The organism is Vibrio sp. Vb0598 (assembly GCF_033338935.1).
Taxonomy (GTDB): domain Bacteria; phylum Pseudomonadota; class Gammaproteobacteria; order Enterobacterales; family Vibrionaceae; genus Vibrio; species Vibrio alginolyticus.
The window spans coordinates 1-56,626 of the sequence record NZ_JAWOTP010000027.1 but is presented as its reverse complement, the minus strand read 5'-3'; the positions used below and the strand labels follow the sequence as shown (position 1 = coordinate 56,626).

The 56,626-nt window shown below is 44.9% G+C and carries 54 protein-coding genes; 21 read left to right on the top strand and 33 right to left on the bottom strand.

Annotated elements, in window-relative coordinates:
• Window positions 1–130: 130 nt before the first annotated feature.
• Entirely contained in the window at window positions 131–757 is a 627-nt protein-coding gene (gene upp, locus R7Q38_RS20735) for a uracil phosphoribosyltransferase (RefSeq protein ID WP_005380401.1), read from the bottom strand.
• A 179-nt stretch (window positions 758–936) separates the two neighbouring features.
• Here upp and purM point away from each other — a divergent pair, with 179 nt between their 5' ends.
• Window positions 937–1,977, top strand: a complete 1,041-nt coding sequence (gene purM, locus R7Q38_RS20730; protein WP_053349811.1) for a phosphoribosylformylglycinamidine cyclo-ligase — start codon at window positions 937–939, stop codon at window positions 1,975–1,977.
• Window positions 1,978–2,128: 151 nt separating this feature from the next.
• Window positions 2,129–2,785, top strand: a complete 657-nt coding sequence (purN, locus tag R7Q38_RS20725) for a phosphoribosylglycinamide formyltransferase (protein WP_053349812.1) — start codon at window positions 2,129–2,131, stop codon at window positions 2,783–2,785.
• A gap of 389 nt (window positions 2,786–3,174) precedes the next feature.
• On the opposite strand, the gene R7Q38_RS20720 is transcribed toward purN, so the two are convergent.
• Both R7Q38_RS20720 and lpcA read right to left on the bottom strand, forming a co-directional pair.
• Window positions 3,175–4,020, bottom strand: a complete 846-nt coding sequence (locus R7Q38_RS20720; RefSeq protein ID WP_005385395.1) for a class II glutamine amidotransferase — start codon at window positions 4,018–4,020, stop codon at window positions 3,175–3,177.
• Window positions 4,021–4,071: 51 nt separating this feature from the next.
• Entirely contained in the window at window positions 4,072–4,647 is a 576-nt protein-coding gene (lpcA, locus tag R7Q38_RS20715; RefSeq protein ID WP_033905501.1) for a D-sedoheptulose 7-phosphate isomerase, read from the bottom strand.
• A gap of 376 nt (window positions 4,648–5,023) precedes the next feature.
• Between lpcA and fadE the strand changes: the two genes are divergently transcribed.
• Both fadE and R7Q38_RS20705 read left to right on the top strand, forming a co-directional pair.
• A complete protein-coding gene (fadE, locus tag R7Q38_RS20710; RefSeq protein WP_005385392.1) occupies window positions 5,024–7,468 on the top strand; it encodes an acyl-CoA dehydrogenase FadE in 2,445 nt (814 codons plus the stop codon).
• A 202-nt stretch (window positions 7,469–7,670) separates the two neighbouring features.
• The gene (locus tag R7Q38_RS20705) at window positions 7,671–9,446 is read left to right on the top strand and encodes a SulP family inorganic anion transporter (protein ID WP_005380390.1); all 1,776 of its coding nucleotides are present in this window, start codon (window positions 7,671–7,673) and stop codon (window positions 9,444–9,446) included.
• Window positions 9,447–9,519: 73 nt separating this feature from the next.
• Here R7Q38_RS20705 and R7Q38_RS20700 read toward each other — a convergent pair whose 3' ends face one another.
• From R7Q38_RS20700 to dnaQ, 5 genes are all read right to left on the bottom strand, one after another.
• Window positions 9,520–9,930 carry a GNAT family N-acetyltransferase gene (locus tag R7Q38_RS20700; RefSeq protein WP_005391824.1) on the bottom strand — a complete coding sequence of 137 codons (411 nt, stop codon included), beginning with the start codon at window positions 9,928–9,930 and terminating at the stop codon, window positions 9,520–9,522.
• Window positions 9,931–10,014: 84 nt separating this feature from the next.
• The gene (locus tag R7Q38_RS20695; protein WP_137282304.1) at window positions 10,015–10,407 is read right to left on the bottom strand and encodes a DUF1353 domain-containing protein; all 393 of its coding nucleotides are present in this window, start codon (window positions 10,405–10,407) and stop codon (window positions 10,015–10,017) included.
• A gap of 191 nt (window positions 10,408–10,598) precedes the next feature.
• Entirely contained in the window at window positions 10,599–11,171 is a 573-nt protein-coding gene (locus tag R7Q38_RS20690; RefSeq protein ID WP_137282305.1) for a hypothetical protein, read from the bottom strand.
• 180 nt (window positions 11,172–11,351) lie between these two features.
• Window positions 11,352–12,602 carry a TIGR03503 family protein gene (locus R7Q38_RS20685; RefSeq protein WP_031779044.1) on the bottom strand — a complete coding sequence of 417 codons (1,251 nt, stop codon included), beginning with the start codon at window positions 12,600–12,602 and terminating at the stop codon, window positions 11,352–11,354.
• Window positions 12,603–12,610: 8 nt separating this feature from the next.
• The gene (dnaQ, locus tag R7Q38_RS20680) at window positions 12,611–13,333 is read right to left on the bottom strand and encodes a DNA polymerase III subunit epsilon (RefSeq protein WP_005380385.1); all 723 of its coding nucleotides are present in this window, start codon (window positions 13,331–13,333) and stop codon (window positions 12,611–12,613) included.
• Between the two features lie 59 nt (window positions 13,334–13,392).
• Between dnaQ and rnhA the strand changes: the two genes are divergently transcribed.
• Window positions 13,393–13,857, top strand: a complete 465-nt coding sequence (rnhA, locus tag R7Q38_RS20675) for a ribonuclease HI (protein WP_005380384.1) — start codon at window positions 13,393–13,395, stop codon at window positions 13,855–13,857.
• Here the strand turns inward: rnhA and R7Q38_RS20670 are convergent.
• A complete protein-coding gene (locus R7Q38_RS20670; protein ID WP_017636046.1) occupies window positions 13,854–14,600 on the bottom strand; it encodes a class I SAM-dependent methyltransferase in 747 nt (248 codons plus the stop codon). The two genes, rnhA and R7Q38_RS20670, sit on opposite strands and share 4 nt — an antisense overlap.
• 37 nt (window positions 14,601–14,637) lie before the next feature.
• On the opposite strand from R7Q38_RS20670, the gene gloB reads away from it, so the two are divergent.
• From gloB to R7Q38_RS20655, 3 genes are all read left to right on the top strand, one after another.
• Window positions 14,638–15,396 (top strand): hydroxyacylglutathione hydrolase, encoded by a 759-nt coding sequence (gene gloB, locus R7Q38_RS20665; RefSeq protein WP_005380380.1) that lies wholly within the window; start codon window positions 14,638–14,640, stop codon window positions 15,394–15,396.
• 254 nt (window positions 15,397–15,650) lie between these two features.
• Window positions 15,651–17,234 carry a LysM peptidoglycan-binding domain-containing protein gene (locus R7Q38_RS20660; RefSeq protein ID WP_054574850.1) on the top strand — a complete coding sequence of 528 codons (1,584 nt, stop codon included), beginning with the start codon at window positions 15,651–15,653 and terminating at the stop codon, window positions 17,232–17,234.
• Window positions 17,231–17,917: a YIP1 family protein gene (locus R7Q38_RS20655; RefSeq protein WP_213876261.1), complete on the top strand. Its 687-nt coding sequence runs from the start codon at window positions 17,231–17,233 to the stop codon at window positions 17,915–17,917. The genes R7Q38_RS20660 and R7Q38_RS20655 overlap by 4 nt, the downstream gene beginning before the upstream one ends.
• 1 nt (window position 17,918) lies before the next feature.
• Here the strand turns inward: R7Q38_RS20655 and R7Q38_RS20650 are convergent, their stop codons facing one another.
• From R7Q38_RS20650 to rpsB, 21 genes are all read right to left on the bottom strand, one after another.
• Window positions 17,919–18,764 carry an endonuclease/exonuclease/phosphatase family protein gene (locus tag R7Q38_RS20650; RefSeq protein WP_025768251.1) on the bottom strand — a complete coding sequence of 282 codons (846 nt, stop codon included), beginning with the start codon at window positions 18,762–18,764 and terminating at the stop codon, window positions 17,919–17,921.
• 140 nt (window positions 18,765–18,904) lie between these two features.
• On the bottom strand, window positions 18,905–19,243 hold the full coding sequence (gene glnB / locus R7Q38_RS20645) for a nitrogen regulatory protein P-II (protein ID WP_005380372.1): 339 nt from the start codon (window positions 19,241–19,243) through the stop codon (window positions 18,905–18,907).
• A 188-nt stretch (window positions 19,244–19,431) separates the two neighbouring features.
• A complete protein-coding gene (locus R7Q38_RS20640) occupies window positions 19,432–19,746 on the bottom strand; it encodes a c-type cytochrome (RefSeq protein ID WP_017636043.1) in 315 nt (104 codons plus the stop codon).
• Between the two features lie 70 nt (window positions 19,747–19,816).
• A complete protein-coding gene (tilS, locus tag R7Q38_RS20635; protein WP_262607099.1) occupies window positions 19,817–21,127 on the bottom strand; it encodes a tRNA lysidine(34) synthetase TilS in 1,311 nt (436 codons plus the stop codon).
• Window positions 21,128–21,233: 106 nt separating this feature from the next.
• A complete protein-coding gene (accA, locus tag R7Q38_RS20630; RefSeq protein ID WP_005380365.1) occupies window positions 21,234–22,193 on the bottom strand; it encodes an acetyl-CoA carboxylase carboxyl transferase subunit alpha in 960 nt (319 codons plus the stop codon).
• 46 nt (window positions 22,194–22,239) lie between these two features.
• The gene (gene dnaE, locus R7Q38_RS20625; protein WP_005385364.1) at window positions 22,240–25,719 is read right to left on the bottom strand and encodes a DNA polymerase III subunit alpha; all 3,480 of its coding nucleotides are present in this window, start codon (window positions 25,717–25,719) and stop codon (window positions 22,240–22,242) included.
• Window positions 25,720–25,800: 81 nt separating this feature from the next.
• Window positions 25,801–26,436, bottom strand: a complete 636-nt coding sequence (rnhB, locus tag R7Q38_RS20620; RefSeq protein WP_262607098.1) for a ribonuclease HII — start codon at window positions 26,434–26,436, stop codon at window positions 25,801–25,803.
• A 9-nt stretch (window positions 26,437–26,445) separates the two neighbouring features.
• The gene (lpxB, locus tag R7Q38_RS20615; RefSeq protein ID WP_017636041.1) at window positions 26,446–27,585 is read right to left on the bottom strand and encodes a lipid-A-disaccharide synthase; all 1,140 of its coding nucleotides are present in this window, start codon (window positions 27,583–27,585) and stop codon (window positions 26,446–26,448) included.
• Between the two features lie 119 nt (window positions 27,586–27,704).
• Complete coding sequence (gene lpxA / locus R7Q38_RS20610) at window positions 27,705–28,493, bottom strand: acyl-ACP--UDP-N-acetylglucosamine O-acyltransferase (protein WP_005380357.1); 789 nt, start codon at window positions 28,491–28,493, stop codon at window positions 27,705–27,707.
• Window position 28,494: 1 nt separating this feature from the next.
• Window positions 28,495–28,947, bottom strand: a complete 453-nt coding sequence (gene fabZ, locus R7Q38_RS20605; RefSeq protein WP_005380349.1) for a 3-hydroxyacyl-ACP dehydratase FabZ — start codon at window positions 28,945–28,947, stop codon at window positions 28,495–28,497.
• A 232-nt stretch (window positions 28,948–29,179) separates the two neighbouring features.
• Window positions 29,180–30,211 carry a UDP-3-O-(3-hydroxymyristoyl)glucosamine N-acyltransferase gene (gene lpxD, locus R7Q38_RS20600; RefSeq protein WP_042521415.1) on the bottom strand — a complete coding sequence of 344 codons (1,032 nt, stop codon included), beginning with the start codon at window positions 30,209–30,211 and terminating at the stop codon, window positions 29,180–29,182.
• A 6-nt stretch (window positions 30,212–30,217) separates the two neighbouring features.
• On the bottom strand, window positions 30,218–30,727 hold the full coding sequence (locus tag R7Q38_RS20595) for an OmpH family outer membrane protein (RefSeq protein ID WP_005391804.1): 510 nt from the start codon (window positions 30,725–30,727) through the stop codon (window positions 30,218–30,220).
• Between the two features lie 13 nt (window positions 30,728–30,740).
• The gene (gene bamA, locus R7Q38_RS20590) at window positions 30,741–33,155 is read right to left on the bottom strand and encodes an outer membrane protein assembly factor BamA (protein WP_005391802.1); all 2,415 of its coding nucleotides are present in this window, start codon (window positions 33,153–33,155) and stop codon (window positions 30,741–30,743) included.
• Window positions 33,156–33,199: 44 nt separating this feature from the next.
• Window positions 33,200–34,558: a sigma E protease regulator RseP gene (gene rseP / locus R7Q38_RS20585; RefSeq protein WP_017820751.1), complete on the bottom strand. Its 1,359-nt coding sequence runs from the start codon at window positions 34,556–34,558 to the stop codon at window positions 33,200–33,202.
• Entirely contained in the window at window positions 34,558–35,763 is a 1,206-nt protein-coding gene (gene ispC / locus R7Q38_RS20580) for a 1-deoxy-D-xylulose-5-phosphate reductoisomerase (protein WP_213906536.1), read from the bottom strand. Before ispC ends, rseP begins: the two co-directional genes overlap by 1 nt.
• Before the next feature lie 50 nt (window positions 35,764–35,813).
• Entirely contained in the window at window positions 35,814–36,656 is an 843-nt protein-coding gene (locus tag R7Q38_RS20575; RefSeq protein ID WP_005385351.1) for a phosphatidate cytidylyltransferase, read from the bottom strand.
• Window positions 36,657–36,668: 12 nt separating this feature from the next.
• Window positions 36,669–37,424, bottom strand: a complete 756-nt coding sequence (locus R7Q38_RS20570) for an isoprenyl transferase (protein WP_318114338.1) — start codon at window positions 37,422–37,424, stop codon at window positions 36,669–36,671.
• A gap of 96 nt (window positions 37,425–37,520) precedes the next feature.
• Window positions 37,521–38,078: a ribosome recycling factor gene (gene frr, locus R7Q38_RS20565; protein WP_005380330.1), complete on the bottom strand. Its 558-nt coding sequence runs from the start codon at window positions 38,076–38,078 to the stop codon at window positions 37,521–37,523.
• Window positions 38,079–38,178: 100 nt separating this feature from the next.
• On the bottom strand, window positions 38,179–38,904 hold the full coding sequence (gene pyrH, locus R7Q38_RS20560; protein ID WP_005380329.1) for a UMP kinase: 726 nt from the start codon (window positions 38,902–38,904) through the stop codon (window positions 38,179–38,181).
• Window positions 38,905–39,051: 147 nt separating this feature from the next.
• The gene (tsf, locus tag R7Q38_RS20555) at window positions 39,052–39,897 is read right to left on the bottom strand and encodes a translation elongation factor Ts (RefSeq protein WP_005380328.1); all 846 of its coding nucleotides are present in this window, start codon (window positions 39,895–39,897) and stop codon (window positions 39,052–39,054) included.
• Window positions 39,898–40,029: 132 nt separating this feature from the next.
• On the bottom strand, window positions 40,030–40,758 hold the full coding sequence (gene rpsB / locus R7Q38_RS20550) for a 30S ribosomal protein S2 (RefSeq protein ID WP_005380327.1): 729 nt from the start codon (window positions 40,756–40,758) through the stop codon (window positions 40,030–40,032).
• 384 nt (window positions 40,759–41,142) lie between these two features.
• Here rpsB and map point away from each other — a divergent pair, with 384 nt between their 5' ends.
• The 3 genes from map to R7Q38_RS20535 all read left to right on the top strand — a co-directional run bounded on the left by map (window position 41,143) and on the right by R7Q38_RS20535 (window position 45,280).
• On the top strand, window positions 41,143–42,021 hold the full coding sequence (gene map / locus R7Q38_RS20545; protein ID WP_005380326.1) for a type I methionyl aminopeptidase: 879 nt from the start codon (window positions 41,143–41,145) through the stop codon (window positions 42,019–42,021).
• A 108-nt stretch (window positions 42,022–42,129) separates the two neighbouring features.
• On the top strand, window positions 42,130–44,754 hold the full coding sequence (gene glnD, locus R7Q38_RS20540) for a bifunctional uridylyltransferase/uridylyl-removing protein GlnD (protein ID WP_017636037.1): 2,625 nt from the start codon (window positions 42,130–42,132) through the stop codon (window positions 44,752–44,754).
• 142 nt (window positions 44,755–44,896) lie between these two features.
• The gene (locus tag R7Q38_RS20535) at window positions 44,897–45,280 is read left to right on the top strand and encodes a DUF3461 family protein (protein ID WP_171344492.1); all 384 of its coding nucleotides are present in this window, start codon (window positions 44,897–44,899) and stop codon (window positions 45,278–45,280) included.
• A 91-nt stretch (window positions 45,281–45,371) separates the two neighbouring features.
• Here the strand turns inward: R7Q38_RS20535 and truC are convergent, their stop codons facing one another.
• On the bottom strand, window positions 45,372–46,142 hold the full coding sequence (gene truC, locus R7Q38_RS20530; protein WP_171344493.1) for a tRNA pseudouridine(65) synthase TruC: 771 nt from the start codon (window positions 46,140–46,142) through the stop codon (window positions 45,372–45,374).
• A gap of 4 nt (window positions 46,143–46,146) precedes the next feature.
• Entirely contained in the window at window positions 46,147–46,461 is a 315-nt protein-coding gene (locus tag R7Q38_RS20525) for a YqcC family protein (protein ID WP_042521408.1), read from the bottom strand.
• Window positions 46,462–46,537: 76 nt separating this feature from the next.
• Between R7Q38_RS20525 and R7Q38_RS20520 the strand changes: the two genes are divergently transcribed.
• Together R7Q38_RS20520 and R7Q38_RS20515 are read left to right on the top strand one after the other, a co-directional pair.
• A complete protein-coding gene (locus tag R7Q38_RS20520) occupies window positions 46,538–47,575 on the top strand; it encodes a DUF3549 family protein (protein ID WP_213906534.1) in 1,038 nt (345 codons plus the stop codon).
• A 13-nt stretch (window positions 47,576–47,588) separates the two neighbouring features.
• Window positions 47,589–47,888, top strand: a complete 300-nt coding sequence (locus R7Q38_RS20515; protein ID WP_005380315.1) for a DUF3301 domain-containing protein — start codon at window positions 47,589–47,591, stop codon at window positions 47,886–47,888.
• Here the strand turns inward: R7Q38_RS20515 and R7Q38_RS20510 are convergent.
• On the bottom strand, window positions 47,848–48,333 hold the full coding sequence (locus tag R7Q38_RS20510; RefSeq protein ID WP_213868692.1) for a GNAT family N-acetyltransferase: 486 nt from the start codon (window positions 48,331–48,333) through the stop codon (window positions 47,848–47,850). The two genes, R7Q38_RS20515 and R7Q38_RS20510, sit on opposite strands and share 41 nt — an antisense overlap.
• A 932-nt stretch (window positions 48,334–49,265) precedes the next feature.
• Between R7Q38_RS20510 and R7Q38_RS20505 the strand changes: the two genes are divergently transcribed.
• The 8 genes from R7Q38_RS20505 to R7Q38_RS20470 all read left to right on the top strand — a co-directional run bounded on the left by R7Q38_RS20505 (window position 49,266) and on the right by R7Q38_RS20470 (window position 56,430).
• Complete coding sequence (locus tag R7Q38_RS20505; RefSeq protein WP_005391777.1) at window positions 49,266–49,559, top strand: hypothetical protein; 294 nt, start codon at window positions 49,266–49,268, stop codon at window positions 49,557–49,559.
• Window positions 49,556–50,005: a YaiI/YqxD family protein gene (locus tag R7Q38_RS20500; RefSeq protein WP_005380310.1), complete on the top strand. Its 450-nt coding sequence runs from the start codon at window positions 49,556–49,558 to the stop codon at window positions 50,003–50,005. The genes R7Q38_RS20505 and R7Q38_RS20500 overlap by 4 nt, the downstream gene beginning before the upstream one ends.
• A 194-nt stretch (window positions 50,006–50,199) precedes the next feature.
• The gene (locus R7Q38_RS20495; RefSeq protein ID WP_213906533.1) at window positions 50,200–51,189 is read left to right on the top strand and encodes a ketoacyl-ACP synthase III; all 990 of its coding nucleotides are present in this window, start codon (window positions 50,200–50,202) and stop codon (window positions 51,187–51,189) included.
• Entirely contained in the window at window positions 51,186–52,172 is a 987-nt protein-coding gene (locus tag R7Q38_RS20490) for an NAD-dependent epimerase/dehydratase family protein (protein ID WP_053306722.1), read from the top strand. The genes R7Q38_RS20495 and R7Q38_RS20490 overlap by 4 nt, the downstream gene beginning before the upstream one ends.
• A complete protein-coding gene (locus R7Q38_RS20485) occupies window positions 52,141–53,004 on the top strand; it encodes an MBL fold metallo-hydrolase (RefSeq protein WP_213969067.1) in 864 nt (287 codons plus the stop codon). Before R7Q38_RS20490 ends, R7Q38_RS20485 begins: the two co-directional genes overlap by 32 nt.
• On the top strand, window positions 52,992–54,260 hold the full coding sequence (locus tag R7Q38_RS20480; RefSeq protein ID WP_182016220.1) for a F390 synthetase-related protein: 1,269 nt from the start codon (window positions 52,992–52,994) through the stop codon (window positions 54,258–54,260). The genes R7Q38_RS20485 and R7Q38_RS20480 overlap by 13 nt, the downstream gene beginning before the upstream one ends.
• Window positions 54,248–55,360 (top strand): ATP-grasp domain-containing protein, encoded by a 1,113-nt coding sequence (locus R7Q38_RS20475; protein WP_182016221.1) that lies wholly within the window; start codon window positions 54,248–54,250, stop codon window positions 55,358–55,360. The genes R7Q38_RS20480 and R7Q38_RS20475 overlap by 13 nt, the downstream gene beginning before the upstream one ends.
• Window positions 55,357–56,430, top strand: a complete 1,074-nt coding sequence (locus tag R7Q38_RS20470; protein ID WP_239938947.1) for a hypothetical protein — start codon at window positions 55,357–55,359, stop codon at window positions 56,428–56,430. Before R7Q38_RS20475 ends, R7Q38_RS20470 begins: the two co-directional genes overlap by 4 nt.
• Window positions 56,431–56,626: the final 196 nt, after the last annotated feature.

Below are 56,626 nucleotides of genomic sequence, written 5' to 3'. Positions count from 1 at the left end.
AGTAGTTTTACAGGCAAAGCCGAAACGGATGATAACCACCTACTGAAGTAGGTGGTTTAGGGCTGAAAACAAAAAAGGCTTGGTTTTCACCAAGCCTTTTTCTGTTCAGTCATAGTAATACATCAAAGAATTACTTAGTACCGAAGATCTTATCACCTGCATCGCCTAGACCCGGAACGATGTAGCCTTTGTCATTAAGCTTCTCATCGATTGCCGCAGTGTATAGCTCAACATCTGGGTGTGCTTTTTCTAGCGCTTCAATACCTTCTGGTGCAGCAACAAGTACCAGCACTTTGATTTGGTTACAACCTTTCTCTTTTAGGAGATCGATCGTAGCAATCATAGAACCACCTGTTGCAAGCATTGGGTCAACAACAAGCGCAATACGCTCCTCGATGTTTGAAGCAAGCTTGTTGAAGTAAGGAACTGGCTCAAGCGTTTCTTCATCACGGTAAATACCCACAACACTGATACGTGCGCTTGGCATGTGCTCAAGAACTCCATCCATCATGCCTAGACCTGCACGTAGGATTGGCACTACGGTTACTTTTTTACCTTTAATCTGGTCTACTTCTACCGGACCGTTCCAACCATCAATGGTCACTTTTTCTGTTTCAAAGTCTGACGTTGCTTCGTAAGTAAGTAGGCTACCGACCTCAGTCGCTAACTCACGAAAACGTTTTGTGCTGATGTCACCTTCTCTCATTAGACCAATTTTATGTTTTACTAGAGGGTGCTTTACTTCAACAACTTTCATGTCCATCTCCGGCTATAGTTGGCAATATTTAAACAAACCTTCAGATTATACATGATTTTCACAGGGATATCAGGATAAATCACTAAAGAAAAAAACAGACGCAAACGTTTGCTATCTATGTTTAAGCACTGTTAGAATAGCGCCGTTTTCATATCCAACTTAATACCGAGGACTTCCCTGTGAGTGGTAACAACTCTTCTCTTAGCTATAAAGACGCTGGTGTAGATATTGATGCAGGCAACGCGCTTGTGGATCGTATTAAGGGTGCGGTAAAACGTACTCGTCGCCCTGAAGTTATGGGTGGTATCGGTGGTTTTGGCGCGCTATGCGAATTGCCAACTAAATACAAACAACCTGTACTGGTTTCTGGTACTGATGGCGTTGGCACAAAACTTCGCCTAGCACTGGATATGAACAAGCACGACACGATTGGCATCGACCTAGTGGCAATGTGTGTAAATGATCTTATCGTGCAAGGCGCAGAGCCACTGTTTTTCCTAGATTACTACGCAACAGGCAAACTAGACGTTGATACCGCAGCGGATGTTGTTTCAGGTATCGCAGAAGGGTGTGTTCAAGCAGGTTGTGCCCTAATTGGTGGCGAAACTGCGGAGATGCCTGGCATGTATGAAGGCGAAGACTACGACGTAGCTGGTTTCTGTGTTGGCGTAGTAGAAAAAGAAGACGTGATTGACGGCACGAAAGTCGCTGCTGGTGATGCACTTATCGCTGTTGGCTCAAGCGGCCCACACTCAAACGGTTACTCCCTTATCCGTAAGATCCTAGAAGTATCTGGTGCAGATAAGAGCGAAGAGCTAGCAGGCCGCACTATTGGTGAGCACCTACTGGAACCAACAAAAATTTACATCAAGTCAGCACTTAAGATGATTGAGAAACACGACATCCATGCGATTTCTCATATCACTGGTGGTGGTTTCTGGGAAAACATCCCACGCGTACTGCCTGAAGGCACGAAAGCAGTTATCGATGGTAACAGTTGGGAATGGCCAGTTATCTTCAAGTGGCTACAAGAGAAAGGCAACGTCGACACACACGAAATGTACCGCACATTCAACTGTGGTGTAGGTCTAATCGTCGCACTACCGAAAGACCAGGCAGATGCAGCAGTTGCTCTTCTTAAAGAAGAAGGCGAAAACGCGTGGGTGATTGGTCAAATCGCACAAGCAAACGCGAACGAAGAGCAAGTTGAAATCCAATAATTTGCAAATCGAGCTCAAAAGATAAGAAGAATGAGGACACTAGATGACTAGGTCCTCATTTTGCTATCTAGAACACTAAAAACCATTCTATTAGTAGGTAGTTTAGAAGCTACATAACTCCAACCTACAATACCAAGGCGCTCTCGACATCATGAAAAACCATACCCTAAAAAACATTGTGGTCCTCATCTCGGGTAACGGAAGTAACCTGCAAGCTATCTTGGAAGCTTGCGAAGACAGCATGCCAAACGCACGAGTGGCAGCCGTGTTCTCTAACAAAGCAGATGCTTTTGGTTTAGAACGTGCAAAAAAGTTTGATGTGGACGGTCACTTTGTCGACCCTAAAGCATTCAGATCGCGTGAAAGCTTTGATGCAGAGCTAATGAGTCAAATAGATGAATACCAACCAGACGTGATTATTCTTGCTGGTTACATGCGCATTCTGAGCAGCGCATTTGTTTCTCATTACATGGGTAAGATGATCAATATCCACCCTTCTCTTCTACCAAAATATCCTGGGCTACACACACACCAGAGAGCAATTGATGCTAGCGACAAAGAACATGGTACGAGTGTGCACTTTGTAACGGAAGAGCTTGATGGTGGCCCTGTCATACTGCAAGCAAAAGTTCCTGTGTTCGAAGACGATGATGCTAGTGTACTTGCGGCACGTGTTCAGGCGCAGGAGCACCGAATCTACCCTATGGTGGCTAAGTGGCTGGTAGACGAGCGGTTGATCATGAAGGATGGTAAAGCCTATTTAGATGGCGCAGAGCTTGGCGTACATGGGTACGCCTCAGATGAGTAGCCCTGAATAATAAACTCCAAGCACAAAAGAGCAGCCTGAGGGCTGCTCTTGGTTGTTTTAATACTTATAAACTTGATTCAAAAAAGCCGTAGTGAGACTAGAAACCTAAAACCCAACATTCTAAAAAATCCCATAACCACTTGAGTAACATAACACTCGGAAAGTAGATTCTGAATCTGGTTCGTTCTTCACCGTTCAGACTGACGAGGTGTTTTATGAGAAATTTCTATCAGTTACGTCTTTACAGCAAGCCTTAGCGAGACTAGGACTCTACTACCAGCACTCTAGAAAGTAAGAATGCTCATCCGTATCCGCCCTCGGTTTAAAACGCATAAAAATAAAGCTCGCGATTGAGCGAGCTTTATTTTTATATTCAGAGTAAGAGACCATCACTCTAACGGTTCGGTTGGCGCTTGATTGCCTGGCTTAGCCGCCGCAAACGGCACATTTACCAGTTCAGAGGCATTATTTTTGACTAGTTCACCTAGGTGAAACAAGCCGTATTCGCCAGGTTTCATACGCTGCCAAGCTTCGTTGCCCGTCAAAGGTTGAGTTGCGATCACAGAAACGATGTCGTGTGGCGTTGTTTCTTCTTGGAAGTTAATTTCCACATCTTCATCAAGCAACGCGGCTTTTCCAAACGGTGCGCGTCTTGTGATCCAATACAAATGATTGGTGCAATACGTCATTACATACTCACCATCACTCAGAAGCATGTTAAATACACCCTTCTCTTTTAGCTCATCACAACATTTAGCAACATATAAGAATACCGACTCCATATCCTTTGGTGGCTCAGGATATCGATCTTCCATTTGCTTCAACAACCAGCAAAATGCCAGTTCACTATCTGTCTCACCGACAGGTCTATGTCGACCTGTATGCAAGTCTTGGTAGCCAGAGAGCTGACCGTTATGCGCAAACGTCCAATACCTACCCCACAGCTCACGTGTAAAGGGATGAGTATTTTCTAAATTAACACCACCACGATTCGCCTGTCGGATATGACTAACGACCGCACGACTTTTGATGGGATAATTTTGTACCAACTCTGCTATTTTAGACTCACAACTTGGCTTGGGATCTTTGAAGGTTCGAAAGCCCTTCCCTTCGTAGAAGGTGATCCCCCATCCGTCACGGTGTGGGCCGGTTCGACCTCCACGCTGCATGAGCCCAGTAAAACTGAAACAAATATCCGTTGGAACATTAGCGCTCATACCGAGCAATTCACACATGGCTTAAAAAACTCCCTAACAACACAGCTCGAAACGGTGGCCGTAAAACGGTTATTCCATCTCTTTTTCAATCAACTGGATGATGATATGAATAATCTTAATATGAACTTCCTGAATGCGGTCTGCATAACCAAAGTGTGGCACGCGGATTTCAATATCTGCAAGGCCTGCCATTTTGCCGCCATCTTTGCCTGTTAGCGCAATCGTCTTCATGCCTTTAGCTTGCGCTGCCTCAATCGCTTTCAGGATGTTACCTGAGTTACCTGACGTCGACAGACCAAACAGTACGTCACCTTTTCGACCAACCGCTTCTACATAACGTGAAAACACGAAGTCATAACCAAAGTCATTACTCACACAAGAAAGGTGGCTTGGATCTGAAATAGCAATACCAGCATAGCCAGGACGATTTTCTCGGTAACGGCCTGTTAGCTCTTCGGCAAAGTGCATTGAATCACAGTGAGAACCACCGTTACCACATGACAATACTTTACCATCTTGCTTGAATGAGTCAGCAATCATTTTCGCCGCTGCTTCGATTTGCGCAATGTTATGGTCATCGCTTAAAAATTTGTTGAGCACTTCAGCAGCTTCGTTTAATTCACTTCTAATCAGATCATGGTACATAAGACGTTCTCTTTATTATTTCGGCTTCAGTCAGCTCTAGACTCACTGAGCAAATTGTTCTGATACCAATTTGGTATCGGACATTTCATAAACCTGAACTCGGGTTTGATTACTCTGAGTTTACCCACAAACGAGAATTAGTGTCGATAGTGAACCAACAGATTTAGATTAGTGATGGTAATAAACTTGTCAACTTGCTCATGAAACCATCACTCAAATCTCAACTTTAGAATTTTAACTCTACTTAGATCACTTTTTATCCAATCTTATGTTTTACATTTCCTTAATATTTTGATTACACTTAAACCAACTGGTTAGACCTCTTACCTAACATACAGACGTACAAAACTTATAAAGTCTGAAAAGGAAAATATATATGGACATCTTGCTCTCAATCATCACGATGGCGATCGTGCTAGGCATTACGCTCTACCACCGCATGTCTCTCGTGAAATCTATTAGCTTACTCACCGCGGCCATGCTGGCTCTTACAGTAGCAGGTACTGTCGGCGTTATTGGTTGGGCTATTTACGTTCTCGCCGCAGCTGTGCTCGCGGTTCCTGGCGTACGTCAGTCTTTAATTAGCCGTAAAGCGTTAGTGCTTTTCAAGAAAGTGCTGCCAGCTATGTCTCAAACCGAAAAAGAAGCGTTAGACGCAGGTACCGTCTGGTGGGAAGCCGAACTATTTAAAGGCAAACCAGAGTGGCAAAAGCTACACGCGATTCAAGCACCTAAGTTAAGTGCGGAAGAACAAGCCTTTTTAGACGGCCCCGTGAATGAAGTGTGCGCCATGGTGAGTGATTTCCAAGTGACCCATGAACTCGCGGACTTACCGCCAGAAGTTTGGCAATACCTGAAAGATCATAAGTTCTTCGCCATGATCATTAAGAAAAAGTACGGTGGTCTGGAATTCTCAGCATACGCGCAATCACTAGTACTACAAAAACTAACGGGTGTTTCTGGCGTTCTATCGTCTACCGTTGGTGTTCCTAACTCTTTGGGCCCAGGTGAGCTACTGCAACACTACGGTACTGAAGATCAAAAAAATCATTACTTACCGCGTTTAGCTGAAGGTAAGGAAATCCCTTGTTTCGCCTTAACGAGCCCAGAAGCGGGTTCTGACGCAGGCTCTATTCCAGATTACGGTGTGGTCTGTAAAGGCGAATGGGAAGGAAAAGAAGTACTGGGTATGCGCCTGACTTGGAACAAGCGCTACATCACCCTAGCGCCAGTCGCAACCGTACTAGGCTTAGCATTTAAACTTCGCGACCCTGAAGGTTTGCTAGGCGACAAAGAAGATCTTGGCATCACTTGTGCGCTTATCCCAACTGATGTCAAAGGTGTTGAGATTGGTAACCGACACTTCCCACTCAATGTGCCATTCCAAAATGGTCCAACGCGCGGTAAAGACATCTTTGTTCCTATCGATTTCATTATCGGTGGCGAAAAAATGGCGGGCCAAGGTTGGCGTATGCTGGTTGAGTGTCTGTCGGTTGGACGTGGTATCACACTACCTTCAAACTCAACAGGTGGCATCAAAACTGCGGCAATGGCAACCGGTGCTTACTCACGTATTCGCCGTCAGTTCAAACAGCCGATCGGTCATATGGAAGGAGTTGAAGAACCATTAGCACGCTTGGGTGGTAATGCTTACGTGATGGATGCAGCAAGCAACTTAACCGTTGCGGGTATCGACTTAGGTGAAAAGCCTTCAGTAATCTCAGCTATCGTGAAGTATCACTGTACGCACCGCGGCCAGCAAAGCATCATCGATGCAATGGACATCGTAGGCGGTAAAGGTATCTGTATGGGACCTTCTAACTTCCTAGCTCGTGGTTACCAAGGTGCGCCAATCGCGGTAACGGTTGAGGGTGCTAACATTCTAACACGCTCAATGATCATCTTTGGCCAAGGCGCAATCCGTTGCCATCCGTACGTTCTTGAAGAAATGAACGCGGCGTATTCTGAAGCAAGTAATGCTGTCGAGAAATTTGATAAAGCGCTTGCTGGTCACGTGAGCTTTACAATGAGTAACCTAGTGCGCAGTATCTGGTTTGGTTTGAGCGACGGTCTGGGCTCTTCATCACCAACCAAAGATGCAACCAAGCGTTACTACCAACAATTGAACCGTTACAGTGCAAACCTTGCTCTGCTATCGGATATCTCAATGGCAGTGCTAGGTGGCTCTTTGAAGCGTAAAGAGCGTCTATCAGCGCGTCTTGGTGACATTCTAAGCCAGCTATATTTGAGCTCTGCGACGTTGAAACGCTTTGAGCAAGATGGCCGCCCAGTCGAAGATTTACCATTAGTACACTGGGGTCTACAAGACAGTTTGAAACAAGCTGAAGTGGCAGTAGATGAATTCTTAGCAAACTTCCCGAACAAAGTAATTGGCCGTGCGCTACGCGTATTAATCATGCCATTTGGTCGCGTACGCAAAGCACCAAGCGATAAACTAGACAGTAAAGTGGCACGCATTCTACAAACGCCAAGTGCAACGCGCTCACGCATTGGTCGCGGTCAATACCTTGAACCAACCGAGCACAACGCAGCAGGTAAGATTGAGCTTGCACTATCAGTCATTCTTCAAGCCGAGCCTGTGTTTGACAAAGTATGTAAAGCGCAGGGTAAGCGTCGCCCATTCTTACGTTTGGATATGATTGCTCAGGAAGGGCTAGAGCAAGGCTTTATCACGCAAGAAGAAGCCGATCTACTCAGAGAAGCGGAACAGCATCGTCTAGATACAATCAACGTTGACGATTTTGAGCCGGAACTGCTTGCCGCAAAGCCGCTATACCCTCAGATGGATAGTGTCGCGTAACTCTAGAATCTGAGACCACAAACGGGAGTATCAGCTCCCGTTTTTTATTGCTTCCAGAATCGGATTCATAACACCTCACACTACAAAGCCCCCCTGCGCAATAAAATCCTCGCACTCCAATCTTTTCCCCGATTTCCAGTGATAACTAACTCACAGACGTTCCAACTAAGCGGTGTATACTTTAAGTAACTCACTCACATATATGGTAAATCCGTTGGCTAAAATATTACTCGCACAGTGGTTCCCAGGGCTTGTTCAGCTTAAGCATTATCAAAAAGAATGGTTTGTTAACGACTTTAGAGCCGCCTTTTCTGTTGTCGCGGTTGCACTGCCAGTTGCCATAGCTTATGCACAGTTAACTGGTGTATCCGCAATTGTCGGTCTGTATTCGTGCGTACTGCCAATGTTGGTTTACGCCATGATGGGCACATCTCGACAACTCATTGTCGGACCCGATGCAGCAACCTGTGCAGTGATCGCTGCTGTTGTGACACCACTTGCCGCAGGTGACCCCACAAAACATTGGCAGTTGGTTATGACCATGACAGCGATGACGGGAATTTGGTGTGTACTGGCAAGTCGTTTCAAGCTAGGGGTATTTGCAGATTTCCTTTCTCGTCCGATTCTTTTGGGTCTACTCAACGGTGTTGCTCTCACAATTATCGTTGGTCAGTTTGCGAAAGTAGTCGGTTTGAAATACGAGCAACGTTATTTACTGGAACGTTTATGGGAAGCTCCACAACGATTAACCGATCTTCATTGGCCTACTGTAACTCTGAGTATCGTGACAGTTGTCGTTTATTTGCTCACCAAACGCTACCGACCAACTTGGCCTGCTGCCATGCTGGCGATCCTCGTAACTACTGCGTCAGTTTGGTTTTTCCATTTACAAGAGATGGGCGTATCGGTTGTCGGACTCACTCAAGGTGGCTTCCCTCAGTTTCAAACACCGGAGTTTGAGCTAGGTGAAGTCCGTGAACTAGTGGTCCCGGCGCTCAACCTTGCGATTGTCAGTTTTGTTAGCATGATGCTCACCGCCCGCAGTTTCGCTGCTAAAAACGGTTATGATATTGATGCTAATAAAGAGTTTCAGGCGTTGGGTTTTGCCAACATTGCCTCAGCGTTTTCGCAAGGTTTCGCGATAAGCGGCGCTGACTCACGCACAGCCGTCAATGATGCAAATGGCGGTAAATCTCAATTAGTTTCGATTGTCGCCGCAATCACCATTGCCATTATTGCGGTATTTATTTACGAGCCTTTACAGTTCATCCCTATCGCTTCACTTGGTGTTGTATTGATCATTGCGTCCCTATCGCTGCTCGATCTTAAAGCAATTTGGAAATTAAAATCTCGTGACAAAGATGCATTTTATCTGGCCATCATTACTTTTATTTCTGTGTTGATCGTGGGTGTAATACCGGGGATCACTTTGGCGGTACTGTTAGGGCTGTTTCAATTTTTACGGATTGTCATGCGACCGAGTGATCAGCTACTTGGCTTGGATGAAAAAGGTACCATTCGGACCATCGACGACTCAGGAAAAGCTTCGCCTATTCCTGGAATGGTGATTTACCGCTTTAACTCACCGCTAACTTACTTCAATGCTCCTTACTTTAAACGTAGAGTGTTAGAGCAGGCAGAGCATCACAAAGACGCAAGTTGCGTTGTCATCGACGCCGTATCGAGCTTTACTCACTTGGATCTCAGTGTGATGGCAACACTGGCAGATATTCACAATACTTTGAAAAAGAGAGGTGTACGCTTAATCCTCGCAGGAAGGAAACGACGTCTTCGTCAATGGTGTGAGCTTACTGGTATCAGCACCAGTGAAGGAGGCATCTTACTGCGAGCTGATATGTACCTTGCCATTAAACTTAGTGGCTGTTACATCAGTGCTGTGGGTGAGGGACAAATTCCTACTGTTCAAAAAGAGCCTGATTTAGAGCAGCCACCCAAACCTATTCCAGAAGTGGCTTAAATACAAATTTAATATAGAAAACAGGAAATTAAACTCCTGTTTTCTAGTGCTTATCTTCACAGCTGAATACGTGTTACGCCTTTGGCTTAAACTTTTTTGTCATCCCTTGGCTTTTAGGAGCCACCAGCCTATAACCAAGCTTTTCGTAAAAGACCGGTTCATCAGCAATCATAGAAACGTAAGAGCCTTCAAGTGCAACAGAAGAAAGATAACCGTCGATGTATTCCATGACTTTTCTACCTAAACCGTTGCCTTGATAATCAGAATCAACGGCAACGTCGACAATTTCGAAGTTACACGCCCCGTCACCAACAACCCGACCCATTGCAATGAGCTTTCCTTCATCCCGAACAGATACGCCATATAACGAATTGGGTAGACCAATTTCAGCAGCTTTCAACGATTTGGGTGATAGCCCGGCTTTGATACGCATATCACAGTATTCTTTCGGGCTTGGCACATGCTCTTCATATCTTATTGTCATTATGTACTACTCCTTTGTATCACCTTGGAGCTTACATAACTAAACTGTATAAATAAACAGTTAAACGTTGGAAAGATGTTCCCATTAAGCACACAAAGTATCGGGTCTAGAAAAGAACCCGCCGACAACTCTGACGCCATAATAGATATAAGTTGCTCTGAAGCTAGACATTCCTTTTTCTAAACATGTTTCTCTCAACAACGTATCCGCATGCTTTCGAGCACTTTGAGGCAACACCTCTTCCCTCATGAGTTGGTAAAGAGCATCATGCACTAAAGAAGCTTTCATAATGTTTTTTGTGTCTAACGCTGGCCCACTCGCTCCATCCCATGCATAGCCCTTTTTAATCGTTAACACGCCTTGTTTGGACAAACTAAGAAAAGGGCTGTCATACGCCTGACTCACTGAAATGTGAGTCTCAATCTTTTCTTCAGAATGGAGAGTGTATTTGTACTTCTGACGCTTTTTGTATTTCATCAGAGACCTCGCGTTTACTTATTCTTATTTATCACGCACAGCTGAATATTTATCCAGAAACCCTACAAGATCGGCTCTTGTTATTATGGCGTACTACCTATTACAAAGCCCAAATCAATATGAATAGAACTCCATGCAATCAATAAAGCCAGAACCCCTGACTTTATTGATCAAAATTCAACCAGAAACCCTTATTCTGAAGGAAGTCTACTCAATTTTTTATGGATATCTTCTACAAAATTGGCTTGTTCACTTGGAGAAACCTCTAGAACATAATGAAAAAACGGACTTGTATGCTCAGTAATTTTATACTCTTCACTTAACAGCTTAATTACTTGTTCATGATTAAATCGTGCGGAGACTAAGCCACTCTCGGTTTCTTGAGTTATAACTATATAGTGAGCGGTTGGAAAAACCGTAAACCTTCCTTCGACAGGAAACCAGGGAGCAAAAGAAATAATCTCGTCATCAATTATGTATGCTTGAGGTTTACTGACATAAGTGTAAGGGTACTTTTCATCTAAATAGGGTCTTGCTGTATCAAACAAGCCATCATAATAAGTTGGTATTTCTACTTTTTGGATTTTACTTAAGGGATCGAAAGTGAAGGTATCAAGTGATTTTAAATTATTACTTCCCGAATCTGGATTATTAACACCATTATCAATAGAAGAACAACCTACAATTATCACTGCACAAAAAAAAGCTAAAATTTTATTCATTATTTCTTTTATCTTTAATTGATTGTTTTGAAAGTTAGTCACATTAAAAATGCAACCAATTTAGAAAGTAAAAATGATATATTATTTATATAAAATCCCAAACATATATTTGAATACAGTAAACTTAAATATTCATAATTTATCCATTTTTCTTCTTCCAACTTGGTAACTTGATAAAAAAACGGAGCCGATTGGCTCCGTTTCTCGCTTTATGTGTTACTACTATTTCTTTGGTACTTCTAATTGCATCTCTGGCATGGCATCGCGCTTCGCTTTAATTTTGCGCCAGACTATCCATGCAATGATCACAATCAGCAGCATTATCAAATTACCCACCGCGATAATAATCATGCTGCGCTTACGCTCAGCCTCTCGCTCAGCGATAATTTGCTTTTCCATTTCAATACGGCGCTGTTCGGCTAATTCAGCTTCTTTTGCAATTCGAGCAGCTTCTAGATCAACTTCATCAACAACACTGAAGGTTTGCTCTGGGATAGGAAACACCAACGAGCGCTGGGTTGCAAAATCAGTGGCAAAGATCTCGCCGCGCCATGCGTACTTACCAAGCTCAGCATCGTTATTGAGGTTCAACGTAACTCTCATTCCATCTTTAGAGACCTGTCCTTGGCTGTAACTAATGAAACCATCGGGTGCGTCCTTTTTCACTGTGACTGCTATAGAGCCTGGTGCAATCATACCTTGCTCGCCACTCACCACTAATTGGTGTGGCTTATCGGAATTACGAGCCTGAATAAAAGTACGAGAGATTGGGTTCGGATAAACCAAGATGACTTGTTCTTGCGCTCGTAAGAATACGCCATTGCCAGACGTGATGCGCGCGCGGTACTTACCAGGCTCAACGTCTATCGGGAGCTGAACCGTAAACACACCATCCCCTGCTTTTTCATCCAAGCCGCGGCCGTCATCAGAAAACTCACCCACAACCATCGGCACTGGACGAGCTTCTTTGATCAGCTCATCTTCATTTTCGACAAACTTGGTAAATGTCACGCGCAGATTCACGCGATCAAGGAAGTCGCGCAATACAAGAGGTTTGCCGTCGGAGGTCAGACGAGCTGTAAACTTAAGCGCTTCCCCATTATATAATCGGTTTGGGAACAGATCCGTACTGAGCTTTAGGTGAGAAATTAAGCGGATGTTATTTTTAGGCGTAACTTTCCCCACAGCCTGCCATGGACCTGGCATCGGGTTATCAACGGAAATAATATCGAGTGAGGCTTCTTGATACCAACGTACATTGTCGTAAGAGCCCCAAGCATAGTATTTTTTACCGTCAGGACGGACTAAAACAACTGGCTGAGAACTTTGCTCACGATAAACCAAAAACGTGATCTGCTCGATGGTTGGATCAACTCGAAAGCGATTGTCTAACAAAGACATTGTAGATTCACTCGCAGCACTCGAGAGACTACTCCATATCGCTAAAAACGCGACCAACAAAGCCCTCAACATAGCTTCTCCTATTGATGCCAAATACAGTCGTTCACCAACTCTAATCTTTTTTGGTGAGCTTCTAGTTCATCGGCACTTGCGCGCAAAACCTTTAGCGCTTTTCTTCCTTCAATACGACGAATGGTTTCTACCCCACCCTCTTGTTTATTCGCGTTAAATTCTAGACTCGTTTGACCACCCGTCATAAAGAGGTAAACGTCGGCTAGAATCTCCGCATCGAGCAAAGCTCCGTGGAGTGTACGGTGCGAGTTATCAATACCGTAACGTTCACATAAGATATCAAGGTTGTTTCGCTTACCAGGGAAGATTTTCTTCGCCATAGCAAGGGTATCGGTCACCTTGCAGTAGTCGTCCGTTTTGCCGATGTTAGGATCGAGCATGCCAAACTCGTAATCCATAAAGCCGGTATCGAAGGGCGCGTTGTGGGCAACAAGTTCTGCGCCTTTAATAAACTCAAGAAACTCTTGGTGCACGCTCGCGTATTCCGGTTTATCAACCAAGAATTCATCCGTAATACCGTGAACTTCCACCGCTTCTGGTTGGATTTCACGATCGGGTTTTAAATAAACGTGGAAGTGACGACCAGTCAGCTTACGGTTGATGATCTCCACGGCACCGATTTCAATAATGCGGTGTCCCATGTAGTGAGGACCACCCTCGCGGTTCATACCTGTGGTTTCGGTATCGAGAACGACAATGCGGTTATATTCAGAATTGCTGCTGGTATTCATAAGGTTATGTATGTCAGACTATGCTTTATTAAATGTTTCGGCTAATAGTACCAAAAAATATGACCAAACACGTTGAGATTTTCACTGACGGTTCTTGTTTAGGTAACCCAGGACCAGGTGGTTACGGCATAGTATTGCGTTACAAAGACGTAGAAAAGACACTTTCCAAAGGCTATACGTTAACTACCAACAACCGCATGGAAATGTTGGCGGCTGTCGTCGCGCTGCAGACGCTAAAACAACCTTGCAAAGTCACTTTAACGACTGACAGCCAATATGTGCGCCAAGGTATTACTCAGTGGATCCATAACTGGAAGAAGCGTGGTTGGAAAACAGCGGATAAAAAACCCGTGAAGAATGCCGATTTATGGCAAGCTCTAGACAAAGAAACCGCACGCCATCAAGTTGAATGGCATTGGGTAAAAGGCCACGCGGGCCATCGTGAGAACGAAATGTGTGACGAGCTAGCCCGGACTGCTGCAGAAAACCCAACTGAGGAAGATACAGGTTACCAACCCTCTTAGCGAGATTCTTTCCTCATAGTGTTACCCTCTCGATTCATCACCCCAAGTGGTGTGAGCTTTTTCTTCAAGCGCCAATGCGGTTTGATAGGCTTGAGAGGGTATGTCCGTTTCCGCGCGACTATGTAATACAAACTCCCAGCGGGTGATGCCCAATCACCAAGACTATTTTCCAACCATGTCCACATCGTACGGTAACGTTTCATCGGAAACAGCGCATAACGATCACAATGAATCACTTGATAATTAAGTAACCCTAACCAATCTTTGATGCGGTTCGACGTAAACATTCGTCCACTCCAAGGCAAATTATGTTTACGCCATGGAAGCAAACTCGCTAATCCAGTCAAGCTTAATGGGTTGAATCCAGTAATAATTACATAGCCATCATCCATCATCACTCTATCGACTTCACGCAACAAACGGTGTGGATCGCTTGCATAGTCGAGCTGATGAGCGAGTATCACAACATCAAAGCTTTTTTCCAAAAAGGGTAATTCGTAACCATCCGCAATCACATTATGCAACGGGTTCTGGATATCTACGTTGACTTGGTGTTGAATGTTACAATTACAGCTGGTTAGCTCACAGCTCAACCCGCCCAGTTTGAGCATATGGTAGCCGAAGAGTTTCGGGCACCATTCATCAAGTCGGGTCTGGATTGACTCAAGCACCCACGGACCGTTGTTCATTGCTGACCAAGTCGACGGGTGTGGTATAGTTTTGTTGCTGAGTGCTGGTTTCATTAACCACCTGACTAAAATGGGTGACGGAGAACGAATCGTGTTAGAGATCAAAAGCATACCCGCATTTAATGATAATTACATCTGGCTGATACAAAATAGCGATAAGCGCTGCGCAGTCGTTGATCCGGGCGATGCGAAGCCAGTATTAGAATTTCTGCAGGCTAACGAATTAACTTTAGAAGCGATTTTAATTACGCACCACCACAACGATCACATTGGTGGCGTTCCAGACTTAGTGCGTGCATTTCCTAACGTCGCCGTTGTGGGCCCAAAATCAGAACCAATTCCAACCCTAACGACACCAATGGAAGAAGGCGACAAGCTAGAGTTGTTTGGTGAGATTTTCTTAGTACTTGGGTTACCCGGTCATACTTTGGGCCATATCGGTTACGTTGGGGACGGAAAACTGTTTTGCGGTGATGTGCTCTTTTCTGCTGGCTGCGGTCGTATTTTTGAAGGTACGCCTGAGCAAATGTTTGAATCACTGAGCAAACTAACGTCTCTACCAGAAGAAACTCAAGTCTTCTGCGCACATGAATACACGGCGAGTAACGTGGCGTTTGCTCTAGCGGTTGAACCTGACAATGAGCAACTTCGCCAATATCGCGACGATGTAAACCGACTGCGAGCACTCAACATTCCGACACTTCCAACAACAATACGCAAAGAAAAGTGGATTAATCCGTTCTTGCGAACCTCTAACCCTGACGTGGTTCAATCTGTTGCTAGTCGCATTAAAAATAGCGATCCATGCTCGGTTTTTACTGCTTTACGCGAGTGGAAGAACGAATTTTAACCATTTTCTGCTTGTAAGTTTGCAAGACCCCAGTATTATCAGGGACTGATTTTTCGAGAAGCGCCACTGGCGCTTCTCTTACGTTTGGGGTTGATATAAATCTATTTGAATTTCTCCCCATTGCATAATTAGAAGCTCTTTGCCTCTATAAATTAGTTAGTGTTTAAAAGATGTCTATTATCTTGCGACTGCCACGCACATTACGTTGCGCGACAGGCAGGTGAAGATAAACAGGCCCTAAATAGGCTGAATCCATGCGTTTGAAGTATACTTGGGCGTTGGCGTTGTTATTATCTGGCTGTCAATTGACTCAGTCAGATTCAACGTCTTCTACACCAGAAACCAATAAATCTGAGCAGACTGCAAAGCAAAATGCAGTAAAAGCTCAACCGGGCAATAAATCGTCACTAGCAAAAAAATCCGCTAACGACGCGCCTAAAGTTCTCTCCCCCCAAGAACAAGAAGATGTGTGGCAACGTATCGCCATGCAGCTGGACATGGATATCCCAAACCACAAGAAAGTGGACTACTACCGTACGTGGTATTTAAAGCACCCAAATCACCTTTACACGGTATCTAAGCGTGCGACTCCTTTTCTATACATGATCACAAAACGTATCGAAGAGCGCGGACTCCCAATGGAGCTTGCTTTACTTCCTGTAGTGGAAAGTTCATTCGATGCCTTTGCATACTCACACGGTAGTGCGGCTGGGTTGTGGCAATTTGTCCCTGGCACCGGAAAAATGATGGGACTAGAGCAAAACTACTGGTATGACGGTCGCAGAGATGTGGCAGCAGCAACGGATGCAGCGCTGGACTACCTAGTACAACTAAACGAGCGTTTTGATGGTAACTGGGAACATGCAATCGCCGCTTATAACAGCGGTGGTGGCCGTGTTTCTAGCGCAATTCGTAAGAATAAAAAGCTCGGTAAACCTATCGATTTCTTCTCATTAGACTTACCAAAAGAGACCAGCAGTTACGTTCCTAAGCTATTGGCCTTGGCTGACGTTATCGCAAACCAAGACAAGTACGGACTTAATATTCCTGCAATTCCAAACAAGCCTGTTCTAACGCTTGTTGATCCAGAAGAGCAGTTAGATCTGGCTATTGCCGCAGATTATGCCGGCATTAGCGTAAAAGAGTTGCAGAGTTACAACCCTGCATACAACCAGTGGTCGACAGCGCCTGAGGGGCCGCACCAACTTTTGATTCCCGTAGAGAAAAAAGAGACTTTTCTCACCAAGGTGGAGAAAAATCGCGGTAAAGGGATGAAGGTCGCTCGCTACAAGGTGAAATCTGGTGACTCTTTAAGCGTGCTAGCTAATAAATACGGCACAACCACGAAAGTCATTCGACGTGCCAACGGCCTATCGAACAACAACATTCGTATTGGTCAATACCTGTTGATTCCGACATCAACAAAAGACGATGCAAAATACGCATTAACGGCACAAAACCGATTAAGCAAGACTCAATCTCGTGCTCGTGGTCAACTCAAACTCACCCATGTCGTTCAGTCTGGAGAAAGTTTGTGGTCAATCGCACGTAACAATAAAGTGTCGTATAAATCGTTAGCTAAATGGAATGGTATGGGCCCTAAAGATCCATTGCGTGTGGGTCAAAAGCTAGTGATTTGGAAAGACTCAGACAAAGGTTCTGTGATCCGTACCGTTTTCTACAACGTTCGCTCTGGCGACACCATTAGCGGCATTGCAAGCAAGTTCAAAGTAAAAACGAACGACATCGTGAAATGGAACTCGCTACACAAGAAAAAATACTTACAACCAGGCCAAAAGCTTAAGTTGTACGTTGACGTAACGAAGGTAAGTGTATGAACCCATCAAGCAATCCACTTGTGATGCTGTTGGACATTTTTCGTTCTCCAACATCTTGTTTTCTTGCGCTTTATCAACGCGGTGGATGGGGATGGCAACCGTTCATCTTCCTGATGCTTAGTCCGTTTTTATTCTGGGGTGCTTACTTTTCGAATGTCGATTTCACGTGGCTCAGTGACCAACTTGCTGCGCAATTTCAGCAAATCGACCCGAAGCAGATTGAGCTATTAGAACCAAACACGCTAATGGCAAGCGCGATCATCAATGATGTATTCAACCGCTTTGCCACCTTACTATTGCTCGCGCTTTGGTTCTTTCTTGCAACAAAGGCAAGCAAACAACAATACGGTTACTGGAAATGGTTTGCCGCATCGTGTTCTATCTTATTCCCAGCAGTATTGGGCGATGTAGCAAGCTACGCGAGCTTGCTACTCAAGCATGGTCAGGTAATGACTTACGCTGCCGATTTAAATAGCCTCAATGGTCTATTAAAGCTGCCTCTTACTAACGAATGGTCTCATTTCGCTAGCTCGTTACCTTTGCTTCTGCCTTGGTACATTGTGCTCGGCTACGGCGTTGTACTGACGTGGACGGAGTTTGAACGTGGCCAAGCTTTGGTGATTGCAAGCCTGCCATGGGTATTCTTCTACGTTATTTGGGCACTTTATATTGTGGTAACCTAAGCTAGTTATTTAACGTAAATGACAATAACAATGGGTTATGATCGGAAGCGTCGCTCTGCGGCGCTTTTGCGTACTTAAGCGTCAGACCTCGGTAAAACACATGGTCCAGTGGTAACCCTGTTATAAATTGGACTCGATGATCCGGCAAGAACGTCACCTCTTGTAAGTCCGCAGCCTTTAAGGCCTGCCTCATCGCATTAACGCGAGATTCACTCCAGCTATTGAAGTCTCCAGCAAATAGAATTGGCCCCACATGATGCTTTAAAAGCATTTCAAGCGCCGTTAACTGCGATACATACTCTTTTGTACCTACGGTGAAGTTAATCGCATGTACATTCACCACTGCGAGTTTCTCGCCATTACTCAAGTGATACTGGCTATATAATGCAGACTTAGGTAAGCGAAGCCACGGCTCTTTAGAGGTGTAAGCGCAGGCTTTTTCTGGTTGCCCTTGAGCAATACTAATTACACCGGCACCGCTACCCAGCGCCTTAAAAGCACTCACTTGATTACTAACCCAGCGACCATCCACCAACCACTGTTTAAATGATGGTGTCATGCTGGCTTCTTGCAATAACAGTAACTGCTTATCAGCAGAAAACTCATCGAGTGCACGTTGCCAGTTAGCCCGGTTCTGTTTGTAGATATTCCAGACAAGCACATTGATTTTGCCGTCATGATCGAGAGCTTTTGAATCGCTAAATTCGATGCACCTGATATCTTGTGTCAGCTCGGTACCTGTTTGAGTAATAATTTGCGGCTGATCTGGTACGGTGAAAATAACCTGGAAGCCAACCAATACCGCCATTACGAGAAAAGCTAACGCCAGAAAAAAACGCTTAAACATACGACAAACCTGAATGTAGGCACCCGAAATCTAGAACAACAAATCTCGGGTTAAATGATTTCACTAATAAGCAAACAACAAAAAAGGAGCCATTTGGCTCCCTTTTAGCATAATAAATACGAAACAAGTGACAAGAAACCTTAGATCGCGTCTTCGTCTTCTTCACCAGTACGAATACGAACCACACGCTCAATATCAGTGACGAATATTTTACCATCACCAATCTTACCAGTTTGCGCGGTTTCAATGATTGTCTCTACGCATTTATCAGCCACATCTTCCGTTACAACGATTTCGAGCTTCACTTTAGGTAGAAAGTCCACCATGTACTCTGCACCACGGTAAAGCTCGGTGTGACCTTTTTGGCGACCAAAGCCTTTCACTTCAGAGACAGTCATCCCTGTAATGCCAACTTCAGCTAGCGCTTCTCGAACATCATCCAGTTTAAATGGCTTGATAATCGCTTCAATTTTTTTCATGTTCATCCCTTAAGCTTCAATCGATTGCGCTTATTATCGTTTAGCGTTTCACAACATTCAATGTTTGTCTCTGATCCACCAGCGAAAATCCAGGCTGAGCAAATTAACATGGCGAATATCATAAGTTGATAAAACCCAATGAGGACAGCTCAATGCCCGATCGTCCAAGCTTTACTTCAGACTCACGTTTACTTCAAACTTGCGTAGTAAGCCGCTAGGTTAGCGATGTCTTCATCAGACAACAATGAAGCTTGAGCTTGCATCACAGCAGCAAGTCCACCTGTTCGCTCTTTATTTTTATAAGCTTTAATTGAACTGATAATATATTGCTCATTTTGCCCTTTCAGATTTGGGTAACCCGGAATGACAGCAATACCATCAGCGCCATGACACGCCGCGCATACTCCCGACTTTGCTTGACCTGCTGCAGCATCTCCCGCAGCTAGAGCTTGCCCACTGAACATGGTTAGCGCCACCATTGCGCCCATGATTGTTTTCTTCATTGCTTCACCTAATCAATTATTATTTAAGGATTTTTATATTTTATAATCGACATTGTGGCATGAATTTTCATTACCTGCGCCAAATAAGTTCACAATCTTGACCATTAAACGCCTGATCAACGAACAGATCTGCCACAGCAACGACTCGGTCTTGATACATCAAAATCGGAATTTGACGACGCAGCCAGCTTGGCACATTGTATTCTTGGAACAACTTCTTCAGTTTTCGACTGTGATTACGCGTGGTTGGATGCGCTGATAAGCCTTCCGGATTAAAGGTCACGCGAAGCAATTCTGGCTGACTCGGAAGCGCAATCGTTGCGTTGCTAGAACTCGTCGTTAAGGTCAGCTCCCCTAGCCGCTCTGGAAGCAATAAAACGGTATCGACTTGAATCGTACTTTGCCACTCAGTGACGTCAGCGATTTCCGTTACCCAATAGAGACGATTTCGAAAACGGCGCACTTCACCTTGTTTAAGTTGTAGTTTGGGGTTGGCATCTTGCTGAGCTAATGCGACTTCATTCCAGATAAGATTGAGTTGTACCTGAGTCGGCATACTAGTATTAAGCTTAGCCAGCCACATACGAATCAAGCGCGCACGCGCTAATCCACTGTGCTTAGCCAGTTCTTCAATACTCAAACTTAGATCCGTTTGTAAAGCGCGTTCAAACACCGCGCTCAATAGTTCATCCAATAGCGCTTCTTGTTGAGCACATAAACTTGCACTGCGCTGAACCGCTTGATGGATACTCGGCCAGCGACCAGACAATTCAGGAATAACACAATGACGAAGAAAGTTACGATCATAACGGGTATCTTGATTGCTTTCGTCTTCCACCCACTCCAAGCCTAATTTAGTAGCGGCTTCTTCGATGGTATTCCGCTTGATAGTAAGCAATGGTCGAACTAGAGATCCGCAAGAAAACGGCATACTCTCCGCCATCGAAGATAACCCTTTAGGCCCGCTGCCGCGCTTAAGCGCAAGGAGAAAAGTCTCTATTTGATCGTCGGCATGTTGACCAGTCAACAGTATATCGCCTTCTTGAATGTACTTAGTTAAGGCTTGGTAGCGAGCTTCACGAGCAAGAAGTTCAATACTTTCACCATTGCTGATGTCTAAGCTCACTCGCTCGGTCGAGCACGATATCCCCACTTGTTGTGCCCAAAGTAAGCATTTATCGGCCCAATTATCGGCATTCGAGCTTAAACCATGGTGCACATACACAGCGTGACACTCTACAGAGTGCGCTTGTTGGTAGCGACTGAGTAATTCGAGTAAAAGACGTGAATCCACTCCTCCGCTAAACGCCAAGACAACCTTAGTGCCTGATTGATAGTAGCGGCCGAGAACTTGAGCAAAATGCAGGTAAAGCGATTCCATAAACGATCCGATAGGTGCAAAAAAGGGCTGGACTCTCATCCAACCCTTTCTATTTTAACTGTTATCAATTGAGATATCAGCTAACGCTTAATAGCAATCACCGAAATTAACAGTAACCGTAGCTCATTAGGCGCTGGTAACGACGTTCACGTAGCGTCTCTTCATCCAATTGTTCTAGATCTTCTAGCTGACGAAGTAGTGTCGCTTTCATATTCGCTGCCATTTGAACATGATCGCGATGAGCGCCGCCTAGTGGCTCTTCGATGATTTCGTCGATCAGTTCAAGCTCTTTAAGACGCGGAGCAGTTAGGCCCATTGCCTCTGCCGCTTGTGGCGCTTTGTCTGAATCACGCCATAAGATTGAAGCACAACCCTCAGGAGAAATTACTGAGTACGTAGAGTACTGAAGCATGTTCACGTAGTCGCCTACACCGATTGCTAGTGCACCACCAGAACCGCCTTCACCAACAACGTTACAGATTACTGGCACTTTAAGACCAGACATCACTTTTAGGTTTTTCGCGATAGCTTCAGATTGACCACGCTCTTCTGCGCCCACACCTGGGTATGCGCCAGCCGTGTCAATAAATGTGATGATCGGCATGTTGAAACGCTCTGCCATTTCCATCAAACGTAGCGCTTTACGGTAACCTTCTGGTTTTGGCATACCAAAGTTACGTTTCACTTTCTCTTTGGTTTCACGACCTTTTTGGTGACCAATGATCATCACAGGGCGGCCTTCAAGGCGAGCCATGCCACCCACAATCGCTTTGTCGTCTGCAAACGCGCGGTCACCCGCTAATTCATCAAACTCCTCAAAAGCGTGTTGGATGTAATCCAGCGTGTAAGGACGTAGTGGGTGACGAGCCAGTTGAGCTGTTTCCCATGCGCCTAGGTCGCTGAAGGTTTTTTTCTTCAGCTCTAAGCTTTTCTTCTCAAGCTGTTCGATTTCTTTATCTAGGTCAATCGCAGAATCACCACCGTGACGAGAGACATCACGTAATGCTTCAATTTTCGCTTCTAGTTCTGCAATTGGCTTTTCAAATTCAAGAAAGTTTAGGCTCATCTATGAATCCTTGTTTACTCAGCGTCTAACATATTGCGCTGAATTTTTAGTTAAATTCGAGTTCTACCTGGCTTTTGCCAAGCAACTGTTTTAAATCGTCGAGTAATGTATCACTTGGCGTTACTCGCCACTCGGTGCCCAATGTTAACCGCGCTCTGGCGTCGGCACGCTGGTAGTATACATTGACGGGTACGGTTCCGGCTTTGTGCGGTTCTAAAATACGGCTGAACTGCTCAAAAAACTGATCGTTGATCTGATTTGCATCTATCGATACCGACAAACCACGAGCGTATTTCTCGCGCGCACTGCCGAGATCCATAACTTCACGCGCCGACATTTTAAGGCCACCGTTGAAGTCATCAAAGCTGACCTGTCCAGAAACGACCAAAATTCTGTCTTTTTCGAGAAGTTCAGCGTATCGATCCAGCGCATCTGAGAACAACATCACTTCCATGCGACCACTTCGGTCATCCAGTGTCATAATACCAATTCGTGTACCACGCTTGGTCGTCATTACACGAGCGGCAATAACCAGGCCGGCTACCGTGACAGATTGATCGCGGCGAGTGGGCGTTGCGTCTTTTAGTCGACAACTGGTGTATTTGTTTAGTTCCTTTACGTAGGCGTTAATTGGGTGCCCTGTCAAATATAGACCTAGGGTATCACGCTCGCCCTCTAACCACACTTTTTCTGGCCAAGGCGGAACCTGCGTATACTTATGCTCTACTTCTTCAGGTGCATCCGTTAACACACCAAACATATCTGTTTGACCAAACGCCTCAGCTTGGTGATGTTGACTTGCTGCTTTTACCGCGTCATTGAGTGACGCCATCATCGCCGCGCGGTGTGGGCCTAGTCGATCCAACGCGCCCGCGTAAATCAGCTTCTCTATCACTCGTTTATTGACGCGTTTTAGATCAACTCGAGCACAGAAATCAAATAGGTCTTTAAAGTGACCACCTTTATTTCTCGCCTCAAGAATCGCATCGATAGGACCCTCACCTACCCCTTTTATCGCACCAATACCGTAAACAATTGCGCCATTTTCATCAACATTAAAGCGATATAAGCCAGAGTTGATGTCTGGTGGCAGCACGGTGAGCTTCATACGGAAACACTCATCGACCAAGCCAACGACTTTTTCCGTGTTATCCATATCGGCTGTCATTACCGCAGCCATAAATTCGGCAGGGTAATGTGTTTTCAGCCAAAGAGTCTGATAAGAAACCAATGCATAAGCAGCAGAGTGCGATTTGTTAAAACCATAACCGGCGAACTTCTCTACCAAGTCGAAGATTTTCATCGCCAACTCGCCATCGATACCGTTCTTTATCGCACCTTCTTCAAAGATAGCACGTTGTTTTGCCATCTCTTCTGGCTTTTTCTTACCCATTGCACGACGAAGCATGTCCGCACCACCTAGCGTGTAACCTGCTAAGATCTGCGCAATCTGCATTACCTGCTCTTGGTACAGGATGATGCCGTAGGTTGGATCAAGCGTCTCTTTTAGCGACTCGTGTTGCCACTTTTCATCTGGATAAGAGATCGCTTCTCGACCATGTTTACGGTCGATAAAGTTATCTACCATGCCCGATTGCAAAGGACCCGGACGGAAGAGTGCTACCAATGCGATAATGTCTTCGAAACAGTCTGGCTGAAGTCGTTTGATCAGCTCTTTCATGCCTCGAGATTCAAGCTGGAATACTGCTGTCGTTTCAGAGTTTTGCAACAAACGGAAAGAGGCAGGGTCTTCTAACGGTATGGATTCAATTTGAACCGGTTCTTTCCCTTCTCGCTCTAGGCGTGGGTTAATCAGCCCTAACGCCCAGTCAATAATGGTTAAGGTACGTAAACCCAAGAAGTCAAACTTAACTAGGCCAGCGGTCTCAACATCGTTTTTATCAAATTGAGTAACCGGAAAGTGACCTTCAGCGTCTGCATAAATTGGCGCAAAATCGGTAATTGTTGTAGGTGAAATTACAACACCACCAGCGTGTTTACCGGCGTTTCGCGTACAGCCTTCCAAAATATGACACATGTCGATGAGTTCTTTAACTTCCTCATCGGCCTCATACAATTCAGGTAGTGCAGGTTCAGCTTTAAACGCTTTATCTAGCGTCATGCCTGGATCGGGCGGGATCAGCTTTGAAATACGATCAACAAAACCAAATGGGTGGCCCAATACGCGGCCAACGTCACGGATTACCGCTTTTGCCGCCATGGTACCAAACGTGATGATCTGAGATACCGCGTCGCGACCGTACATTTCCGCAACGTGGTCAATAACCTGGTCACGTTTATCCATACAGAAATCGACGTCGAAATCGGGCATCGAAACACGTTCTGGGTTCAAGAAACGTTCGAACAGCAAGTCATATTCTAGTGGATCCAGATCGGTGATTTTTAGTGCGTAAGCCACCAAAGAACCAGCACCGGAACCACGTCCAGGACCGACAGGAATTCCATTATCTTTTGACCACTGGATGAACTCCATTACGATCAAGAAGTAACCAGGAAATCCCATTTGGTTGATAACATCTAGCTCTATCTGAAGACGTTCATCATATTCAGGGCGGCGACGTTTTCTCTCTTCCTCATCTGGAAATAGGAACTCTAAACGCTCTTCCAACCCCTCTCGGGATTTCATGACTAGGAACTCAGTCTCTTTCATCCCTTCGGTTGGGAAAGCAGGTAGGAAGTACTCACCTAAGCGCACAGTCACGTTACAACGCTTCGCTATCTCGACACTGTTTTCTAACGCTTCAGGAATATCAGCAAACAGCTCACACATTTCTTCTTCTGTACGAAGATATTGCTGCGGACTGTAGTTTTTTGGCCTACGCGGATCTTCTAATGTGTAACCATCGTGAATCGCTACGCGTATTTCATGAGCATCAAATAGGTCTGGACTCAGGAATACAACTTCATTGGTCGCCACTACTGGCAAGTCCTGCTGCTCTGCCAATTCAACCGCAAAGTGAAGATAAGTTTCTTCATCTGGACGACCGGTACGAAGTAGCTCAAGATAAAAGCGATCTGGAAAATGCTGTTTATAGAAATCAACACACCCTTGCACTATTTGACGGTTGCCTTTCAAAAGGCCGCGACCAATTTCCCCGCTTTTACCGCCGGATAATACAATCAGGCCTTCAGACATTTCAGCCAACCAGGCTTTGTCAATCACTGGGTGGTGTTGAACATGTCCACGTAAGTACGCTTTTGATATCAATAACGTCAGGTTCTTATAACCTACATTATCCGCCGCAAGCAAAGTCACTTGTGTCAGCTCTTCACCAAACTCGTCCGACTGCATTTTAAAGTCAGCACCAATGATCGGTTTAACACCGCTGCCATGCGCCGTACCGTAAAACTTCACCAAACCACATAGGTTGGTAAAGTCGGTCAACGCCATTGCGGGCATACCGAGCTCAGCAACTTTCTTTACGATTGGCGGAACTTTGTTGAGGCCATCCACCATCGAGAAGTCACTATGAACACGCAGGTGGATGAATTTGGGATCTGACATTAACAGGTACCGTGTAACTCTATTTTGTTGGGGATTCTAACCTAAAGAGGTTGGGTTTATAACACCAATTAGATCGTTTGATTATTCTATGCCTAACGCTTTTTTTACTGGCTTGAAACTCTTGCGGTGTTCACTGATCACTCCGTGTTGCTCAATCGCTTCAAAGTGCGCTTTAGTTGGGTAACCTTTGTGCTTCGCGAAGCCAAATTGTGGATGAAGTTTATCCAACTCTTCCATCTCTTGGTCACGCACGACTTTGGCAATAATTGAAGCCGCACTGATTTCGGCAACACGTAGATCGCCTTTTACTACAGCTTGAGCATCCATTGGCAGCTCCGGACAACGGTTACCATCAATCAACACCAAATCAGGTTGAACCTGTAACCCCGCCACTGCACGCTGCATCGCAACCATAGTCGCCTGCAAAATATTCAGTTGATCGATTTCTTCAGGAGAACAACGCCCGACCGCCCACACCAATGCTTTTTCTTTGATTTCAGGAAGCAACGCCATGCGTTTCTTTTCGGTCAATTTTTTCGAATCGTTCAACCCTTCAATAGGATTGTTAGGATCAAGGATAACCGCAGCGGTGACGACGTCTCCCACCAAAGGGCCACGTCCGACCTCGTCGACTCCGGCCACAAGCTGATAACCTTGCGGATATTCAAACGGAGGGAGTTCAACTTTGGTTTTGGTCGCTTTTGGTTTAACAGCCATGATAAATCTCTATTTTTCAATCAGTTTTAGAACCGCGTTTGCGGCTTGTTGATCCGCATCTTTACGGATCCAATGATGCATTTCCGTAAACTTATCTAACATCGGTTTATTGTCGCTTTCCAATAAGCGAGAAACCTCAGTAAACAAATTGTCTGGTGTGCACTCATCTTGTAGATATTCTTTGACGAGCTCATCATCCGCCAAGATATTCGGCAATGACACATACTTCGTTTTCAATAGACGTTTAGCTAAGAAAGCAGTAAATGCATTCACACGATAACCCACCACCATTGGACGCTTGAGAAGCATACACTCCAACGCTACGGTACCGGAGGCCAACATCACAGCATCGGATGCGGTGATGACGTTGCGTGCGGTGTCATCAACTAACTTGAAGTCCAACTCTGGCGCTAGCTCTTTCCATGCTTGTTCAAACTGCTCACGGCGTTTTTGATTAACAAGCGCGACAACAAACCCCAGTTCTGGAAATTTTTTATGGAGTAACTTGCAGGTTTCAATAAACGGCTCTGAGAGCATTTTTAACTCGCTACCACGACTGCCTGGCAGGACAGCAAGCCACTTTTTATCTTGTTCTAAACCAAGCAACTCACGTGCAGGCGCTTGTTCTGATTCTAGTGGGATGGCATCAGCCAAGGTATGACCAATGAACTCGCAAGGTACATTAAATTTGTCGTAGAACGCTTTCTCAAACGGAAGAAATGCTAGCACCAAGTTCGTTGCCGCTTCTATTTTAAAGATGCGCTTCTGACGCCAAGCCCAAACAGACGGACTCACGTAATGAACGGTTTTAATGCCCGCTTGCTTGAGGTCAAGCTCCAGGCGTAAGTTGAAGTCAGGAGCATCGATCCCGATGAAAACATCAGGCGGATTCTGAGTAAAATACTGAACGAGCTCAGCTTTCACTTTAAGAAGTCTCGGTAAGCGGCCTAAAACCTCGACTAATCCCATCACCGCAAGCTCTTCCATATCAAACAGAGACTCGCAACCTTGGGCTATCATTTTCGGACCACCAATGCCTACGAACTCTGCGTCTGGATATTGTTGCTTTACTGCTTTGATAAAGCCTTCACCTAGCGTATCGCCAGACAATTCTCCGGCAATGATGCCAATACGTAATGGTCTTTCCATATCTACTTCGCTATTTTTCCTGTGCGCTATGGATAACGGTTTGCCTTATCCATAAAACACAAAAAGATCGTAACCTCAAATTCGGTCACGATCTTTTTATTTATTGGTTCATTCGCCAATTAACGAATAATGCCACGTTCCGTCGTTTCCAGAATATCTGAGAAACGCTTCACTGCTGGCCACTCTTGAGCCATTTCAGCTAGAATAGGCTTCACTTCTTCTAGCGTCTTACCTGAACGGTAGATTTCTTTATACGCTTTTTGTAGCGCACGAATCTCTGGTTTCTCAAAGCCATTACGCTTCAAGCCAACAAGGTTCAAGCCGAAAGGTGTGGCGTGGTTACCTTGCGCGAGTACGTAAGCTGGGACATCTTGCACCACTGCTGAGCAGCCGCCAATGTACGCGTAAGCGCCCACTGTACAAAACGGGTGAATCGCAGACAGTGCCATCACACCAGCATAATCATCAACAGTAACGTGACCACCAAGAATCGAGTTATTACCGATATGAGTGTGGTTACCAATAACAACATCATGCGCAACGTGTGCATTCACACACAATAAGTTGTCATCACCAATGATCGTGGTTGCTTTGTCCTGCACTGTGCCGCGGTGAACTTGGACCGCTTCACGAATGACGTTACGGTCACCGATAACCACAGTTGTGTCTTCACCACCGTATTTTTTGTCTTGGTTTTCTTCGCCGATGACAGCATGTGGGAAAATACGGTTATCTTTGCCAATAGTCGTGTGACCTTTGATCACAACGTGAGACATCACTTCTGTGCCTTCACCAATTTCAACCGTAGAGGTGATGTACGTAAAAGGACCTACTGTTACGTTAGCACCAATTTTGGCGCCCTCTTCTACCACCGCTGCCGGGTGGATTTTAGCGGTTTCATGAATCATATTAAAACTCTCGACGAGCACACTTCAGTTCTGCAGAACATACCACTTCGCCGTCAACTTTTGCTACACCGCTAAATGCAGCAATGCCGCGACGTTCTTTCAGAAATTCTACCTCAATAACCAATTGGTCGCCCGGAACCACTGGTTTACGGAATTTCGCGCCGTCTACGCTTGCAAAGTAGTACAGTTCATTTTCTGTTGGTGCACCAAATGATTTAAATGCAAGTAAGCCTGTTGCCTGAGCCATTGCTTCTAAAATCAAAACACCTGGGAATACTGGTAGTTGAGGAAAGTGACCTGTGAACTGAGGTTCGTTAACCGACACGTTTTTAATCGCGTGAAGGTACTTCTCTTCTTGGAAGTCTATCACTCGGTCGATCAATAAGAATGGGTAGCGATGAGGTAGTAGCTCTTGAATTTCAGAGATGTTCATCGTTTTCTTTTCAGTAGTCAAAGTCGTCTTCCTATATCAATTTTTTGCCGCCAAGATGGCAAACGTGGCAACAGGTCGTAAAGCCGAATCGCTTTGCAATATACTAGCAAAATACGCACCATCTTGGAGTTAAATCTACTTAGAGCGCGTCATTATAGAAGAAAAAGACCCGCATTTCGCGAGTCTTCGTACAGAATATGGAACTAGAGCCTGTTAGCTTTCACGTTAAATACAGAGCGAAAGATAACTTGTTCTAAATTTCTTCTTTCTGTTCCAGCTGTTTTTCAACCGCTTTTAGGCGCTTATTCATCTCATCAATACGGTGAACTCGAGTTGCAGTTTTACGCCACTCTCTGTTCGTTTGTAGTGGAATACCTGATGAGTAAAGGCCTTTTTCTTCGATACTGCGCATTACCATGCCCATACCTGTAATCGCCACACCATCTGCGATAGTGATATGGCCATTCAGAACAGACGCGCCGCCAATCTGGCAGTACTTACCAATTTTTGTACTGCCTGCGACAATAGTACCACCAGGCATCACGGTACCATATCCGATCTGCACGTTGTGCGCGATTTGAAGTTGGTTATCCAGAATGACATTGTCTTCAATGATAGTATCTTCGAGTGCACCGCGGTCAATCGTAGTACAAGCACCAATCTCAACGCGGTTACCGATACGCACTGAACCAAGCTGAGGAATTTTAATCCACTCGCCTTTGTCATTCGCATAACCGAAGCCATCAGAGCCAATAACGGTGCCCGATTGAACAAGACAGTCATCACCCAATGACACTTCATGATAGATAGTGACATTAGCCCAAAGCTTGGTGTTATTCCCTAGCTTGGCGTTCTTACCGATAAAACAACCAGCGCCAACGCTTACGTTGTCGCCGAGTTCCACGCCCGTTTCAATCACGGCGTTAGCGCCGATTGTAACGTTCTCACCCATCTTAACGTCAGCGGCAATCACAGCACTTGGTGCAATATCGTTTGCCGGCTTTGGTGTGGTATCCATCGCTTGAACCACACGAGCAAATGCGACATAAGGGTCTGAAACCACTAACGCATTTCCAACGCATTGATCTTTATGCTCAGCCTTTACCATAACAACGGTAGCTTGGCACTCAGAAAGGTGTTTTGCGTATTTTGGGTTAGACAAGAAGGTTACGTCACCTTCTTGTGCTTTATCCATTGGGGCAACACGGCTTACAACGAGAGACTCGTCACCAAACAGCTCACCCCCGGTAATTGTCGCCAATTCGGCTAATGTTAATGTCTTCATAACTTCTTATTTTAGAGCTTTAATTACGTCTTCAGAGATATTGTATTCTGGCTTGCCGTACTGCAAAGCAGAGATGTCAATCACAAGATCGTAACCATTTTTGTCTGCGACTTTCTTAACTGCATCTTGAATCGTTTTGAAAAGCTTCGCTTTTTCTTCAGCTTCACGACGCGCACTTGCTTTTTCAAGTGCTTGTGCTTTCACTTTGTACTCGCTGTCTAGCTTCGCGATATCGATACGTAGCTTTTCAACTTCGTCTTGACCCAAAAGCTCGCCGTCACGTTGTAGCTTCTCAATCTTTGTTTTAGCTTGTGCTTGGATTGACTTCAGTTCATCAGCTTTGCTTTTGAAGTCTTTCTGCATTTTTTGTAGTACAACTTCACGTTGAGGAAGAGCTTGGAAAACTTGAGCTGTATTTACGTAAGCAATTTTCTGTGCAGCTTCTGCCGCATTTGCAAACATTGAAGAGCTCAGTACAAGAAGGCCAATCCCAGCCGCTTTGATCATTTTATTCAAAATATTTTCCTCTTTAGAAAGTTCTACCGATAGTGAATGTGAAGAACTCTTCATCATCGCCATCAAATTTCTTAATTGGTTTCGCTAGTGAGAAGACTAGTGGCCCCATTGGAGACATCCACTGCAACGCCGCACCGTAAGAAGAGCGGTAGTTGGTTGGATCTGAGTAATCGTAGTAGTAACGGTCACCATATTCCGCACCTGAATCGCGGTAGTCAAACTCCGTATCCCAAACACTTGCCATATCAAAGAAGATACTGGTACGAATTTGGTTTTGTACTTCTTCTGATGCAAATGGTGTTGGGACAATCAACTCAACACTTGCTAGCGCTACGGCGTTACCACCAACAGAGTCATCTGTTGCTGTATCTGCGCCATTATTTGAACCAGATGTATCACGGTAAACCGCTTTAGGACCAACAGAGTTTGAGCCAAAGCCACGAAGCGATGTAAAGCCACCTGCGTAGTAGTTTTCGTAGAATGGGAACAAGTTATCGTTACCATCCGTTTGACCGTAACCATTACCGTAACCTAAGCGGCCACGGAACAAGAGGGTAAACTCGTGCTTTTTAGTCAATGGCACATACTGGCGAACATCGTACTGCATTTTGAAGTATTGAACGTCAGAGCCAGGTACGGTCATTTTATAGAATGCACGCTGATGGTTACCTGCCGTAGGGAAATAGCCACGGTTTAAGTTATTACGTGTCCAAGAGATATTGAAGTCGAAGTCGTTTGTGTTCAACGCTCCACTAGAATCAATGTTGTCTGCTTGTGCTCGTAAGAACTGCTCTACCTGCAAGTAAGGCGATAAGTTACCGATCTTGTTGTGCGTATAACCGACACCGAATTCAAAACGGTTCAACTCATCGAATGGGAAGCCCCACGTTAAGCTCGCGCCATAGCTTTCGTTGGTATAGTCAACGATATTGGCTTCTTTAGCTTCAAATTCGTTATAGAAAACCTTACCACCCAAGCTTACACCGTCTAAGTTCCAGTACGGATCACGGTAATCTAGACTGATGTTTTTCTGGTAGTCATTCATCATCGCGTTGATACCAACACGGTTACCACTACCAATAAAGTTATCTTGTTGCAGGCCAACCTGGAAGCTCACACCCGATTCTGTACCGTAGCCAACACCGAAGTTAACACTACCAGAGTTTGCTTCTTTGACAGAGTAAACTAGGTCAACTTGATCATCACTACCAGGAACTCGAACCGTCTGTACTTCAACATTTTCAAAGTAGCCCAAACGATTTAGACGAGTTTTACCCGTTTCAATCGATTTCGAGTTCAACCAACTGCCTTCCATCTGACGCATTTCACGACGAAGGACTTCATCTTTGGTTGAGTTATTACCCGTGAAGCGAATATCACGAACATAAATTCGGTTACCCGGGTCTACGTTAACGACCAAAGAAACTTCTTGATTCTCGTCGTCAAACTCAGGAATGGTATTCACTTGAGGATAAGCATAGCCGGACTCACCAAGCACACGCTTAATTCCTTCTTCCATTGAAGTAACCAACGAGCCGTTGTATGTCTCATTGTCTTCAAATGGCACAAGTCTTTCGAACGTCGCTTCCTCGCCAATCAAATCGCCACGGAACTTCACGTCCTTAACGGTGTAAACCTCGCCCTCTTCTAGACCAAGAGTAATGTATACCCCTTTCTTGTCAGGAGAGATTGCAACTTGTGTCGAATCAACGTTAAATTTTAAGTAACCACGATCCAGGTAGAATGATTTGAGTGCTTCAATATCACCTGCAAGGACTTGCTTTTGATACTTTTCATCAGAAAGGAAATTCCACCACGGCACATCAACATTTAAGTTAAAGCGCGAAAGCAGCTCTTCATCACTGAACACTTCATTACCGATAAAGTTGATTTGCTGAATTTTTGCCGACACACCTTCAGTAAAGACAAACTTAAGATCAGAACGATTACGTGGTAGTGGAGTAACCACCGCTTTTACTGTTGCGTTGTATTTACCTACGCTGTAGTAAAAGTCTTCTAAGCCTTTTTCAATGTTGCTTAGCGTGGTGCGGTCAAGCGCTTCACCTTCACGAACGCCAGACGCGTTCAGGTTTTCTTGTAGCTGCTCGTCCTTGATTGCTTTGTTACCTGAAAAAGAGATGCTTGCAATGGTAGGACGTTCTTTGACTTGAACCATCAGAACACCACCGTCACGCAACACTTTCACATCTTCAAAGTTACCAGATGCATACAGGGCGCGGATAATTTCTGCAACATCGCCTTGGCCAATGGTATCACCGACACGTACAGGCATTTTCAACAATGCAGCACCCAGTGCTACACGCTGCAATCCATCGATTTCAATATCTTGAACTACGAAGTTCTCTGCTCCATTTGCAGATACACTGGTCGCCAGTAAACTTGCAAATAGAATTCGCTTAATCGCCATACTTGTTCTAATTATTCCTTGCTACTGCTTTTGTCTCTGAACTATCACAGACGAGTAAAATCATTAAATAGCGCTAACGCCATGAGCGAGAAGATGATCGCACCACCAATTCTAAAGCCCATTTCCTGCACTTTCTCAGGAACAGGACGTCGAATGACTGCTTCAATTGCAAAAAACAACAAATGACCGCCATCCAACATTGGTAAAGGAACGAGATTAATAATACCTAGGTTAACACTAATTAGAGCGAGAAAACCTAAAAAGTAGACCAAACCATAATCTGCTGTCGCGCCTGCGCCTTTGGCTATTGATATTGGTCCACTCAGATTATTCAGACCAACGTCTCCAACAATCAGCTTCTTAAGCATGCTGATTGTCAAACCAATGACTTGGCCAGTTTTGTCTACTGCTTTACCTATTGACTCGAATACACCAAACTGAAGATCGAAGCGATAACTTTCTGGCCATTCTGCGACTTTAGGTGCAATACCTGCAAAACCAACGACTTCTTTGTTAGCTAGCTCACGGCTACCGGGCGTCAGCGTCAATGTTTGCTCATAACCCTGACGTAACACTGTCAATTCAAGCGGTGTATCAGGATTAGAACGAACCGCTTCAACCACTTGCTTCCATTCGGTTACGCGTTGTTGACCAATTGCGACAACCTCATCACCTGGAAGCACACCAGCTTTTTCCGCCGCTCCACCTTGCGAGACCTGCTCGATAACTCGATACACCTCCGGTGTATACGGAGTAAAACCTAACGACTGCATCGCTGACTGAGTTTCTGGGTCGAACTTCCACTCACGTAAATCGAGCGTTTTCGTTACTTCTGAACCAACTTCATTCGCTGACGTTAGTGTTACCGTCATCAAATCATCGCCAATATGAGAAATCAATCCCATATTTACTGATTCCCAATCCGGAGTTTTGATACCAGATATCGATTTAAGTTCCATTCCAGATTCAATTCCAGCTTCCGCAACAATCGAATTGGGCGTAACTTCACCAATTACAGGCTTAACAGCCGGGATACCAATTAGAAATACCAGCCAATAGGCAAAAATTGCGAAAAGAAAATTAAAGATGGGGCCAGCCGCAACAATAGAGGTTCGCTTCCATAACGGCTTCTTATCAAACGCTAGGTGCTTCTCATGTTCTGGCACCTCATCGACACGGCTATCAACCATTTTCACATAGCCGCCGAGAGGGATCATTGAGATGCTGTACTCCGTTCCGTCTTTGCCTACTTTACTCCAAATAGACTTGCCGAAACCGATTGAAAACTTTTCAACTTTAACGCCGCAACGGCGAGCAACCCAAAAATGCCCAAATTCGTGCACGGCAACAAGAATGCCCAGTGCGACGATAAAAGAAATGAGATTCCACAATATACCAGTCATCAGCTACGCTCGCGTATGGTTTCTAGGGCAATAGTTCGTGCCATTCTATCTAGCTCGAGCAAGCTTTCCAAGCTATTCGCATTCTCAGCTTTGCAGCTTGCGTTGATTTTACTCAACACAGACTCATTGATGCGAGCAATATCGGTAAAACCTAGTCTGTTATTTAAAAATGCATCAACAGCGACTTCATTAGCTGCATTCAATGCTGTTGTTGCGTGTTGACCTTCATAACAGGCATCAATTGCGAGTTTTAAACATGGGTAACGAGCAAAATCAGGCTGCAAAAACGTCAGCTCACCAACTTTCGTGAAGTCTAGCGGCTTAACCCCAGCTTCCACTCTTGACGGGTATGACATGGTGAGCGCAATTGGCGTCGCCATATCCGCTTCTCCCATTTGTGCCAAGACCGAACCATCACGATACTGAACCATAGAATGAATTACCGATTGAGGATGAATAACCACCTTCAGTTGTTCGCGAGCAGCATTAAATAGCCACTTAGCTTCGATATACTCAAGGCCTTTGTTCATCATCGTGGCAGAATCAACAGAAATTTTTGGCCCCATCGACCAGTTTGGATGAGCAATCGCCTGCGCGGGTGTCACCTGCTCCAGTTCTGCGATGTCAGTGTAACGGAAAGGACCACCAGATCCAGTCAACAAAATATGAGAAATGCCATGTTCTTGTAAATTGCAACGACCTAGATTGGTTTGTACTTGCTGTGGTAAACATTGGAAAATGGCGTTGTGTTCACTGTCGACGGGAAGTAGCTCTGCGCCAAATTCTTCTACAGCATCAATAAATAGCTGGCCTGACATTACAAGTGCTTCTTTATTTGCCAACAAGACTCGCTTACCTGCTTTCACGGCAGCCATAGTAGGCAATAAGCCGGCTGCTCCTACAATAGCAGCCATTACACTATCGACCTCGTCCAGCGAAGCAATATGGCATAGCGCATCAACACCACCTAGCACTTCGGTACTTGGTGAAACCGAGTGTAGCTCAGCTTGAAGTTGAGATGCCGCAGCTTTATCTGCCATGACCGCATACTTAGGTTGCCACTGACGACATAGACCGATCATCTTTTCAACGTTAGTGCTTGCCGCTAAGGCAACGACAGAAAACAGATCTGGGTTTTGTTCGACCACTTTAAGCGTGCTTGCACCAATTGATCCAGTAGCACCAAGAATCGTTAACTTTTGCATGTTGTAAGACCGTTAGAAAGCTCAGGAGCGACGACGCCGCTCCTGATAAATTAGAATACGTAGTAAAGAAGAGCAAAAACTGGGAATGCTGCGGTTAGGCTGTCGATACGATCTAGCACACCACCGTGCCCTGGGATAATGTTACTGCTGTCTTTAATGCCTGAGACACGTTTGAACATACTTTCAACCAGATCACCAAGCACTGAAATAACGACAGTCACTAGCGTAATCAGCACCATATGGACAGGGCTAGTGAACTGGATGTCGAACCAATCAGCAAATGCCCACGCTACGATTAATGCCGTGATAATGCCGCCAATTAGCCCTTCAATAGTTTTATTGGGGCTTACATGAGGAGCCATCTTACGTTTGCCTAAGCTTTTGCCTGCAAAGTAGGCGCCGCTATCTGCAGCCCATACCAAGAAACAAACGTACAACACAAGCTTTGCGCCGTGGTATGGATCTACAGTGATGTCATACGCTCTGAGAATAATCACACTCCAAAGGAATGGGATTAATGTCAGAAAACCAAATACATGACGTAAAACAAAATTACTTTGCCAAGATTTCGTCGTTTTGGGGTAAGTAATCGCCATTAAGCTAGCAATAATCCACCAAACAAAACCAATACCCAAGACGACATAATGAGGTGTCGTTAAGTGATTGAGGCTATATGCATCAGGCGAGATGTATAGAAAACTAAGTCCGGTAATAATGATTGCCGGCACAAGGGCAGCAATGCGAGAGTTGCTTCCTGTAAACTGAGTCCACTCCCAAAAACCTAATAGCGTTATTGCAGTTAAAGCGGCAATAAAGCCCATTAGCGGTAATTTAAAAATGCCTAAAATAACCAGGGGAGCTAAAATTAGTGCTGTTATTATTCTCTGTTTCAAACTAACTAGTCCTTATTGAGCTGCCATCAATGCCTTTATTTGTTCACCTGTACAGCCAAAACGACGTTCTCGGTTGATAAACCAAGTCACAGCTTCTACCAAACTGTCTTCATCGAATTCTGGCCAGTACTCTGGTGTAAAGTACATTTCTGCATAAGCCATTTGCCACAACATAAAGTTGCTGATGCGGCACTCTCCACTGGTGCGAATTAAAAGATCCACTTCCGGTAGGTCTGCCATGGTCAAATGCTCAGTGATTAGCTGCTCATTGATATCCTCTACACGAATTTCACCGTTACGTGCTTTTAGCGCTAACGTTTTAACAGCTTCTGTGATGTCCCATTTACCGCCATAGTTGGCTGCAATGTTGATCACCATACCCGTGTTATCTGCCGTTAGGTTTTCTGCTTCTACAATTTTCTTTTGTAGACGCTCACTAAATCGACTGGTATCACCGATCACGCGCAACCGTAAGTTATTTTTGTGTAGTTTTTTTACTTCACTAGACAGGACCGTGATAAACAGTTCCATCAAAAGACCCACTTCTTCCTCCGGACGACGCCAGTTTTCACTACTAAAAGCAAACAGCGTCATGGCTCTAATGCCTAGTTTTGAAGCAGCAGCCACGGTCTTACGAACGGCACTAACGCCTTTTTTATGACCAAATACGCGAGGTTTTCCTTTGGACTTAGCCCAACGGCCATTACCGTCCATAATGATGGCAATATGCTTAGGAAGGGAATCAGAGAAGGCTTGAGAATTTTGCATAGGGAGTTAATTGAGTTCCATCAGTTGGATAGACTAACATAAAAAAACGCTGAGCTGTGAGCACAGCGTTTTCCAACAGTGATGTGTGTGGGAGTATTAAACTTCCATCAACTCTTTTTCTTTTGCAGCAAGAACTTCATCGATCTTCTTAACTGCAACGTCAGTTAGCTTTTGAATTTCGTCTTGTGCTTTACGGTCTTCATCTTCAGAGATTTCTTTATCTTTTAGAAGCGCTTTAAGATCGTTGTTTGCGTCACGACGGATGTTACGAACAGCAACACGACCACCTTCAGCTTCACCACGGACGATCTTAACTAGGTCTTTACGACGTTCTTCCGTTAGCGGTGGAAGTGGAACGCGGATGATAGTGCCAGCTGACATAGGGTTTAGACCAAGGTCAGACGTCATGATCGCTTTTTCTACTTTCGGCGTCAGCTCTTTATCAAAAACCGTGATTGCAAGTGTACGTGCATCTTCAGCAATAACGTTTGCTACTTGGTTTAGAGGTGTTGCTGCACCGTAGTATTCTACAGAAATACCAGATAGTAGGCTTGGGTGTGCACGACCTGTACGAATTTTAGAAAGGTTGTTCTTAAGCGCTTCAACGCTTTTATCCATGCGCTCTTGCGCGTCTTTTTTGATTTCGTTAATCACAGTTTCACCTTAAAAATGTCATCTTTCCTGAAGAAAGCCTAAAACGGTTGAGCAAAGCAAGCACCACCCTAACGCTTTGGAGTGGCACCTTAAGCCAAGCTTATTCGTTGATGAGCGTGCCTTCTGCTTCGCCCATAACCACGCGACGTAGTGCGCCTGGCTTGTTCATATTAAATACGCGGATTGGCATTTTGTGGTCACGAGCTAGCGTAAACGCCGCCAAGTCCATAACTTTCAGCTCTTTATCCAGAACTTCTGCATAAGATAGCTTATCATACAGCTCTGCGTCTGGGTTTGCTACAGGGTCAGCAGTAAATACACCATCAACTTTCGTCGCTTTTAGTACGACATCCGCTTCAATTTCGATACCACGTAAACAAGCAGCAGAATCCGTTGTAAAGAACGGGTTACCAGTACCAGCAGAGAAGATGACAACTCGGCCTTGGCGAAGCTCACGGATCGCATCAGCCCAATTATAGTCGTCACATACGCCTTTTAGAGGGATTGCAGACATAACGCGCGCATTTACGTATGCACGGTGAAGAGCATCACGCATCGCTAGGCCATTCATTACTGTAGCAAGCATACCCATGTGGTCACCAACTACGCGGTTCATACCAGCTTCAGCTAGGCCTGCACCACGGAACAAGTTACCGCCACCGATAACTACACCAACCTGAACACCCAGTTCAACCAGTTCTTTAACTTCTTGTGCCATACGATCAAGGACCGCAGGATCAATACCAAAACCGTCTTCACCTTGAAGAGCTTCACCACTCAGTTTTAATAGAATACGTTGATACGCTGGTTTAGGGTTCGTAGTCATGGAGTTTACCTTCCAAAGAGAGTTGTTGATTAACAGTCATGAATAGACACAACTTCAGTTATGGCTATTCATCACGGCTAATCGTTCACTGCTCATAAAAAGACCGCAGCCTTGGCTACGGTCTAATCTTTATACAGTCTCTAAGGATTAACCTTTTTGAGCTGCTGCAACTTCTTCAGCGAAGCTCATTTCTTCTTTCTTCTCGATACCTTCACCTACTTCTAGGCGAACGAACGTAGAAACTGAAGCGCCTTTTTCTTTCAGCATTTCGCCTACAGTTTTCTTAGGCTCCATGATGAAAGCTTGACCTGTTAGAGAGATCTCGCCAGTGAATTTCTTCATTCGGCCAACAACCATCTTCTCAGCGATTTCAGCAGGCTTGCCTTCGTTCATTGCGATTTCAACTTGAACCGCTTTCTCTTTTTCTACTACGTCAGCTGGTACGTCTTCTGGGTTAACGAACTCTGGCTTAGAAGCAGCAACGTGCATTGCAACGTGCTTAAGAGTTTCTGCGTCGCCTTCACCAGCAACAACAACACCGATTTTCTCACCGTGACGGTAAGAAGCGATTGCAGTGCCTTGAACGTATTCTACGCGACGGATAGTGATGTTTTCACCGATTTTAGCTACTAGAGCTACACGTGCGTCTTCGAATTGTGCTTGTAGTTCTTCAACAGAAGCTTTTGAAGCTAGAGCTGCAGCTGCAACTTCTTCTGCGAATGCAGTGAAGTTACCGTCTTTAGCAACGAAGTCAGTTTGGCAGTTAACTTCAAGAAGAACAGCAACGCCGTTTTCTTCTTTGATGATGATTGCGCCTTCAGCTGCAACGTTACCAGCTTTCTTAGCTGCTTTCGCTGCGCCAGATTTACGCATGTTTTCAATTGCTAGTTCGATGTCAGCGTTTGCTTCTACAAGCGCTTTCTTACATTCCATCATGCCAGCGCCAGTACGCTCGCGAAGTTCTTTAACTAGAGCAGCAGTTACAGTTGCCATTCTGTCTTCCTCGTTTGATTCGAAATAAGGTAAAAAACAGGGGCCTAACATTGTCGGCCCCCATTGCTAACTATAACTTAGTTTATGCTACACAAAGGTTTCACATAGACCAAGTGTGACACAGAGCCGCTATTATTCAGCTTCTACGAAACCGTCTTTTTCAGCAACTGCAGCTACGTCTTTGTTACGACCTTCAGATACTGCTGAAGCAGCAGCGTTCAGGTATAGCTGTACAGCGCGGATCGCGTCGTCGTTACCTGGGATTACGTAGTCAACGCCGTCTGGGTTAGAGTTAGTATCTACCACAGCGTATACTGGAATACCTAGGTTGTTAGCTTCTTTAATTGCAATGTGTTCGTGATCAGCGTCGATTACGAATAGAGCGTCTGGTAGGCCGCCCATGTCTTTGATACCACCAAGAGATTTCTCTAGCTTCTCCATTTCGCGAGTACGCATTAGAGCTTCTTTCTTAGTTAGTTTGTCAAAAGTACCGTCTTGAGATTGAGTCTCTAGTTCTTTTAGACGCTTGATAGACTGACGAACTGTTTTGTAGTTTGTAAGCATACCGCCTAACCAGCGGTTGTTTACGTAAAACTGGTTGCTTGCGATTGCAGCTTCTTTAACAGCTTCAGATGCAGCGCGCTTAGTACCTACGAATAGAACCTTACCTTTCTTCTCGCCAACTTTAGCTAGTTCAGCTAGAGCGTCGTTGAACATTGGTACAGTTTTTTCTAGGTTGATGATATGAACTTTGTTACGAGCGCCAAAGATGAATGGCTTCATTTTTGGGTTCCAGTAACGAGTCTGGTGACCGAAGTGAACACCAGCTTTTAGCATATCGCGCATTGATACAGTTGCCATTTTAAAATCCTCTATGGGGTTAGGCCTCCACATTCCCCATAACTCCGACCAAGCTTCTGCTCAGCACCCCGGAATATGTGACGGAATGTGTGTGATTTAAAGATAAAAGGTTATTCGGATGAAGCTTGCTTCGCCGCTTAACTTTGCTAAACGAAGAGAACAGTCCTCTATTCCGGCGCGCTTTATACCATATTTTAGCTCACTGTGGCTAGTAAAAATTATTTCTTCACCGAGCCACTTTCTCCTATTTATAAGCAAAACTTTAAACATATGATCGAATTAAGAATGATGCATATTCCTATCTAACTTGGGTTAACGCCCCGATGTCTGATAGAATGCGGTCATTCGCACGTTTACGTGCTTAGGAATAAGTAGAGAAAGCCAATGTCAATCAAGATTAAAACTGCTGAAGAAATAGAACGCATGCGCATTGCGGGCAAGCTAGCCGCAGAGATTCTAGAAATGATCGAACCACACATCAAAGTTGGTGTGACGACAGAAGAGTTAAACAAAATCTGTCATGAGTACGCTCTAGAAAAAGGCGCATACTCTGCTCCGCTTGATTACCATGGTTTCCCTAAGTCGATCTGTACTTCAATCAACCATATCGTATGCCACGGTATTCCAGCGGAAAAAGACGAAATCGGTAGCAACGGCCAAATGAAACCGGCGGTACTAAAAGATGGTGACATCTTAAACGTTGATATTACCGTAATCGTTCCAAATGATGAGAATGCCGATCTGAGCGTGCGTCCTCAGGGTTACCATGGTGACACTTCTAAGATGTTCCTAGTCGGTGATGTTTCGCCTGCAAACAAACGTCTGTGCATGGTAGCTCAAGAAGCACTGTACGTTGGTATGCGTACCGTTAAGCCAGGTTCAACAGTTGGTGACATCGGTACAGCTATCGAGAAGTACATCAAAGAGAACAACAAGAACAATCCTCGCAACAAGTTTTCTATTGTGAAAGACTTCTGTGGTCACGGTATCGGCGATGAGTTCCATGAAGAACCACAAGTGGTTCATTACAAGAACAAAGACCGCCGCGTACTAAAAGAAGGCATGTGCTTTACTATTGAGCCGATGATTAACGCAGGTAAATTTGGTTGCTCTGTTGATGCACAAGATGACTGGACTGTTTACACGGGCGACGGCAAGAACTCTGCGCAATGGGAACATACCATTGTTGTAACAAAAGAAGGTTGTGAAGTACTGACGCTTCGTAGCGACGATACGATTCCTCGCCTAATGAAAAACGCGTAAAGCTGACGACCACTCGTTGTTTACTATATCCCTGCTTCGGCGGGGATATTTTTTATCTGCCGCAAATTTGTTAGATTGTTATTAGATTAGCTTGCACGGATGGCAAATATGACACTTCAGTCCCCTCTTACCTTTTCCGATGAACAAATCAATATCGGTGAACTCAAACAAGAATTAGAGAAGTTTAGCTCTAATCAAAACCAAGAGTTTCTCAATCATCATCCGGTAACAAGCTTGGTTTTAGCCAGAGCTGAATATATGGATCTGCTTCTCAATCGTTTGTGGCAACATTTTGGCTTCAAGGATATTTACAACATTTCTCTGGTTGCCGTTGGTGGCTACGGACGCGGCGAGCTGCATCCGCTCTCCGATATCGATATTTTGATTCTGTCGAACAATAAACTGCCAACCGCGTTAGAAGCAAAAATCAGCGAATTCATTACGCTGTTGTGGGATTTAAAACTCGAGGTCGGACACGCTGTTCGCACCGTTACTGAATGTGCTGAAATTGGTAAAGCCGATCTAACGGTCGCGACAAACCTGCAAGAAGCGCGACTGCTGTGTGGAAGCGAGGACACCTTTCAGGCACTGAAGAAAGTCGTGTTATCAGACTCCTTCTGGCCAAGTGAGACGTTTTACCGCGCTAAAATTCAAGAGCAGCGCGAACGCCATGCACGTTACCACGACACGACCTACAACTTAGAACCGGACATTAAATCAACCCCTGGCGGGCTACGCGATATTCATACATTAAGCTGGGTCGCTCGACGTCACTTTGGTGCGACTTCATTGTTGGAAATGAGCCGATACGGATTTTTAACTGACGCAGAATACCGAGAATTGGTTGAATGTCAGGACTTCCTTTGGCGAGTACGTTTCGCTCTGCACATGGAGCTTCGCCGCTATGACAACCGCTTGACCTTTGCTCATCAAGCACAAGTTGCGGAAAATCTAGGCTACGTCGGAGAAGGCAATCGAGGCGTAGAAATGATGATGAAAGAGTTCTACCGCACGCTTCGTCGTGTGGCAGAGCTCAATAAAATGCTACTCAAACTCTTTGACCAAGCGATCATTAATGGTGGGGCAACAGAAAGTGCCGAGATTCTCGATACGGACTTTCAACGTCGCGGTTCTTTAATTGAAGCGCGGAAACCCGCATTGTTCCAAGCTCGCCCAGAAACTATTCTGGATATGTTCTTACATATTGCTAACGACTCGACTATTGAAGGGGTGAGCCCACCAACGCTGCGTCAACTGCGCACCGCTCGCCGTCGGCTCAACAAGTTTTTGCACACCATTCCTGCTGCGCGTGAAAAGTTCATGGCGTTATGTCGTCACCCTAATGCTCTGCACAAAGCATTCAGTCTCATGCACCGATTAGGGGTTATGGCGGCCTATTTACCGCAATGGAGTCAGATTGTTGGTCAAATGCAGTTTGACTTATTCCATGCCTACACCGTTGATGAACACAGTATTCGCTTACTTAAACACATCAACACTTTTAGTGACCCAGAAAATCATGCGAAGCACCCAATTTGCTGTGACGTCTACCCTCGGATGCAAAAGAAAGAGCTGCTGATTATTGCCGCTATTTTCCACGATATCGGGAAAGGTCGTGGCGGCGATCACTCGATTATCGGTGAAGGAGAAGCGTACGACTTCTGCATTGAGCATGGTTTATCGAAGCCCGAAGCGAAACTTGTCGCTTGGTTGGTAAGACATCATCTGTTAATGTCTGTCACCGCACAGCGCCGAGACATTTATGATCCTGATGTCATTACCGAGTTTGCCAAAAAAGTCAGAGACGAAGAATCTCTCGATTATCTTGTATGCCTGACAGTTGCAGATATTTGTGCAACCAACCCAGAACTTTGGAATGCTTGGAAACGAACTTTACTTGCGGAGCTGTATTACTCCACACAACGTGCTTTACGTAGAGGCCTAGAGAACCCTGTCGATGTGCGTGAGCGAATTCGCCACAATCAACAAATGGCCTCCGCAATGCTGCGCAAAGAGGGGTTTGCCGCGCGCGAAATTGAAGTATTGTGGCAACGCTTCAAAGCTGACTACTTCCTTCGTCATACTCATACGCAAATCGCGTGGCACTGCGAACACTTACTTCGCATGGAAGATCCGACTAAGCCTTTGGTGTTGATCAGTAAAAAAGCCACTCGTGGCGGCACTGAGGTGTTTGTATATACGAAAGACCAGCCTGCTTTATTTGCGACGGTCGTGGCGGAGTTAGATAGGCGTAATTTTAATGTACACGACGCACAAATCATGACCAGCAAAGATGGGCACGTGATTGATACCTTTATGGTACTCGATCAACATGGCGAAGCGATCGATGAGTCTCGTCACGCCGCGGTGATTAAACACCTCACTCATGTACTGGAGGCAGGCCGACCAACCAAGATTAAAACGCGCCGTACTCCGAACAAACTTCAGCACTTTAACGTGAAAACCAAAGTCGACTTCTTACCAACCAAAGGTAAAAAACACACTTTAATGGAGTTTGTCGCGCTAGACACACCAGGGCTGTTGGCCAAAGTAGGCCGTACGTTTGCTGATTTAAATATCAACCTTCACGGTGCCAAAATCACCACCATTGGTGAGCGAGCAGAAGACTTGTTTATTTTAACCAGTGATGCAGGGGGAAGGTTAAGTGAAGAACAGCAAGATGAGCTAAGAGAGAGATTGATCGAAAAGTTATCTGATGAGGTCGCAGCTTAGATCAAACCTGCCAATCTTTTCGGTTCAGGGCGAGAGCGATCTTGCCCACAAGTTAAGCATTTTGGCTAAATATCAGCTATCTAGCTCATACATAGGCTGCTACAGTTATATCAATATCAATTCGATGTAATAGAGGTAGCCTATGTATCCCCACCTCACTGGTTTGGGTATTCACGACCCTAAGCAGATTGAACGTTATTCCCTACGCCAAGAAGCACACAAAGACGTACTCAAGATCTATTTCCACAAGCAAAAAGGCGAACTATTCGCTAAAAGCGTTAAATTCAAATACCCACGCCAAATCAAAAATGTTCTTGTTGATAGTGGCAGTCACAAATATAAAGAAGTAACGGAAATCAACCGTAACCTCACATTAGTCATTGATGAGCTGAATAAAATCACTAAGCCAACGAAACAACCTGAGGTTGATGTAAAAGAGAAAATTCTTTCAGACCTTCGTCATTTAGAAAAAGTCGTTTCGAGCAAGATCGCAGAGATCGAAGCGGATCTCGCAAAACTAAAGTAAAACGTTAAGTCTTAAATATTAAAAAAGGGTTAGCATTGATGCTAACCCTTTTTATTTGTACCCAATCATTATCTAGATCTAACTGCGCCGATTATCGGTTGATCATCGATTCATCCCACTCAAATCGAGTAAACAATTGCTGCCAAGTTTCATCAAGATTAGCCGTCATAACAATCTCTTGATCGGTAAATGGATGGATGAACCGTAACTCTGAAGCATGCAGTAGCAGACGATGAGATTCAAACTCTGTGCGATACAGCTTGTTGTGCTTTCCATCCCCGTGCGTTGTATCACCCACGATCGGATGGCGTAGATGTGCCATATGACGACGAAGTTGGTGCTTACGCCCCGTTTTAGGTTTCATCTCAACTAAGCAATAACGCGTTGTAGGAAATTTACCCGTCGAATAGGGAACTTCCACTTTAGCCAACGGCTTATATTCCGTCACCGCTTCTTGCGCTTCTTTTTCTTGTGAAGCGAACTTATCAGCAATCTTGTCTAACTCGACTTTGAGCGCGTAATCCAAGACGCCCTCTTCCTCAATCCAACCGCGTACTATTGCGTGGTATGTCTTTTCCATTTTATGTTCAGCAAACATCGGCATGACTTGTGATGCGACTTCACTCGACAACGCAAACACGAGCACACCAGATGTTGGGCGATCCAGACGATGCAATGGGAACACATGCTGACCAATTTGGTCGCGCAAAGTTTGCATGACAAACTGAGTTTCGTGTTTATCTAACCAACTGCGATGCACTAACATGCCTGCAGGCTTGTTGACCGCTACAAAATATTCATCCTGATAAACGATCTCCAGCTCAACTGGTTCTGAAGATCGCGTTAGTTCTTGTTCTAGCATTCGTTTACTTACACAGTTCGTCAATGGTTCGGATTGTAACGAGCAGCTCGGCGAACTGCGGTTCCTGCTTCCACGCTTCTGAAAAATAGGGCTCGAGAGAAAACCCTCTTGGCAGTGGTTGGTTATTTTTCACTAGTGCGTGCATTCTGGCTATAAAAATCCACTGCAACCACTCATGAGGATGCAATGTATCAATCGCAAATGGCTCCGCACTTTGTAAGGCTTGCTCTGAAGGCATAGTGTATTGCCACAATTTATGCTCTCTAAGCTGCGTTTCAAGTTGGTGAAGTAAGTCGACCAATTGAGTATTTGTTACCATTAATTCTATCTCGAACCTTGAATTAGCCGAGAATGATACCATTTCTTGTGAAAAGAACGTTAGGACGTCGTATTTAATGGAAAACATTCAAACCCTCACTCAACTGTTGAACAACAGCCACTGTGATTATCAAATCTTCGATCTTGGTCGCCGTATCAAAACCATCGCTAAGAAAGAGTTTACCGATGTAGAAAAAGGTCAAGCACCTTACCCATTTCCAATGCAGCGTAAAGCACACCTTGCCATCGCTTATTGGAATGAACAAAAGCAACCTTGGATTTGGTTTCTAAAGTTTGAATTGGACGAGCGCGGTTTGTTAAAGCAAGCGGATATCGGCAATTTCATTAAATACGTCGTGGAGGCTATGGGAACACGCCTCAATGATGATATCACTGAAGAGCAACAACAAAAGCTGTCTAACAACCCATACACTTTCAAACCTTCCGAAGATAAAATGGCCGTGTTTCATAGCCAGGTCCGCGCAAACCTCAATCTTCCTACCAGCCAATATTACGAGCATACCCAGCATTACTTCTCTGGAGGTTTAGGCTGGGATAATTGGCAAACTGTAGGTCTGCAAGGTATCACAGACATAGCCGCTCGCCTGGACAAAGAGCAAAACGGGGTAATGATACGCAAAGCGTTGAACCACCTACCAAATGAGCCACTTTATGCCCTATTAGGTGCGCTTGAGCACGTAGAGCTTCAAGAGCGTTTAGCAGGACGTATCGCGGAAAAGGCACAGCAAGAAATCGCAAGTAGCGAACCTGATCTCTTCCTACTTTCAGCACTTATCCGAGCCCTTGCTGGTGCACCAACAGAAGTCGCCTCTCCAGTATTAGATGCGATATTGCATAGCCCTCGTTTAAGCCATCAGGAGGTATTGATTGGTGTGGCGGGTCGCGCTTGGCACTTACTCGCCAATGAAAAGGTAGCAGAACAGTTTTTGCTGCGTTTAGCTCAAACCGGTAATCAAGCCCTATTTAATCAGTTATTTGCCGATTTAGTGATGCTGCCAGAGTTAAGAATGGTGTTATTGCCTTTACTGCATTCAAACCCATCAGAGGAACTAGCAAATGCGCTAGTAAGCTTACAACAAACAACAAAAAGCTAAGAAAGGTTCAGGAATGATTGGTGATCTTTTAGCAATTTTAGGGCTCTGCTTTTTCTGTTACCTGTTTTGGCAACAGCGTCGCCAAGCCGAACTCGCAAAAGCGGCCATCACGCGTAAATGTGAGCAATTGGATCTCCAATTAATCAGCATCGCCTTTGGTGCCCATAAACTAAAAACGCCAGACGGAGTCTGGCGTTGGCATACGGTGTATCAATTTGAGTTTTCATCTCTTGGTGACGATTGCTACCAAGGAGAGTTAACCATGGTCGGTTTCAGGCCGCAGAACTTTCACCTACCACCGCATCGCTTGTAAATTCCATTTCAAAGTAAGGACCATATATATCCTTACTTTCTTTTGTTTCAACAAATCCCAGCTTTTTCAGTACTGCCATAGAAGCTTGATGATTGCTATTCACGTTAGCTTTCACCTTATTCAAGCCCAATTCACTGCACGCTTTGGGGAAAAATGCTTTTAGTGCTTCTGTTGCTAACCCTTTACCCCAATATGATTTATCAAAAATAAACCCTAATTCAGGTTCGGAATCGAGATTAGCAATGAACACGTGCCCCATATAGTCACGACTGGTGCTCTCTAGCACTGCCATACTATAAATGTTCTCATCATCCAGTATTTTCTCAAACATCTGTTTGGCAGACGCAACTGTATACGGACCATTCAATTCAGCACGGTTTTTCGCACAGCAATTCAGCATGACGAATTCTAGTTGCAACGACTCATTGTAGGGTAGAAGAAGCATTCTTCTGGTTACTATGGCCACATCTGTTCCTTGATTACAACAAACTTAATCTATCCGCAGATCACAAACTCGATGAGCTGAACATGCTCAATGATTGCGGGCATAACACCTTGTAGAGAAGCCGAAAGTTAAACCAACTGGTTGGAAAGGATATTGATCTGAGTTGTTTTTTATTAAGTGTTATTAGGAATTTATATATTTTGTGATATTGATATCCCCAAATAACATCGAGATGCTTAATTCAATGAGAACACTGGATATCGTTTTTATATAAGAAAGACCCCGACACATAAGTATCGGGGTCATGGTCTTACTCGCAGCAGTCCGGCTACTAAAAGTGCTCCATGCATCATCCATAATAGTGGCTGATTCCGTCAGCTTATTCCTTACGTCGCCGTCCTAGCGGTGTCCTTATCATCCTGACTGCTAACATTCCTCGTTAGCACACGTCACTTGTTCCTTGAGCGGTGTCCCTTGCATCTTCCTGATGCTGTCCATAACCTCAATCCTAGAGGGGTCCATTGTCTATCCTTAGTCATCAACATCCTATTGATGATAGTATCCTTACAATGTCCTACGCTCCATGCTTGATTAATCATCCTGACCAACCAAATCGTCTTCCTGACGATAACCAAATCCTTGGTGCTTTCCTGTTCCATGTCTGCTTCCTGCTGACAACTCTCAATTTACGCCTTTTCCAAAAATAGACAATCTATCTAAGATAAATATTTGGCTCTCACATTGGTTAATAAGTTGTTAAATCATTATTTATCAGAAACTTAAGCTCTTCAGCTTCTCTTTTTCCGCTTACGAAATCGTTTTCTCTCACAACCTATGTAAGAGATCTCTCACACTACACTCTCCAAAATGCCATTCGCCAAATTAGCGCACTCAACGTATGATGATAGATATATCGTTGTTAAGGATTAAAAATGTTAACTCAAGACGTTACTAAAGAATTAGAAGCGGCAATGGAACAGTTGCAACAACAAGGAAAAGAGCCAACCGTAGCGTTAGTGAAAGCACGCTTGAAAACGCCAGTTCCAATGCCAGCATTAATCACCGCAATAAAAAGTTGGAAGAGTGCTCAACGCGTACCCAAGGTTGAAATCGCAGCACAACACCACACCGATAATGATCGTCTTGAAGCCCTAGAGCGCACCGTAAAAATGCTAGCCATTCGTATTGAAGAGTTAGAAGCGAAACTCAGTGAGAAATCATCATGAAGTTATGGGTAGATGCAGACGCGTGTCCGAAAGTTATTCGCGAAACCATTGTGCGTGCCGCCGAGCGTACGGGGATTGAATGTACGTTTGTCGCTAACCACGTTGTCCCTGTGCCGAAAAGAGACAACATCCACTCGCTGCAAGTCCCTGCGGGATTTGACATCGCAGACAACGAAATCGTCAAGCGTGTGGAAGCCAACGACTTGGTGATCACGTCAGATATTCCGCTTGCAGATGAGGTTATCTCTAAAGGCGCTCAAGCCCTCAGTTCTCGTGGCGAGCTCTATACAAAAGACACCATCAAAGCTCGCCTAAATATCCGCGACTTTATGGAAACCATGCGTTCAAGCGGAATTCAGACAGGTGGGCCCGCCGCGCTTTCTCAAACCGATCGACGCGAATTTGCAAACCATTTGGATCGTATTTTGGCGAAATTTAAGAAGTAACCCTCACTCTATTCATATTGAGCCAGCATATCAAAGCCTGGCTCATTCCTGAAAACTCATTCTCAGCATTGCACCCAAAGCGTGCTCTTACTCCCATTTGTTTTGTTCTGTTTATTTTTCATCTTGCTCGCCATAGCTTCAATATGCAACGTGGTTTATTTTGAACGACGTTTTTAATAAGTGTATAGAGAATAATGGGCTTTAACATCGTTTCCAGTGGAAGCTACCTGCCAACGAATCAATGGTCTGCTCGAGAGATGGATCGCTTACTAAAATTAGCGCCAGGGACCTGCCGAAATAAATTCGACGTTGAATATCGTCATGTAGCCAATACAAAAGAGACCGCTATTTACATGGCAGTGCAGGCAATAGAGCAGTGTTTAGGAAACACACATACCTTAAGCTCCGTTGATCTTCTTATCTACGCTAGCGGCACACACCACCAGTCTCTACCCTACGACGCCTCAGCGGTTCTCGCCGCGTTAGACGCTCCAACATGGCTAGAAAGCTTTGATTTGAACAGCACCTGTTTATCCTTTCTCTCTGCGCTTGATCTTGCTCAGAGTCTATTCTTAGCAAAACGATACCGTCGGATTCTTATTGTCACCAGCGAACTCGCCACTGGCATCACACTGAATCGAAATTTTACGCTCAAACCAGAAGTTGCAACGCTATTCGCAGACGGTGCCGCCGCATTTTTGCTCGAAGAACGCAACGATGATGGATTGCTCACCAGTCACTTTGAAACGCATCATACCGGGTATTCATTTTGTCAAATTAAGGGCGGAGGTAGTCATATCAATCCGCATACCTCCGAGCATCAAGCCTATTTAAAAAGTTGCCAGTTTGAGATGGAGGGCAAAGCACTCTTTAAACATGTGCGTAAAGCCTTACCAGCGTTTCTAAAAAAAGGGTTTGACGCCTCTCCGGTAACACTCAGCGATATTGATTATTTTCTTCCTCATCAAGCCAGCGCGCATGGATTAAAAAAACTGCCTTCACTCACCGGGCTACCAACAGAGAAAACCGTTAATCACTTTTCGACTTTGGGAAACCAAGTCGCCGCCTCACTCCCAATTAACTTACACTGGCTGCGTAATCAGCCAGAAACCGCAGGAAAACATGTGTTATTAGCTGGCACCGCCGCAGGGTTGTCACTAGGGATGGGAGTGCTAAAACTATGAAGATATTGGTCACTGGTGGCAGCGGGATGTTGGGTAGCGCAATTCTGAGAATGTTTCACCAGCAGCATGAACTGCATTTTACAGCACGAAACACAGTCATCGCTAAACAACTCGCCGAGCAATTCGATGTTATCCCACATATAGTCGATTTAAGAGACCACTCAGCAGTTCATGCGGTATGCCAAGGTATGGATGCAATCATCCATTGTGCCGCTCTCTCAAGCCCATGGGGAAAGTGGCAGGCGTTTTATCAAGCCAATGTAGATGCCACCAAAAACCTCGTCAATGCGGCTAATACCCATCAAATCTCGCGTTTTATCCATATTTCCTCCACCAGCGTCTACTTTGACCATCAAGACCGTTGGAATATTCGAGAAACCGACGCCATAGCTTCATACTGGTGTAATGATTATGCACACACAAAATACCTATCGGAAATTGAAGCCGTAAAAGGCCGAAGTAAAGCGATCATTTTAAGGCCGCGTGGCATTTTTGGACCCAATGATCGCGCGATTATCCCAAGAGTGCTTAAGGCGATAAAAAACAACACTCTGCTTCTGCCATCAGGTAGAAATCCTGTGGTTGATCTGACCTATGTCGACAACGTTGCCCATGCAGCGATGCTCGCTTGCACTCAGGCAGACCGACTTCAGCATGGTGATGTGTTCAACATTTCCAACAACGAACCAATGCCAATTGAGACTGTTCTGCAAGCTTTATGTGAGGGGTTAAACCTAAAAGTAACGTTACAATCATTACCATATGGCGTTGTATCACCATTATTAAAGCTCAGTGAGCAAATACGAAGGCACTTACCACATCAGCCAGAACCAAGGCTCACCTCATACAGCGCAGGATTGTTTAACTATCATCAAACTCTGGATATCAGCAAGGCTAAACAAACACTGAATTACCAACCGCTTTTTTCAATTCAAGAAGGAATACAGCAGTATGCAAACTGGTCTAAAAATAAAAATCTTTGAGGCTGGACACTGCGTACACCCAGGCTTTGTTGTCAAACCAGGTTCTGGTATCAAGCCTAGAGCATTTCCGGCAGCCGTTGCGTTAATTCAGCACCCAACACAAGGCAACATCCTGTTTGACACGGGATATCACGAGCATTTTTTTAGCGCGACTCGTCCCTTCCCTGAACGTTTTTATGCTTGGACAACACCTTGTCGCTATAAAAAAGAACACGGAATTGTTGCGCAGTTAGCAAAAGAAAGTCTCAAACCTCATGATATTGAACACTTAGTGCTCTCCCACTTCCATGCTGATCACATTGCGGCCGTCTCTGAGTTTTCCCACTCTCAATTGCATTGCCAACAAAAAGGGGTGGATGCAATTACTAAGAGTGGTCGAATTGGAGGCGTAAGAAAAGGATACCTAAAAGCTCTACTTCCTCCACAACTTGAATCTAACTTATTCATTCATAGTGACTTTTCCGTACCAATCAGCCAAATTATTCCTCAGTGCCAAGGTGTTAATTTGCTCTGTAAAGACATGTTCGACGACGGATTCATTTATATGGTTAGCTTGCCAGGCCATGCTGCGGGTCAAGTGGGCTTGCTAGTTAAAAGAGACCAAAGTTGGCTGTTCTTACTCGCCGATGCATGTTGGTTAATTGAGAGCTTGAGTGAAAATATCGATCAACATTGGCTGGCGAACATGCTTTGCGATGATACAAAAGCCTATAAAAACACCCTCTCCGAGTTGAGAAGTTGCTACCAACAAACCCACCACTTTGTTCGCTTCGTGCCTTCACATTGTCAGGAAACTATCCAGCAGCTAATCAAAGAAGGATGGATGAAGTGAGAACGCTTATCTCAGAATTCTGGCGAACCCGCTACCGCCCCTTCGGCTCAAGGGAACAAGTCGAAACATGGCAGCAACAACACTTAACGCAACACTTGGATTGGGTATGCCGCCATTCACCGTATTACCGCTCACTTCAAGGTGCACCACTCAGTGATTTCCCTATCATGAATAAGCAAACCATGATGGAGAACCTTTCAGAGTTGAATACGAAGGGCTTAGATGCTGAACAGTTAATGCAGCAGGCACTCAAAGCAGAGCAGTCACGCAACTTTGCCGCTTCGAAAGTTGGCGATGTTACGGTTGGGCTTTCTTCGGGCACATCAGGCATGCGCGGGCTGTTTCTTGCTGACAAGCAGGAAACACAACTGTGGGCCGGCAATATATTGGCTCGCCTTTTGCCCAGCCTATGGCAAAAGCACCGAATTGCACTAGCCTTGCGGGCCAACAGCCCACTGTATAAATCCGTCGCGAAAGGGCCTGTTACATTCTTTTATGCCGATTTAACCAAACCTTACCAAGAATGGATAAAAGAGCTAGATGAGTTCCAACCCACGCTTTTGGTTGGTAGTGCGCAAGCTCTTCAGCTCTGTGCCCAGTTCAGCGGTCAATTTGGTCAACCCGAAATTCAACCACAGCGGATCATTTCTGGTGCAGAAGTCCTAACTGAGAGTGACCGTCACTTTATTTCTCAACGGTTCGACAGCGAACTCCATGAAGTCTATCAATGTACCGAAGGTTTTCTTGCATGTACGGATCAGCATGGACAAATGCGCTGGAATCAAGATGTTGTTTACATCGAAAAACATTGGCTGAATACCGAACGTACTCATTACAGCCCAATCATTACCGATTTTCGTCGTAAAACTCAGCCAATTATTCGTTATCAGCTCGACGATATTATTGAGAATAAACAGGATAATGGCGTATTTGAACCTCTTGGCGCGATTGCCGGACGATGTGGTGATCGCCTCACGCTAAACGCAAACCAGGTCCCAGTGACGGTGTTACCAGATCTCATCTACCGCGCTATAACACTATCCGCCCAAAGTCGCGTGGATTACCGAATCACCCAAACAGGGTCACAAGCCATTCAAATTGAAGCGGATTTTCACCACCATCGGGTTATACATCAAGCCTTGATAAAGTTGTTTGACCAATTGCGGCTTGATCCTGTCAGATTTAGTTACCGCCCTGCGCCTATTTGGACGCCAATGAATAAACAACGACGTGTGGTGAACATATGCGGGTCTTAATCACCGGAGCCCGAGCACCAGTTGCACTAGAGTGGGTAACCATGTGTATTCATCATGGACATGACGTAATTCTCACCGATTCGCTAAAAAAACCTCTAGGATCGTTTTTGCGAGGCATCGAGTCTTATATCCCCACCGCTTCACCTCGATTTGCGTTTCCCACCTATCAACAGCAGATCCTAAAAATCATTACTCAGATGCGTATTGATATAGTGATACCCACTTGTGAAGAAGTTTATTACTTGGCTCATGTTGCCAAACAATGCCCAGAAGTAGATTTTTTTCTGCCCAATGTGGGACTACTCAATGCCCTGCACAACAAGTTGACCGTCTTTGAACAGCTTCAAAGTTTGCCAGAAATCACACTTCCAAAAACTCGTTTGGTCGCTGATAAAAGTGAGATTGAAATTAATAAGAGAACCGTTCTAAAGCCCGTTTACTCTCGGTTTGGCGGGCAAGTCATAAGAGATGTGACAACTCAGTCTATTTCTGCCGCCACGATATCGCCCCTTTACCCTTGGGTTCAGCAACAAAAAATCCATGGGACTCCGGTGTGTAACTATGCCATTTTTGAACATGGTGACCTTAAAGCACACCAAGCTTATGTGCCGAAATACTGTGTAAACGGCTCGGCCGCCAGTGCTTTTCAGCCGATCTCGTGCGAACGACTAGATACATTTATCGCAGCTTTTGGTAAACGTCATACTTATCATGGGCAAGTGTCGTTTGACTTCATCAAATCACAAGATGAACTCTACGTGATTGAATGTAACCCAAGAGCCACCAGTGGTTTGCACCTACTCTCGTCTCGATGCAACCAACTGCTTCCTAATATGGAGTTTACCAGTCCTTCCAAGCAGCGATTGCATCATTTAGGTCCAATAACACTCATCGCGGAAGGTGGATTATCCCTGTTCAAGGCTCGAACTTGGCAAGATTGGTGGTCTGGAGTGAATGTGATGCAACAGCATAACTTACCGGCCGGGAGCCAAATCCGGAGTATGTTTGAATTACTCCGGTTAGCTAGGCAGAACAAGACGAAGTGGAGCGACGCTTCTACCGTTGATATTGAGTGGAATGGAGAGGCATTGAACTCATGACACTTTCCTCTCAAGAATGGCATAAAACTTTTTTCACTCTTATGCAGTCGAATCCCATTGATGAATGCACAGCAAGCTTTGGTTGCTACTATATCGATGATGTTGCCATTCCCTACTCCGTAACACCAAAAATACCAAACAACTGTTATGCCGTGTCCCCTATGACACTGCTTAGTGGCTACGCCGAAGAAGAGCTTCACAAAGTCAAAAATGTGGCTGTTCGATGGGTATGTAAGTTACTTATTAATATGACTAAACCAATCTTATCACTGGCTGGATTGGATCAAGTCCAAACGCTCAACAATCAGTGCTTGTCCACCAATATGTATAGCGAACAATGGGCAGCCTTAAATCTCGATGAACTGCGTCGCGTCGCACTCGATCAATACCCCACCTTTCCCTTGGTGCTTCGCTCCCTCAATCAGCGTCAGCATTTACACTTAATTCAGCGATTGAAGCAGCCAAAATGGCAAAGCTTGGTAACACGACAAGTGTATTTACTTGATGATTGGCAAGCGTTCAGCTTCAACCGAGATTTAACGAAAGACTTCAAACTGCTTAATGATAAAGATTGGCAGTTTAGGCCACTGACCACTGATGAAGAATTTCAGCGTGCCAAAGAGTTATATGACATGCTTTACCTTGATAAATACAGCCTCAATAACATCCAGTTTTCAAGCCAATATTTAAAACAGGCGAGCCAGAACAAATTAGTACATTTAGTGGGACTGTTTTATCAAGAAGAGATGCTGGCTACGTTAGGCATTGTAGAAATTGATAATGATATGACTTGCCCAATTTTTGGCTACGATACCAATAAGCCACAACGCCTCGCATTGTATCGTCGAATATCGGCCTATACCATCCGCCATGCCATGATATACCAGCGTCGCTTTAATATGAGCTCAGGCGCTCCGGCTTTTAAACGCAACAGAAAAGCCCGGCCAGAAATTGAATTTAGCTATGTTTATATTGCGCACTTACCTTGGTACAAACGCATAATTTGGAAAAGCTTATGCTGGCTCACTCAGCACTTTTATCGCCCTTTGTTGATACGTTTTCAGCTATAAACCGACATCTATAATCAGGTAAGCCTGCGTACACAGTCTCAATCGATAAAAAAGCCTGCGACGTTCGCAGGCTTTTTATAATGGAGCTGTGCCGTCCTAAATAAGGTTGACACTTTCTACCCCCAAAATTGGAGAGTGTTATGAAATCAACAACTAAAAGAACTCAGCGCGATTACTCCCTCGCTTTTAAACTCAC

Coding starts and splice junctions, on each gene's coding strand:
- tsf (WP_005380328.1), bottom strand. CDS start 39,897: ATGGCAACTGTAACTGCTGCTCTAGTTAAAGAACTTCGCGAGCGTACT.
- ispC (WP_213906536.1), bottom strand. CDS start 35,763: ATGCAAAAGTTAACGATTCTTGGTGCTACTGGATCAATTGGTGCAAGC.
- R7Q38_RS20520 (WP_213906534.1), top strand. CDS start 46,538: ATGGAAAACATTCAAACCCTCACTCAACTGTTGAACAACAGCCACTGT.
- dnaE (WP_005385364.1), bottom strand. CDS start 25,719: ATGTCAGATCCCAAATTCATCCACCTGCGTGTTCATAGTGACTTCTCG.
- R7Q38_RS20515 (WP_005380315.1), top strand. CDS start 47,589: ATGATTGGTGATCTTTTAGCAATTTTAGGGCTCTGCTTTTTCTGTTAC.
- accA (WP_005380365.1), bottom strand. CDS start 22,193: ATGAGCCTAAACTTTCTTGAATTTGAAAAGCCAATTGCAGAACTAGAA.
- truC (WP_171344493.1), bottom strand. CDS start 46,142: ATGCTAGAACAAGAACTAACGCGATCTTCAGAACCAGTTGAGCTGGAG.
- R7Q38_RS20700 (WP_005391824.1), bottom strand. CDS start 9,930: ATGACAATAAGATATGAAGAGCATGTGCCAAGCCCGAAAGAATACTGT.
- R7Q38_RS20480 (WP_182016220.1), top strand. CDS start 52,992: ATGGATGAAGTGAGAACGCTTATCTCAGAATTCTGGCGAACCCGCTAC.
- lpxB (WP_017636041.1), bottom strand. CDS start 27,585: ATGGAAAGACCATTACGTATTGGCATCATTGCCGGAGAATTGTCTGGC.
- R7Q38_RS20655 (WP_213876261.1), top strand. CDS start 17,231: ATGAACCCATCAAGCAATCCACTTGTGATGCTGTTGGACATTTTTCGT.
- tilS (WP_262607099.1), bottom strand. CDS start 21,127: ATGGAATCGCTTTACCTGCATTTTGCTCAAGTTCTCGGCCGCTACTAT.
- R7Q38_RS20475 (WP_182016221.1), top strand. CDS start 54,248: ATGCGGGTCTTAATCACCGGAGCCCGAGCACCAGTTGCACTAGAGTGG.
- R7Q38_RS20705 (WP_005380390.1), top strand. CDS start 7,671: ATGGTAAATCCGTTGGCTAAAATATTACTCGCACAGTGGTTCCCAGGG.
- glnB (WP_005380372.1), bottom strand. CDS start 19,243: ATGAAAAAAATTGAAGCGATTATCAAGCCATTTAAACTGGATGATGTT.
- rnhA (WP_005380384.1), top strand. CDS start 13,393: ATGACCAAACACGTTGAGATTTTCACTGACGGTTCTTGTTTAGGTAAC.
- map (WP_005380326.1), top strand. CDS start 41,143: ATGTCAATCAAGATTAAAACTGCTGAAGAAATAGAACGCATGCGCATT.
- R7Q38_RS20660 (WP_054574850.1), top strand. CDS start 15,651: ATGCGTTTGAAGTATACTTGGGCGTTGGCGTTGTTATTATCTGGCTGT.
- bamA (WP_005391802.1), bottom strand. CDS start 33,155: ATGGCGATTAAGCGAATTCTATTTGCAAGTTTACTGGCGACCAGTGTA.
- rpsB (WP_005380327.1), bottom strand. CDS start 40,758: ATGGCAACTGTATCAATGCGCGATATGCTAAAAGCTGGTGTTCACTTC.
- R7Q38_RS20535 (WP_171344492.1), top strand. CDS start 44,897: ATGTATCCCCACCTCACTGGTTTGGGTATTCACGACCCTAAGCAGATT.
- R7Q38_RS20640 (WP_017636043.1), bottom strand. CDS start 19,746: ATGAAGAAAACAATCATGGGCGCAATGGTGGCGCTAACCATGTTCAGT.
- pyrH (WP_005380329.1), bottom strand. CDS start 38,904: ATGACTACGAACCCTAAACCAGCGTATCAACGTATTCTATTAAAACTG.
- R7Q38_RS20510 (WP_213868692.1), bottom strand. CDS start 48,333: ATGCTTCTTCTACCCTACAATGAGTCGTTGCAACTAGAATTCGTCATG.
- R7Q38_RS20505 (WP_005391777.1), top strand. CDS start 49,266: ATGTTAACTCAAGACGTTACTAAAGAATTAGAAGCGGCAATGGAACAG.
- rseP (WP_017820751.1), bottom strand. CDS start 34,558: ATGACTGGTATATTGTGGAATCTCATTTCTTTTATCGTCGCACTGGGC.
- upp (WP_005380401.1), bottom strand. CDS start 757: ATGAAAGTTGTTGAAGTAAAGCACCCTCTAGTAAAACATAAAATTGGT.
- R7Q38_RS20685 (WP_031779044.1), bottom strand. CDS start 12,602: ATGTTGAGGGCTTTGTTGGTCGCGTTTTTAGCGATATGGAGTAGTCTC.
- R7Q38_RS20525 (WP_042521408.1), bottom strand. CDS start 46,461: ATGGTAACAAATACTCAATTGGTCGACTTACTTCACCAACTTGAAACG.
- R7Q38_RS20485 (WP_213969067.1), top strand. CDS start 52,141: ATGCAAACTGGTCTAAAAATAAAAATCTTTGAGGCTGGACACTGCGTA.
- R7Q38_RS20650 (WP_025768251.1), bottom strand. CDS start 18,764: ATGTTTAAGCGTTTTTTTCTGGCGTTAGCTTTTCTCGTAATGGCGGTA.
- R7Q38_RS20490 (WP_053306722.1), top strand. CDS start 51,186: ATGAAGATATTGGTCACTGGTGGCAGCGGGATGTTGGGTAGCGCAATT.
- R7Q38_RS20470 (WP_239938947.1), top strand. CDS start 55,357: ATGACACTTTCCTCTCAAGAATGGCATAAAACTTTTTTCACTCTTATG.
- fadE (WP_005385392.1), top strand. CDS start 5,024: ATGGACATCTTGCTCTCAATCATCACGATGGCGATCGTGCTAGGCATT.
- R7Q38_RS20695 (WP_137282304.1), bottom strand. CDS start 10,407: ATGAAATACAAAAAGCGTCAGAAGTACAAATACACTCTCCATTCTGAA.
- R7Q38_RS20670 (WP_017636046.1), bottom strand. CDS start 14,600: ATGAAACCAGCACTCAGCAACAAAACTATACCACACCCGTCGACTTGG.
- purN (WP_053349812.1), top strand. CDS start 2,129: ATGAAAAACCATACCCTAAAAAACATTGTGGTCCTCATCTCGGGTAAC.
- R7Q38_RS20570 (WP_318114338.1), bottom strand. CDS start 37,424: ATGCAAAATTCTCAAGCCTTCTCTGATTCCCTTCCTAAGCATATTGCC.
- R7Q38_RS20500 (WP_005380310.1), top strand. CDS start 49,556: ATGAAGTTATGGGTAGATGCAGACGCGTGTCCGAAAGTTATTCGCGAA.
- R7Q38_RS20495 (WP_213906533.1), top strand. CDS start 50,200: ATGGGCTTTAACATCGTTTCCAGTGGAAGCTACCTGCCAACGAATCAA.
- lpcA (WP_033905501.1), bottom strand. CDS start 4,647: ATGTACCATGATCTGATTAGAAGTGAATTAAACGAAGCTGCTGAAGTG.
- rnhB (WP_262607098.1), bottom strand. CDS start 26,436: ATGGCTGTTAAACCAAAAGCGACCAAAACCAAAGTTGAACTCCCTCCG.
- dnaQ (WP_005380385.1), bottom strand. CDS start 13,333: ATGAATACCAGCAGCAATTCTGAATATAACCGCATTGTCGTTCTCGAT.
- glnD (WP_017636037.1), top strand. CDS start 42,130: ATGACACTTCAGTCCCCTCTTACCTTTTCCGATGAACAAATCAATATC.
- lpxA (WP_005380357.1), bottom strand. CDS start 28,493: ATGATTCATGAAACCGCTAAAATCCACCCGGCAGCGGTGGTAGAAGAG.
- lpxD (WP_042521415.1), bottom strand. CDS start 30,211: ATGAAGACATTAACATTAGCCGAATTGGCGACAATTACCGGGGGTGAG.
- R7Q38_RS20720 (WP_005385395.1), bottom strand. CDS start 4,020: ATGTGTGAATTGCTCGGTATGAGCGCTAATGTTCCAACGGATATTTGT.